The sequence below is a fragment of the Nitrospira sp. genome (genome assembly GCA_037045225.1).
Lineage (GTDB): Bacteria > Nitrospirota > Nitrospiria > Nitrospirales > Nitrospiraceae > Nitrospira_A.
In genome coordinates this window covers 3,325,343-3,381,680 of sequence record JBAOHZ010000009.1, presented here as the reverse complement: position 1 = coordinate 3,381,680, position 56,338 = coordinate 3,325,343, and the positions used below count along the sequence as shown (strand labels likewise).

The 56,338-nt window shown below is 58.0% G+C and carries 62 protein-coding genes, 3 tRNA genes and 1 pseudogene (2 of these 66 cut by a window edge); 21 read left to right on the top strand and 45 right to left on the bottom strand.

From position 1 onward, the window contains the following. Positions 1-54 carry the final stretch of an OmpH family outer membrane protein gene (locus V9G17_16890; GenBank protein MEI2754270.1) on the top strand. It extends 504 nt beyond the left edge of the window, so only the last 54 of its 558 coding nucleotides appear in the window; its start codon lies off the left edge, out of view; its stop codon occupies positions 52-54. A 3-nt stretch (positions 55-57) separates the two neighbouring features. On the opposite strand, the gene V9G17_16885 is transcribed toward V9G17_16890, so the two are convergent. Genes V9G17_16885 through V9G17_16875 form a run of 3 tightly spaced genes read right to left on the bottom strand, consistent with a single transcriptional unit; the run spans position 58 to position 2,570 of the window. Continuing rightward, complete coding sequence (locus tag V9G17_16885; protein MEI2754269.1) at positions 58-1,128, bottom strand: DUF362 domain-containing protein; 1,071 nt, start codon at positions 1,126-1,128, stop codon at positions 58-60. Positions 1,129-1,131: 3 nt separating this feature from the next. Next, the gene (locus tag V9G17_16880; GenBank protein ID MEI2754268.1) at positions 1,132-1,512 is read right to left on the bottom strand and encodes a rhodanese-like domain-containing protein; all 381 of its coding nucleotides are present in this window, start codon (positions 1,510-1,512) and stop codon (positions 1,132-1,134) included. Then, positions 1,509-2,570, bottom strand: coding sequence for a PA0069 family radical SAM protein (locus V9G17_16875; protein MEI2754267.1), 1,062 nt, complete (start codon positions 2,568-2,570; stop codon positions 1,509-1,511). Before V9G17_16875 ends, V9G17_16880 begins: the two co-directional genes overlap by 4 nt. A 101-nt stretch (positions 2,571-2,671) precedes the next feature. On the opposite strand from V9G17_16875, the gene serS reads away from it, so the two are divergent. Together serS and V9G17_16865 are read left to right on the top strand one after the other, a co-directional pair. Next, entirely contained in the window at positions 2,672-3,958 is a 1,287-nt protein-coding gene (gene serS, locus V9G17_16870; protein MEI2754266.1) for a serine--tRNA ligase, read from the top strand. 24 nt (positions 3,959-3,982) lie between these two features. Beyond that, positions 3,983-4,072 (top strand) — tRNA-Ser (locus tag V9G17_16865). A 1,134-nt stretch (positions 4,073-5,206) separates the two neighbouring features. On the opposite strand, the gene V9G17_16860 is transcribed toward V9G17_16865, so the two are convergent. Beyond that, positions 5,207-5,530, bottom strand: coding sequence for a hypothetical protein (locus tag V9G17_16860; protein MEI2754265.1), 324 nt, complete (start codon positions 5,528-5,530; stop codon positions 5,207-5,209). A 312-nt stretch (positions 5,531-5,842) separates the two neighbouring features. Here V9G17_16860 and V9G17_16855 point away from each other — a divergent pair, with 312 nt between their 5' ends. Then, positions 5,843-6,346, top strand: coding sequence for a JAB domain-containing protein (locus V9G17_16855; GenBank protein ID MEI2754264.1), 504 nt, complete (start codon positions 5,843-5,845; stop codon positions 6,344-6,346). Here V9G17_16855 and V9G17_16850 read toward each other — a convergent pair. From V9G17_16850 to V9G17_16795, 12 genes are all read right to left on the bottom strand, one after another. Then, entirely contained in the window at positions 6,343-6,471 is a 129-nt protein-coding gene (locus tag V9G17_16850) for a hypothetical protein (GenBank protein ID MEI2754263.1), read from the bottom strand. The genes V9G17_16855 and V9G17_16850 overlap by 4 nt on opposite strands. Positions 6,472-6,564: 93 nt before the next feature. Continuing rightward, on the bottom strand, positions 6,565-6,777 hold the full coding sequence (locus V9G17_16845) for a hypothetical protein (GenBank protein ID MEI2754262.1): 213 nt from the start codon (positions 6,775-6,777) through the stop codon (positions 6,565-6,567). Between the two features lie 177 nt (positions 6,778-6,954). Continuing rightward, a complete protein-coding gene (locus tag V9G17_16840; GenBank protein ID MEI2754261.1) occupies positions 6,955-7,962 on the bottom strand; it encodes a zonular occludens toxin domain-containing protein in 1,008 nt (335 codons plus the stop codon). Positions 7,963-8,041: 79 nt separating this feature from the next. Beyond that, complete coding sequence (locus V9G17_16835) at positions 8,042-8,317, bottom strand: DUF2523 family protein (protein ID MEI2754260.1); 276 nt, start codon at positions 8,315-8,317, stop codon at positions 8,042-8,044. Then, complete coding sequence (locus V9G17_16830; GenBank protein ID MEI2754259.1) at positions 8,314-9,582, bottom strand: hypothetical protein; 1,269 nt, start codon at positions 9,580-9,582, stop codon at positions 8,314-8,316. The genes V9G17_16835 and V9G17_16830 overlap by 4 nt, the downstream gene beginning before the upstream one ends. 90 nt (positions 9,583-9,672) lie before the next feature. Next, positions 9,673-9,936 carry a hypothetical protein gene (locus V9G17_16825; GenBank protein MEI2754258.1) on the bottom strand — a complete coding sequence of 88 codons (264 nt, stop codon included), beginning with the start codon at positions 9,934-9,936 and terminating at the stop codon, positions 9,673-9,675. Positions 9,937-10,136: 200 nt separating this feature from the next. Beyond that, the gene (locus V9G17_16820) at positions 10,137-11,141 is read right to left on the bottom strand and encodes a replication initiation factor domain-containing protein (GenBank protein ID MEI2754257.1); all 1,005 of its coding nucleotides are present in this window, start codon (positions 11,139-11,141) and stop codon (positions 10,137-10,139) included. Next, positions 11,138-11,449 carry a helix-turn-helix domain-containing protein gene (locus V9G17_16815; protein MEI2754256.1) on the bottom strand — a complete coding sequence of 104 codons (312 nt, stop codon included), beginning with the start codon at positions 11,447-11,449 and terminating at the stop codon, positions 11,138-11,140. Before V9G17_16815 ends, V9G17_16820 begins: the two co-directional genes overlap by 4 nt. Positions 11,450-11,984: 535 nt before the next feature. Further along, a complete protein-coding gene (locus V9G17_16810) occupies positions 11,985-12,974 on the bottom strand; it encodes an IS481 family transposase (protein ID MEI2754255.1) in 990 nt (329 codons plus the stop codon). Between the two features lie 232 nt (positions 12,975-13,206). Continuing rightward, on the bottom strand, positions 13,207-13,962 hold the full coding sequence (locus V9G17_16805; protein MEI2754254.1) for a response regulator: 756 nt from the start codon (positions 13,960-13,962) through the stop codon (positions 13,207-13,209). Between the two features lie 171 nt (positions 13,963-14,133). Further along, a complete protein-coding gene (locus V9G17_16800; protein MEI2754253.1) occupies positions 14,134-14,472 on the bottom strand; it encodes a hypothetical protein in 339 nt (112 codons plus the stop codon). Positions 14,473-14,551: 79 nt separating this feature from the next. Beyond that, the gene (locus tag V9G17_16795; protein MEI2754252.1) at positions 14,552-14,872 is read right to left on the bottom strand and encodes a hypothetical protein; all 321 of its coding nucleotides are present in this window, start codon (positions 14,870-14,872) and stop codon (positions 14,552-14,554) included. 275 nt (positions 14,873-15,147) lie between these two features. On the opposite strand from V9G17_16795, the gene V9G17_16790 reads away from it, so the two are divergent. Both V9G17_16790 and V9G17_16785 read left to right on the top strand, forming a co-directional pair. Beyond that, positions 15,148-15,399 (top strand): helix-turn-helix transcriptional regulator, encoded by a 252-nt coding sequence (locus V9G17_16790; GenBank protein ID MEI2754251.1) that lies wholly within the window; start codon positions 15,148-15,150, stop codon positions 15,397-15,399. 353 nt (positions 15,400-15,752) lie between these two features. After that, on the top strand, positions 15,753-16,667 hold the full coding sequence (locus V9G17_16785) for a hypothetical protein (GenBank protein MEI2754250.1): 915 nt from the start codon (positions 15,753-15,755) through the stop codon (positions 16,665-16,667). Between the two features lie 393 nt (positions 16,668-17,060). Here the strand turns inward: V9G17_16785 and V9G17_16780 are convergent, their stop codons facing one another. Beyond that, positions 17,061-17,201 (bottom strand): hypothetical protein, encoded by a 141-nt coding sequence (locus tag V9G17_16780; protein MEI2754249.1) that lies wholly within the window; start codon positions 17,199-17,201, stop codon positions 17,061-17,063. A gap of 237 nt (positions 17,202-17,438) precedes the next feature. On the opposite strand from V9G17_16780, the gene V9G17_16775 reads away from it, so the two are divergent. The 4 genes from V9G17_16775 (at position 17,439) to V9G17_16760 (ending at position 20,172) form a co-directional block, all read left to right on the top strand. Then, positions 17,439-17,801 (top strand): PilZ domain-containing protein, encoded by a 363-nt coding sequence (locus V9G17_16775; protein ID MEI2754248.1) that lies wholly within the window; start codon positions 17,439-17,441, stop codon positions 17,799-17,801. A 1,256-nt stretch (positions 17,802-19,057) separates the two neighbouring features. After that, a tRNA-Ser gene (locus V9G17_16770) sits at positions 19,058-19,148 on the top strand. A 73-nt stretch (positions 19,149-19,221) separates the two neighbouring features. Continuing rightward, positions 19,222-19,297 (top strand) — tRNA-Phe (locus V9G17_16765). Between the two features lie 575 nt (positions 19,298-19,872). Beyond that, positions 19,873-20,172 carry a hypothetical protein gene (locus V9G17_16760; protein ID MEI2754247.1) on the top strand — a complete coding sequence of 100 codons (300 nt, stop codon included), beginning with the start codon at positions 19,873-19,875 and terminating at the stop codon, positions 20,170-20,172. A gap of 112 nt (positions 20,173-20,284) precedes the next feature. Here V9G17_16760 and V9G17_16755 read toward each other — a convergent pair whose 3' ends face one another. The 9 genes from V9G17_16755 to V9G17_16715 form a co-directional block, all read right to left on the bottom strand. Further along, positions 20,285-20,941: a riboflavin synthase gene (locus V9G17_16755; GenBank protein MEI2754246.1), complete on the bottom strand. Its 657-nt coding sequence runs from the start codon at positions 20,939-20,941 to the stop codon at positions 20,285-20,287. A 175-nt stretch (positions 20,942-21,116) separates the two neighbouring features. Beyond that, positions 21,117-22,292, bottom strand: a complete 1,176-nt coding sequence (locus V9G17_16750) for an MFS transporter (protein MEI2754245.1) — start codon at positions 22,290-22,292, stop codon at positions 21,117-21,119. A gap of 10 nt (positions 22,293-22,302) precedes the next feature. Then, complete coding sequence (locus V9G17_16745) at positions 22,303-23,118, bottom strand: hypothetical protein (GenBank protein ID MEI2754244.1); 816 nt, start codon at positions 23,116-23,118, stop codon at positions 22,303-22,305. Next, positions 23,115-24,446, bottom strand: a complete 1,332-nt coding sequence (locus tag V9G17_16740; protein MEI2754243.1) for a hypothetical protein — start codon at positions 24,444-24,446, stop codon at positions 23,115-23,117. Before V9G17_16740 ends, V9G17_16745 begins: the two co-directional genes overlap by 4 nt. Before the next feature lie 7 nt (positions 24,447-24,453). Further along, positions 24,454-25,581, bottom strand: a complete 1,128-nt coding sequence (gene ribD / locus V9G17_16735) for a bifunctional diaminohydroxyphosphoribosylaminopyrimidine deaminase/5-amino-6-(5-phosphoribosylamino)uracil reductase RibD (GenBank protein ID MEI2754242.1) — start codon at positions 25,579-25,581, stop codon at positions 24,454-24,456. After that, a complete protein-coding gene (gene ppdK / locus V9G17_16730) occupies positions 25,578-28,469 on the bottom strand; it encodes a pyruvate, phosphate dikinase (protein MEI2754241.1) in 2,892 nt (963 codons plus the stop codon). The genes ribD and ppdK overlap by 4 nt, the downstream gene beginning before the upstream one ends. 25 nt (positions 28,470-28,494) lie before the next feature. Beyond that, positions 28,495-29,013 (bottom strand): hypothetical protein, encoded by a 519-nt coding sequence (locus V9G17_16725; GenBank protein ID MEI2754240.1) that lies wholly within the window; start codon positions 29,011-29,013, stop codon positions 28,495-28,497. A 14-nt stretch (positions 29,014-29,027) separates the two neighbouring features. Next, complete coding sequence (glyS, locus tag V9G17_16720) at positions 29,028-31,199, bottom strand: glycine--tRNA ligase subunit beta (protein MEI2754239.1); 2,172 nt, start codon at positions 31,197-31,199, stop codon at positions 29,028-29,030. A 38-nt stretch (positions 31,200-31,237) separates the two neighbouring features. After that, the gene (locus V9G17_16715; protein ID MEI2754238.1) at positions 31,238-32,158 is read right to left on the bottom strand and encodes a glycine--tRNA ligase subunit alpha; all 921 of its coding nucleotides are present in this window, start codon (positions 32,156-32,158) and stop codon (positions 31,238-31,240) included. Between the two features lie 215 nt (positions 32,159-32,373). Here V9G17_16715 and V9G17_16710 point away from each other — a divergent pair, with 215 nt between their 5' ends. The 8 genes from V9G17_16710 (at position 32,374) to V9G17_16675 (ending at position 38,359) form a co-directional block, all read left to right on the top strand. Beyond that, positions 32,374-32,592 carry an addiction module protein gene (locus V9G17_16710; GenBank protein MEI2754237.1) on the top strand — a complete coding sequence of 73 codons (219 nt, stop codon included), beginning with the start codon at positions 32,374-32,376 and terminating at the stop codon, positions 32,590-32,592. Next, positions 32,589-32,891, top strand: coding sequence for a type II toxin-antitoxin system RelE/ParE family toxin (locus V9G17_16705; protein MEI2754236.1), 303 nt, complete (start codon positions 32,589-32,591; stop codon positions 32,889-32,891). Before V9G17_16710 ends, V9G17_16705 begins: the two co-directional genes overlap by 4 nt. A gap of 379 nt (positions 32,892-33,270) precedes the next feature. Next, positions 33,271-33,696 carry an Rrf2 family transcriptional regulator gene (locus V9G17_16700; GenBank protein ID MEI2754235.1) on the top strand — a complete coding sequence of 142 codons (426 nt, stop codon included), beginning with the start codon at positions 33,271-33,273 and terminating at the stop codon, positions 33,694-33,696. 22 nt (positions 33,697-33,718) lie between these two features. After that, a complete protein-coding gene (locus V9G17_16695; protein ID MEI2754234.1) occupies positions 33,719-34,774 on the top strand; it encodes a sulfate ABC transporter substrate-binding protein in 1,056 nt (351 codons plus the stop codon). A 16-nt stretch (positions 34,775-34,790) separates the two neighbouring features. Beyond that, the gene (gene cysT, locus V9G17_16690; protein MEI2754233.1) at positions 34,791-35,672 is read left to right on the top strand and encodes a sulfate ABC transporter permease subunit CysT; all 882 of its coding nucleotides are present in this window, start codon (positions 34,791-34,793) and stop codon (positions 35,670-35,672) included. A gap of 48 nt (positions 35,673-35,720) precedes the next feature. Then, positions 35,721-36,530: a sulfate ABC transporter permease subunit gene (locus V9G17_16685; GenBank protein ID MEI2754232.1), complete on the top strand. Its 810-nt coding sequence runs from the start codon at positions 35,721-35,723 to the stop codon at positions 36,528-36,530. A gap of 4 nt (positions 36,531-36,534) precedes the next feature. After that, positions 36,535-37,632: an ABC transporter ATP-binding protein gene (locus V9G17_16680; protein MEI2754231.1), complete on the top strand. Its 1,098-nt coding sequence runs from the start codon at positions 36,535-36,537 to the stop codon at positions 37,630-37,632. A 592-nt stretch (positions 37,633-38,224) separates the two neighbouring features. Then, positions 38,225-38,359, top strand: a complete 135-nt coding sequence (locus V9G17_16675) for a transposase (GenBank protein MEI2754230.1) — start codon at positions 38,225-38,227, stop codon at positions 38,357-38,359. Between the two features lie 56 nt (positions 38,360-38,415). Here the strand turns inward: V9G17_16675 and V9G17_16670 are convergent. From V9G17_16670 to V9G17_16650, 5 genes and pseudogenes are all read right to left on the bottom strand, one after another. Continuing rightward, positions 38,416-38,622: pseudogene (locus V9G17_16670) on the bottom strand (integrase core domain-containing protein). A gap of 118 nt (positions 38,623-38,740) precedes the next feature. Beyond that, positions 38,741-40,561 carry a glycoside hydrolase family 15 protein gene (locus V9G17_16665; GenBank protein MEI2754229.1) on the bottom strand — a complete coding sequence of 607 codons (1,821 nt, stop codon included), beginning with the start codon at positions 40,559-40,561 and terminating at the stop codon, positions 38,741-38,743. A 195-nt stretch (positions 40,562-40,756) separates the two neighbouring features. Further along, entirely contained in the window at positions 40,757-41,029 is a 273-nt protein-coding gene (locus V9G17_16660; protein ID MEI2754228.1) for a hypothetical protein, read from the bottom strand. Positions 41,030-41,351: 322 nt separating this feature from the next. Next, complete coding sequence (locus tag V9G17_16655; protein MEI2754227.1) at positions 41,352-42,044, bottom strand: RHS repeat-associated core domain-containing protein; 693 nt, start codon at positions 42,042-42,044, stop codon at positions 41,352-41,354. A 969-nt stretch (positions 42,045-43,013) separates the two neighbouring features. Then, positions 43,014-43,142, bottom strand: coding sequence for a hypothetical protein (locus tag V9G17_16650; protein ID MEI2754226.1), 129 nt, complete (start codon positions 43,140-43,142; stop codon positions 43,014-43,016). 629 nt (positions 43,143-43,771) lie between these two features. Here V9G17_16650 and V9G17_16645 point away from each other — a divergent pair. Next, positions 43,772-43,921, top strand: coding sequence for a hypothetical protein (locus V9G17_16645; GenBank protein ID MEI2754225.1), 150 nt, complete (start codon positions 43,772-43,774; stop codon positions 43,919-43,921). Between the two features lie 29 nt (positions 43,922-43,950). Then, on the top strand, positions 43,951-45,447 hold the full coding sequence (locus V9G17_16640) for a hypothetical protein (protein ID MEI2754224.1): 1,497 nt from the start codon (positions 43,951-43,953) through the stop codon (positions 45,445-45,447). Between the two features lie 230 nt (positions 45,448-45,677). Here V9G17_16640 and V9G17_16635 read toward each other — a convergent pair whose 3' ends face one another. Beyond that, a complete protein-coding gene (locus V9G17_16635) occupies positions 45,678-46,007 on the bottom strand; it encodes a hypothetical protein (protein ID MEI2754223.1) in 330 nt (109 codons plus the stop codon). 508 nt (positions 46,008-46,515) lie between these two features. Here V9G17_16635 and V9G17_16630 point away from each other — a divergent pair. Next, positions 46,516-46,821 carry a hypothetical protein gene (locus V9G17_16630; GenBank protein MEI2754222.1) on the top strand — a complete coding sequence of 102 codons (306 nt, stop codon included), beginning with the start codon at positions 46,516-46,518 and terminating at the stop codon, positions 46,819-46,821. 384 nt (positions 46,822-47,205) lie between these two features. Here V9G17_16630 and V9G17_16625 read toward each other — a convergent pair whose 3' ends face one another. The 13 genes from V9G17_16625 to V9G17_16565 form a co-directional block, all read right to left on the bottom strand. Next, a complete protein-coding gene (locus V9G17_16625; protein MEI2754221.1) occupies positions 47,206-48,054 on the bottom strand; it encodes a hypothetical protein in 849 nt (282 codons plus the stop codon). Positions 48,055-48,064: 10 nt separating this feature from the next. Then, entirely contained in the window at positions 48,065-48,412 is a 348-nt protein-coding gene (locus tag V9G17_16620) for an isoamylase early set domain-containing protein (protein MEI2754220.1), read from the bottom strand. Positions 48,413-48,477: 65 nt separating this feature from the next. Further along, positions 48,478-49,164 carry an isoamylase early set domain-containing protein gene (locus tag V9G17_16615; protein MEI2754219.1) on the bottom strand — a complete coding sequence of 229 codons (687 nt, stop codon included), beginning with the start codon at positions 49,162-49,164 and terminating at the stop codon, positions 48,478-48,480. A 3-nt stretch (positions 49,165-49,167) separates the two neighbouring features. Continuing rightward, on the bottom strand, positions 49,168-49,839 hold the full coding sequence (locus tag V9G17_16610) for a sigma-70 family RNA polymerase sigma factor (protein MEI2754218.1): 672 nt from the start codon (positions 49,837-49,839) through the stop codon (positions 49,168-49,170). Positions 49,840-49,854: 15 nt separating this feature from the next. Next, the gene (locus V9G17_16605; protein MEI2754217.1) at positions 49,855-50,808 is read right to left on the bottom strand and encodes a transporter; all 954 of its coding nucleotides are present in this window, start codon (positions 50,806-50,808) and stop codon (positions 49,855-49,857) included. A gap of 185 nt (positions 50,809-50,993) precedes the next feature. Continuing rightward, positions 50,994-51,623 carry a hypothetical protein gene (locus V9G17_16600; GenBank protein ID MEI2754216.1) on the bottom strand — a complete coding sequence of 210 codons (630 nt, stop codon included), beginning with the start codon at positions 51,621-51,623 and terminating at the stop codon, positions 50,994-50,996. Positions 51,624-51,679: 56 nt separating this feature from the next. Continuing rightward, entirely contained in the window at positions 51,680-52,117 is a 438-nt protein-coding gene (locus V9G17_16595; GenBank protein MEI2754215.1) for a hypothetical protein, read from the bottom strand. 263 nt (positions 52,118-52,380) lie between these two features. Next, positions 52,381-53,280 (bottom strand): hypothetical protein, encoded by a 900-nt coding sequence (locus tag V9G17_16590; GenBank protein MEI2754214.1) that lies wholly within the window; start codon positions 53,278-53,280, stop codon positions 52,381-52,383. A 61-nt stretch (positions 53,281-53,341) separates the two neighbouring features. Then, entirely contained in the window at positions 53,342-54,121 is a 780-nt protein-coding gene (locus V9G17_16585; protein MEI2754213.1) for an enoyl-ACP reductase, read from the bottom strand. Positions 54,122-54,305: 184 nt separating this feature from the next. Beyond that, positions 54,306-55,157 (bottom strand): hypothetical protein, encoded by an 852-nt coding sequence (locus tag V9G17_16580; protein MEI2754212.1) that lies wholly within the window; start codon positions 55,155-55,157, stop codon positions 54,306-54,308. 40 nt (positions 55,158-55,197) lie between these two features. Further along, complete coding sequence (locus V9G17_16575) at positions 55,198-55,440, bottom strand: hypothetical protein (protein MEI2754211.1); 243 nt, start codon at positions 55,438-55,440, stop codon at positions 55,198-55,200. 58 nt (positions 55,441-55,498) lie between these two features. Further along, complete coding sequence (gene bcp / locus V9G17_16570) at positions 55,499-55,966, bottom strand: thioredoxin-dependent thiol peroxidase (GenBank protein ID MEI2754210.1); 468 nt, start codon at positions 55,964-55,966, stop codon at positions 55,499-55,501. A 44-nt stretch (positions 55,967-56,010) separates the two neighbouring features. Beyond that, positions 56,011-56,338, bottom strand: partial view of a tetratricopeptide repeat protein gene (locus V9G17_16565; GenBank protein MEI2754209.1) — the 3' portion only. 110 nt of this gene lie beyond the right edge of the window; the window shows 328 of its 438 coding nt (coding positions 111-438); the start codon falls outside the window, past its right edge; the stop codon is at positions 56,011-56,013.

The following is a 56,338-nucleotide window of genomic DNA, read 5'->3' as shown; positions in this document are numbered from 1 at the left end:
ACCATCGATTTGACCGAGCAGGTCATCAAAGAATTCGACCGCACGAACAAGTAGTCTCTACGAGCTGACCAGCTCCTGCCGAATATGCTCCACCAGCCGACTGAAGGCTGGTGGAGCCGGATCTACCGCCTCCGTGACCAACTCGATCTCCTGACCCGATCCGACACCCAATCCCAATGCCGCTGCACGTTTGATCTGTCGCTGATCCCCGATTCGCTTGCCTTGGAGCTTCGGCCAGGTACCGAAGGACCGCAACAACGCGATGGCCACCAGATCCACCGCCACCCGGTCACCGCTGCAAATCACGAGATCCGTCTTTGACGGCGTGCCCGACGTGGGGCCGCCTTCGATCATAGTCGTCGTCCCGTCGGCGATAGTCAGCGCCGGGTGCACGGCCAGATTTATTTCGGCAATTCGTTCGTGCCAATCTCCGCTCCAGAACGTGACGGATGGTCGATACCGCGGATGAACTGCCCCGACGAAATTCTTCAGGCTGCAGGAATATTCGGCAAACCGATGGGTTTTGATCACCGGCATGTTGATCACCAGGTCGGCCTCATAGACCGGTCGTGAGAAATAAAACTGCCGGAGGGCCTTGGCCTCAGGGGCCTCGATTTTCACCCAAGGTTCATCTTCCAACGCCAGGACGCGGGCTCCGGCCGCTTCCGCCGCAGCTCGCATCCCCGTGCTCGTGAGGTTGGCGGACGTCGGAAGTCGGATGATGCCCGAACCATCAGCCACCACCACATCGGCCGCCCCGTTCGCCCGGACTATCTCCGCCATGCTTGCAACTACGTGCGGGTTGGTCGTCGAAGGGGGCGGCTGGTCGTTCAACACATTAGGCTTCAACAACACACGTTTGCCGCGTATCCCCAAACCCTCAATGCCTCCGAGCAAATCGATGGCGCGCGGAAGCATACGGCGGGGATCCTTCCCGTAGACAATCGACACGACCGACCGGCCGTGACGCCGAAACGGATTCTCGGGAATGGGCTTGAGCGGAACGAGAGGGCCATCCGGATCGAACAGTAAGTGGCCGAGAATGGTCCTCGGCGAGCGTAGAAGGGCCGGAAGTAACAGCAAACCGAACCCTGCGTTATGAAACAATTCGCGCCTGGAAAACGACATGTGCTACAGACGCCGGCCCTTCTCAATGGGATACCCGGCTGCGCGCCAGGCTTTGATTCCCCCGTCCATCGAAATAACATTGGTGTAGCCCATGAGGCGAATGCTATCCGCAGCCAACACCGATCGGTACCCACCGCCGCAATACAACACGATCGGCTCCTGCTTGTTCGGTAGCACCGTTTCAATGTCTCGCTCGATGACACCCTTGCCGAGGTGGATCGCCCCTGCCGCATGGTCCTGTGCATATTCGTCATCCTCCCGGACATCGACGAAATGGAACCGTTCAGCACGATCCAGCCTGGCTTTGACGTCGGCAGCGGTACATTCACGCACCCGTCCCCTGGCTTCCTCGACGACTTTCAAAAAACCTGGGTTATGACTCACGACGACTCCTCCTCAGCGAACAATGATTGCTGCGCCTGCGGGCGACGAAAGGTTCTGGGAACCGGCCGGTCGTCCTTGGCGAAGCCCGCCCGACGGCAGCCCAGATCAAACAATTGTTCGAGACAACGCCAGTAGGTCCCCTCGCCATGGTGTCGGCTGAAGAACTCAGCCTCATTCAACTGGCCTCCTCGCACGTCTTGAATTCGATGGATGATCTTCGCCACACGGTCGGGAAACAGCACCCGCATGCGGTCAAGAAACACCGTTTCCACATTTCCTGGCAGCCGAAGCAGGCTCCATGTCGCAGACGTCGCACCCGCGGCCCGTGCCCGTGACAACAACGCGGGAATGGCGTCGTCGTTCAAGCCTGGAATGATCGGCGCCACGGATATCCCCGTGGGAATGCCGGCATCCGAGAGGATCTGCATCGCCTCAAACCGTTTGCTGATGGTCGGCGCTTGCGGTTCGACCAGACGAGCCGTCTCGTCATCGGCAAAGGCGATGCTAAAATACACACGGATCCAGGCGTGTTCCTGCAGCCGCCTGAACACATCGATATCACGAACCGGCAGCGCCCCCTTCGTAATGATCCCCACCGGGTTCCGGTAGGCAGCGCAGACTTCAAGACAGGCCCGCGTCAGACCGAGCCTGGACTCAATGGGTTGATAACAGTCGGTGTTGCCGGAAAATACAATCAGCTCACCGTTCCAGGATCGCTTCTCAAAGGATTGCCGAAGCAGGTCCGCCGCGCGTCGCTTCAGGACGATCTTTGACTCGAAGTCGGTGCCTGCGCCGAATCCCCAATATTCATGCGATGGCCTGGCATAGCAGTAGGCGCAGGCATGGAAACAACCGCGATAGGGATTGACGCTCCATCGAAACGGAAGGTCCGGGCTCTCGTTCCGGCTCAAAATCTCGTGGGTGTCGTCTTCAAACAACTGAATCTCAACAGGCGCCGACGGTTCAAGCGTCTCACGCTGCGTGGATTCAAAGCGATTGGGTGGATTGGAGACCAGTTTCACGGCCGCTATGGTGCCGCCCTGCCCACCCGTTGTCAATTGCCCTCCTCCGACGCACCCCGGCCTCACTCAGCGACCAGTTTCATTGACTACGCGGGCATCGAATGTTAGATTTCTCGCCGCTTCAGAGGGGAGAGTCTATGTACGACCTTCGTGTATTACGAGACAACCTGGACAGCCTCCGTGACCAATTGGGGGCACGCGGGAAGGATGTCGCGTGGGAAGATCTGAGAAAACTCACGGAAGATCGTCGAACCTGCACCATACGGGTCGAAGAGCTGAGGCACCAGCTGAAGAAGGGATCGGATGACGTCGCCCGGCTGAAACGCGAGAAACAGCCGGCCGATGAAGCCATGGCGGCAATGAAGGCCCTGGGAGAGACCATCAAGGGCCACGAGGAACAACTTCGGGCCGTGGAAGAACAGTTGGCCCATATCGCGATGCGCATTCCGAACCTCCCGCACGCCTCCGTGCCGCCAGGCCAGGATGAGACCGGCAATATTGAAGTGCGCCGATGGGGAACGCCGCCACAGCTCACGACGCCGGCACTGTCTCACTGGGATCTGGGTGAGGCCCTCGGCATTTTGGATTTCGACCGCGCGGTACGCATGGCCAAAGCCCGCTTCGCCGTGTTGACCGGGTTGGGAGCCCGCCTCGAACGAGCGCTCATCAATTACATGCTGGATCTGCACACAACACACCATGGCTACCGGGAGGTGCAACCCCCGCTGCTGGTGAATCGTGCGGCCATGACCGGAACGGGGCAATTGCCGAAGTTCGAAGAAGATCTGTTTCAACTACGCGACGAAGAGCTGTTCCTGATTCCGACGGCGGAAGTGCCGGTGACCAATCTGCACCGGGAAGAGATCCTGGCGGAAGAAGTGCTGCCGCTCCGGTATACCGCCTATACACCGTGCTTCAGACGGGAAGCAGGATCCTACGGCAAAGACACGCGTGGCCTCATTCGTCTCCATCAATTTAATAAGGTGGAACTGGTCGCCTTCGCGAAACCGGAGCAATCCTATGACGAGCTGGAACGATTAACTTCGCACGCTGAAGCCATTCTCCAGGGGTTGGGATTGCACTATCGAGTGATCACTCTGTGCCAAGGCGACATGGGATTTTCTGCAGCAAAAACCTATGACATTGAGGTATGGTTACCCTCCCAACAGACCTTTCGTGAAATTTCGTCCTGCAGCAATTTCGAAGCGTTCCAAGCGCGGCGGGCAAACATTCGTTCCAGGGCAAAGGCGGGAAAAAAAGAGAACAAGCCAGAATTCGTGCACACACTGAACGGATCCGGGCTGGCGGTGGGAAGGACCCTCGTCGCCATTCTTGAAAATTATCAGCAACCGGATGGGACGGTAGCCGTCCCGACCGTCCTACAGCCCTACATGGGCGGAATTCAGACAATCAAACGATCCTGACGCCGAGTGTTTCCGGCCTGGTGTGGAGGGGTGACGGAGTGGCCGAACGTGCCGGTCTTGAAAACCGGAGATGGGGTAACCTATCCGCGAGTTCAAATCTCGCCCCCTCCGCCAAATTGTTCCCAGCAAATTTGGCGTTTTGAGCCTGAATTGTGGCTGAACTGTGGCTAAAGTCAGGCTGAAGTTTCGCCAACTTTTTCACACCTTCCATGAGATCAGCCTCGCAGACGATCGCATAGCGGCGATAAACCGCCTCCGTCTTGTGCCCCGTTAATTTCATCGCCACGGAACGGGGCACCCCTGCTCTTTCAAAGTTCCTCACGGCGGTTCTGCGAAAGTCGTGGGGAATGCGCTGCGGAACGCCAGCCAAGGTGCATGCCGTTTGCCATCGCCGATAGAACGCCTTGATGTGAATTGGCTTGATGGTCCTGCGATCATTCCAGAAGAATACCCATGGCACGGCCTGTCCTGTTTCCAATTCCAAGGATACAGCGTGATCCCATTGTGACCGCAGTAGATGGGCTAGTTCTGGGAGGGCATTGAATGGGAGAGTCCGCCCCTCATCGTTCTTAGTGGTTCCCGGTTCCAGCCGAACCATTCCGGCCTGGAAATCTACCTGAGACCATCGCAGCGTCAGAACCTCACTCGGCACACGCCATCCGCTCAGGTATGCAAAGGTAGCAACCCCGCGATACGCTTCCGGCAAATGTGACCGAACGGATTCAAAATCGGATCGTTCGAAAAATCCCTTTCGGGCATTCTGAACCGAAATAAGCGGAAACGGAGGCACGATCGCTCTACCAGCACGTTCGGCTAGACGAAACATCTTGTGCAAGTACGTCATGTCGAGTTTCGCTGTTGCCGGAGCAATCCCTCGCGCCAAACGATCAGCCACATACCGGTTAAGCCGATCCAACGTAATGTCACATGCACGCAGGCGACCGAAAGCTGGTTCAAGTGCCCTAAGGCTCGTATTAAGTCGTTTGACTGATCGACGTTGATTGATCGCGTAATCATCACGGATCATTTGCACAAGGTCCGGGAAAGTCGTCTTCTCAACATCCGGGCCGTGTAAGCGCCCACTGCCGATTTCTGCCATGCGCCGCTGCAATAATTTTACGGCATCCGATCTGACTGAGGACCCCACCGACTCTCGATACCGCTGGCCGCGAAAATTATATTGAATCCACCAGATATTCCCACGTCGGAATACAAAACCTAAACCTCTGGTTTTCATTTTGAGTTTTCCTAACTTCGTTTCTGAAACCACAGGAGGAGTGGTTTTTCTGGGAATAATAAGACTTTGCGTGATGCTTGGCTATGGGGAAGTTGCTTTTTGTGGCGGTACAGCCATTTGGCAGAGACATGGAAGCGTTCGACCACTTCATCAACGGTGAGAAACCTCGCTTGGTGAGGCAAATCATCGACCGAACGTTGAGGTTTTTGAAGGACAATCCTCACTAAAATAGTGCCTTTGATTCTTTCCAACTCCCCTAAGATCATTGGGAGTTCGGATGTCTGTATCTCTGCCATGGCTTCTTCAAGTTGTGAACAAATCTCTTTGGCATCCATGGTTCTTACAGCCTTCAATATTTGTTTTAAGCCTAGGCCCAGCGTGTTCCCTTAGGAGCGCGGAAAAATCCTACGATATTCCCGCCTGCTACCTGCGCGCACATTCCCCCACCTAACTATAGAGACTGAGCCTATCAGCTGGTACGACCCGGGGCCGGGGAGCAGCGGAGCAGGCCTTCCCGGTCCCCTCCGTCCCGGTCTCCGCCCCTCCAGGCCTGCCCGCTGCGAGAGCCCCGTGCCGCCTCCTTCGTTACGCCCCACCCTTGGTTTGTGAAGGGTGGGGCTAGAACATAATTTCTGAAGGAGGCGGACATGTCCGTTGATAGCTCTCTCGGTTCCTCGAACGGTGGACGGCCACTGAGCCCGGTTCGGAAATACGGCATCCCTCGATATCGCGTCACGCTGGTCCGAGAGGGCCGTGTCCTTCCAGCGGCGGAATTGGTGCACACATCGGAAGGCGCGGCGGCGATCCTCCGGCCTTTGTTCGCCGGTCTGGACCGGGAGCAGTTCTTGATCTGTGGCCTGGACGCGAAGCATGGGCTCATCGGGATCAATGTCGTGTCCACCGGTTCGCTTAATCTGACCATTGTTCATCCTCGCGAGGTCTTCAAGCCGCTGATCCTGATGAATGCCGGTGCCTGGATCTGCGCCCACAATCATCCCTCTGGCGATATCACGCCGAGCCCCGAAGACCGCGCCCTGACCAAGAGGCTGCGCGAGGCTGGTGACCTCTTTGGGATTACGCTCCTCGATCATCTGATCCTTGCCGAAGAACGCTACTACAGCTTTGCTGACCAAGGCTGGCCCGGCGCTTAGCGCAGGAGCCGCAATACCCAGGCGGCCCCGGCAGCCACCAAGGCAAGCCCGATAGCGGCGGTGCCCCAGGCGACCAGGTCGGCAGCCAACGCATTGCCAATGGTTTGAATTTGTTGCGCCGTCATCCTCGAACTCCTTTGTCGTCACCCTGTTCCTGCTGTCATGTGATGCGAAAAAAGGAGGCAGGCTGCTGCCAGCCTGCCTCGATGGGCTTTCTCTCAGCCCACAATCGCGCGCACGCGCTTAAAGGCGTAGATCGCCAACGCCACGCCAATCAAGGCCGTGGCCCACAAGAGCAGATCGGCCCGCACCGTGGCCACATCCGCCGACACCGGAAACAACTGCGCCTGCGACAGCGCCGGGACACCCAAGGCGAATACGAACGCCATGAGCAGTCCCCCAAGCCCTTTCACCCAACCCCATCCCTTCATACGGCACCTCCTTCTGCTGGTGGTGGTCACGCCCACCCACGCCGCCGGAACCCTCGCCGACGGTCGAGTGCCTCAAGGCCTTTGAGGCAGAATTAACTCTGAGGCAAAATCAGTTTGATGATCAGGCCGACGGCAAAGCCGCCGAGCCAGAAAATCGCCGTGAAATAGGTCATGGTCTCAATCGCCGGCAGGTCCATAGAACACTCCTTCGCCAATTAGCCGCATCGAGCCTTCTTCATAGACTTCCGAGACCGACAGCCCATACCGACCAGTAATCTGCGCCGCCGTGAGGATCTCGCCGCTATCCAACAAGTAGCGCCAGCCTTGACGGTTCTTGCTCATTCCCGCGCCGCCGAGAATGCGGACGGTCCGCTTCGGTGGAGTCGGAGTGACTGGTGCCGACGGAGATATTCCCAATGGGTTGAGCAGACTGCCTGAGGCGGAGACTGGCGCTCCAACGGTCGTGCTTGGGACAGGAGTTGATCCAACTGCCGAGGCTGCCTTGCTCGCACTCAATGAAGACCAGGGCCGCCAGACCATGAGACCGATAGCAAACAGTCCTGCGGCAATGCCGATCGCCACCCGTGCCGACTTGAAGACCGTATGGCTCCGTTTTTCTTCCCGAATCGCCGCCGACGCGTAACTCGAATAGTACGCGTAGATCGCTGGCGAGTAAGTCCCGACGAAGGCGCGGATGAGCTCATTGTCTTCGGGGTTCCCTCGGACCTTGCCCTGATACTTTTTAGAGAGACCCACAAAGCTCAGCTTTCTGAACTTCACCGTCGCTTCAATCAGCCGAGTGACACCCTGCGACATCTGCCGGAAATCCTGGCTCATGAGCAGAATGTCCACGCCGTAATGCCGATGGGTTTCGAGCCACCGGAGCAAACCCGGCTCGACCTTCTGCATGGACCGAAAGACGGTCTGGGCTTCGTCGATGATGACGGCCGAACCAGGCTCGACATAGGGAAAGGCCTGGAGGACCTCGGCCGAGTCTTTCCAGAGCGTGATCTGTTGTTCAAGGACTGGAAGATCAATGCCCGTGAACAACGACAGTCGATCCAGATAAATGCCATTCACCGCAATATAGAGTCGTCGGCCTTGTTTCACCCAGGGCAAGAACTTCTCGCAGACCGCGTGATACGACTTTCCCGAGCCTGGCACGCCTTCATACAGTTCGATCATCGAAGACTCCTGAGATAGACCCAGATCCACAGCGCTAAGACCACGGTCCAGGCATAGGCCCACCCCACGACAAGTTGATTCATGAGCCCCACCGGACAAAGGGAATCGTTTGGAGAATAAAGCGGGTGCCCATGGCGCTCGCCACGATGGCCAGCGCCTGGCTCATGCCCGTCGCGCCCAGCACCCACGCATATTGATCGGGAATCACCGGCAGGGTGAGGCCTGCGGTGCCAATGGTGGCGAGCGTGCTGTCCGCCACGGAGAGCAATGAATCCCAAATCCCCAGGCCCCAATCTGTGAGTGAGAAAAAGAACTCCTGCAGCCAGCAATAGATCAGCGTCAGAATGGCCGTCATGTGGTCTGGCCTCCTCCGACGAAGATGATGCGATAGGCCGCAATGGAGGCTGTTGCAATGACGAGGGTGCGCAGGACCGTGAAGAACCAGGCCCATTGATTGAAATCGACCTGCTGGCTGCCAAAGAAGGCCGACGGTAACGCGATCACCGGCAAGGTCGAAGGCCAGGTGAGCGACTTCAAGAGATTCAGCGTCCCGAGCAGGCCACTCGTGGCCCAGATGGTTTGATGCGCTTGGAGCACTGTCCCGAAGGTTCGGTTCTCATGTGAACCGACGGCACAGGAGGTCGTCGCTTGGCTCTCTTCCTGCTGCGTCGTCGAGCCGTCTGGGTTCTGCGTGGTGGTCGTCGTCGTGGTCGTGGTTTGCTGCTGGGTATTCTGCTGCGGGGTGCTGGTCGGAGGCGGCACGTTGTCTGCCACCACGATGTCTCCGATGGGCACGGGCTTCGGCTTCACGGTCGTCGGCATTTCGGTCGGTGTCACCGCTTGGGAGATGGTGGTATCGGCCGGCTGCGTGCTGCCGGTGGTGCCTACCGGATTTGTATGGGCTTCGACAGACTTCGGATCACTAGCCGGAAGACCCCCGACGAAGTTCGCGATCTGTTGCTCCGTCGGCGGAATCACGGCATCTTGAATCGGTGAGGTGGAACCGGGAATCCCCGTTCGATGGCAGACATACAGGCTATAGCCGCCGACGGCAGGACCATTCACAAAGAAGTTGCCGGTAAAGAAGACCGCCGTGCTGAGGCTCTGAAAGGGCCCGACCACCCAGTCGTGCTGATACTCGGTGTCCACCGCACACAGTGGGACATTGGTTGCGCTGAATTGAATGGTCGCATTGGGATAGGCCGGATTGCCGGGCGTGTTCGTCCCGAGACCTGGGAACGTCTGCACGCCCGCATTCGTGCTGGCGACCTGCCAGCCGCCTGGCGTAGATGCAGCGGTTTTCACGGCTGAGAGATCAGACTGGGAGTAATACATCTGGGCCAGGACCAGGCCGGCACTGACACCCAAAGCCGCCCATCCCACCGGCCCGGCGACCATGCGAACCGCCATTGAGGTGGCCGAGGGCGCGAGCGCGGCGGTCGCAACCTGACTCGCCAGGGTAGACCGTTGCGCGGCCAAATAGGCAATGCGTTCGGCTTGGGCGACGACCCTTGAATACTGCGTGGCGGTTTGCCCGAGGGATTCAGCGGGCGCTAGACAAAACGAGACAAGGAGGCCCCAGATGACCGTCAGATAGCTGGTGAGGGAAAGCAATTTCACAATCGTCCGACTCCCAAGCCAGTGAGGAAGGCCAGTAATAAGACCGCGACTAAAATAATCGTGAGATCCACCGGCCTTCCTCCCTTGTTGTTACTTCTGCACTTCCAGCGCAGACAAATCGAAGAACACCCGACCCGTCTGTTCGAACTTCCGGACTTCGATGGACACCTTGGCCTGCTTGCCCTCGGCTTGCTTACAGACCTCAATGAGTGACATCTGATCCTCCGGAATGCCCAACCGCAGCACTCCCGGATCTTTGCCCTTCACATAGAGATCCACCGATCGAAACACCTTGCCCTCCCGACTCCTCCGCTCCACATACCCCTGCACCGCGCCCTCTGCTTTGACTTGCATCGTCCGACCCTCCTGATTGTGAAAAGACACTCGGATCAGCTCTGCGCCTGACCCACACGCCCCGGCCCGCACGCCGGACTTTCGGCAGCAATTGAAATTGGAAACGACAGGTGGTGCAGATCACAAACAACTTTCCCTTCCGAAACTCACCCCAGGCTCCGGCGGCCTTACACTCCGGACAGGCGCGGATATACACGTAGTCATGGACGAGGTTTGAGATGAAGCACATAGGGCGTCACCACCTTCTTGCGTTGCTTCAACAGGGCATAGTGCTTCTGGTTCCATCGTTTCGTGCCCGCATAAATCATCTCCGTCAAAAACTGATCACCGCGACAGGCCACGATCACGGCGAGCATGGGGCTGAGGGCGTTGGCGAACCACGCGACGACATCATCAAGCCGTTGCTGAATGCGTTCGACCACGAGCCGACAACGCCTAAAGCCTTCGGTTAAGCCTTCCCACCAAGCCAAGAGCGGAGCGCGATACTTCTCGTACGATTCGGCCTCTCGCGTGGTCTCTCGGAAATCCACATAGGAGCGGAGCACCCCGACCAAGAAGGCCCGCCAATCTTCGGCATCCAAGGTCAACAAGGCTTTGGCACAGGCTTGAGCCCGATCCTGTTTAAATTCCATTTCCCACCGGACTCCGTAGGATTCCGCGTCTTCCCGGCCACGACTTTTCAGTTCCAAGCGCTTGTCATAGACCCGCAACATGCTCTGGCTTTCCCGACTGCCGAAATAGAGCGTCTCTCCGGTTCGGACTCCCTGGCGATGATTCGAAGCCTGGATGACCTTGAACTGTTTGGATCGACTCACCACTTGTCCGGCCTCCACGGCTTGGCGGACGGTTTCGACTGCGACCGTCGCCTCCCGGTCGTCCAGGGCCACATCGATGCGGGTCACATGGCCTTTCTGGGCGAAGATCCAGGCGAGGACCGTCTTCAGCTTGGTTTCGTCCCACTGGGAGACAATTCCGGCGGACAGATCGACATGCACTTCTTTCGGATTGCGAGGAGCACCCGTCCCCAGTTTGCCCACGCCTGTCTTGCCCTGGGTCATGAGTTGAGCCACGGGATAGCCACGAAAGCCGGTCTCACTCTGGAACCAGTCGCCACCAATCAGCGTGATCACGTCCTTCACATCAGCCTTTGGCAGCGTGAAGGCGAGCCAATCGATGGTCTGAGTGAATCCTCCAGAACCTGTCATTTCTTCCTCCTTGGCGTTTGAGCTATAGACGCCCCCGTCTTACCTAGTCGGGGGCGGGTCTGCTGCGCGCGCCGCCGGCTGGCGCCGCCGGTCGCGCTGCGCTGTCCCACAGTTTTCTTGGGCAACACAAAGGATGGTCTATCCCCCTTCGCCTTGAGAGCCTCTTTGACCCTCTCCAGGTCGAAGCGAACGAACCGGCAGAATCGATCCACCGGAATTTCACCCTTGCGGTACGCCCGACGGATCGACTTCGGACTGACTTTGAGGACGGCGGCCAACTCATCGACGGTTAACCAGGCTTGTTCCATCACGTCTCCTTTTCGTTTCGGCGCTCGAGGCATGGCTGCACCATACGCATCGACGCGCGCTGGTGAAAGAGGCCCGTTCGGGGACACTAGGGGACAGCAGGGGACAGTAAGGGACACTACGTCAGCGTCCTCAATGAGTTCTTCAGAGCACGACAAGCGGCGAGTGACGGCTATGCAAAAACGTTGTCAGAAGAGCGAGCTGGAAGTAAGGGATGATACAACGCCGCTCTGGTGGCGGTGTTTCATATTTTCGTCTTCAAATAACCATGAGGCCGTAATAGGTCGAAGGGAACCTTGGTGAGGCTAATGACCGTGATGCCGCGGTCGAAATTACGGCACAATACTGCAAAAATTTGCGCTAGGGCCGAAAAACTCCAAGCAGGTCCAAACGGCTCTAGTTCTCCCGAAAAGTGCCTAAGGTCCGCAGCGGTTACGTCAGTCGCTTCACTTTAGGAGGGTTGGTAGGGTGGCATTCCAAGGCTGCAATCGGAACCTGTGACACATCGACTAAAATGTGTGATTCGTAGACATCCTTTCACTTTGTTCCAGCCTGGTGCTGCGCTTGGACGTGCCGCCTGAGCGCCAAGTCTGTTTGGTAGTGAGCCACCTGGAAGCGCTCCCTGCCAGGGTCGTAGTTCGCTTCAACGTCATCCCAAAACGGCGTGTCCTCGCTCTTTGTGTGCAACATCTCGATGGGTGTCTGGCCATTTAACGATCCATGAGGCCGATCCCAGTTGTAATAGTGTTGCCACTCGGCCACCCGCAATTCCAGGTCAGGGCTGTTCAGGTCAGCGGTCGCCCAGAATTCCTCACGATCGGTCTTTTGAGAGCGCTCCACTTTGCCATTCAAATGCGGTGAGGCGGGCTTGATGGGACGGAATTTGATGCAATGGTCCATCAGCCACTGTTGGACCGACTCCGCAAAGAATTCTCGGCCTCGATCGGTCTGAACCCGCTGCACCGGAAACGGCATCTCCTCTAGGAGACGCTCTAAGAATGCCAGCGTACTTGCCGCCGTGCGTCGACGAAAGACGGCCAGCACCCGGTACCGCGTACAATCGTCAACAGCCGTGTACTGGTAACACCCCGGAGCAATCTTGCAGGTGTCGAGCTGCACGCGGTCCCCGGGAATGAGCCGAGCATACCGATGTCGCGTCTTCTGCCGCGCCGGGCGCACCAACGGAGGAACTTGGTTGATGGTTAGGACTTTGTGAATCGAGTCTAACGAGAGCTTGAGATCATGATGGCGCCGCAGTTCGCTCTGAATTCGCCGTGCTCCCAGTTTACGCTCTACTCGCAAGCTGAGAATAAGCCGTCGTTCTTTCTCGAACACACGCCGATTGGGTGACCGCAGGGGGCGGCGACTGTGACTGAGGAGACCGGCCTCTCCTCCCTCATGAAACCGGCGAATCCACTTCCGGAGTGTGGGGCGAGAGACCCCGCATCGTCGACAGACCAGGCCGGCATTACCAGTTCGCTGATAGAGCTGTACCCACAGAAGTCGCCTGCGAATGTCGGGGTCCATTGTCCTACTTTAGTTGAAACGATGTGTGCGAATCACACAACTAAAAATAGCCACAGCCGCTCGATGATTTCGTCCCACACTCTCTGGAAGCCCTCGCCTCGCTATTTGACAGGTGCAGCAGCGGGATCGTTGAAACTCCAGTACCGCAGCTGATGAACGTCGCGTGAGAGGCAAGATTTGGGAACAGTCAGACCTGCATCTGCGCAAGGGGCTGTGAAGCACGAATCGGGACTTAGGCGGCGGACAATTCTTCTGGAGGCGAGGGTTTGGCTGGCTCGTTTATTCTTTTCGAACAACGACGCGTCAAGAACTCCAAGGCTAATTCCTTCAATGCCCGTAGCAAGGCAGAAAGCTGTGATTGTGTCAACGCGTCCTCGGCCAGAAGCCTCCCGTAGAGGCTTGAGAACTTTTCTGCGCCGAGTAGAGAGGCGCTCTCCGCCAGAGCGACGAGTGTTTGATTCAGTGCTCCGGAAATCGGCTCGTTAGATGTGGAATCCTCCAGAACTACCATGGGAATGGTTTCGTTTACCTGATTGGCAAACGTATCACTCAGCTCCTGATACTCCTCGTCACCAATTTGTAACCTGTCGCACACATCAAACTTGGTACGCAACACCAGGGGTTGGACGCTCAGTACCTGTTCCACCCGCTCTAACAACTGTTCCTTCCTTACTGGTTTGACGAGAATGCTATTGCAGTGCAAACCTCGCGCTAGCTTAGCGGTAGGGATATCGCAATGAGCCGAGAGAATGATGGATGGAATGTCCTTCAATCCGGGAAGCATTTTCAACTGTTGAATCAACTCGATACCGTTTATTTCCGGCATCAGATAATCCGTGATGACAAGATGGATGTCACATAGCGTAGGGAGCAACTCCAGCGCCTCTTTACCGTTATTGACCACAAGCGTTTGATAACCAGCCTTTTGGAGTAACCCCTCGACCAGTTTTGCGCATACAAGGTTGTCTTCTACGATGAGAATGGTCAAGGAATCCTCCACTCGCGCGTTTGATCGAAACGGAGCAGGCACAAAAGTGTGTCAGATCCTTGTCGGATAATTCCCGCAAAAAATTGAGGGGCATTGAAGGTTAGGAACACTAAAGATCGTACCGGCCAGAATACTCCCATTCGATTGATATATAGGAGATTTGTTCGCTAATCACATCGTCTCCCCTGGTCTTCTACCTTCCAGCGGCTTCAATTCTCCGGCAGATTGCAATAAAATCGAGAGACGATTTTTAAGGGTATACAGATGCGCGATGAATGAACCTTGAACAGAACAGGACCCTAGTATTTCGATCAACGACGGATGAAGCGGAAAAGGGAAATACTTCGGCTGCCATCTCGCTTCCACGCACAGTCGATGGCCACCCCTCCAGTGCGCAAGTTCGCTGATCGGGGCGTCGAGATCGACAAACAGCATGCCAATCGTCCCCTCAACTTCCGTATCGACATTGGTGACAACCGCTTCGCTCACCCACCCGTCCACCTTCACCATTCGGCACCTCTCAGAGCCGTGGTTGGCCGGTGTCTTGCCGTGATCCTGAGTAACGGCGCGCCGTGGACGGCGCTTTGCGTCAATCGCCTTGCTCGAACCGGCGTTCCACTGGTCGCGGGGAATCCGCTGACGTCAACCGGACGTGGAGGTGGGCAGGATCATTCTTCGGGAGCATGTCTGCGACATAGAAGCCCTCTAGGCTCTTGAGGTTTGTGTCGTTGGTGGCGAGTGTGGAGATCTCTAAGAGGGCCTCGATATGCAGTGGCCGCTTGCTCGCGATCATGTCCTGCCAGAAAGGCAGCTCTTGGGCGACCACCTCCAGCACGACTCGATGCCCGCCGGGGATCAATTGCACCCCACGAACCGTGGCGTCGCGCATCACGTCATTCACGATAATCATGGTTCGAGCGCTCCCATTGCCTCACCAGCGATCAATTGAGGACCGTAGAACCCAAGACGGTACTGACATCCAGGGGTTATTGGTCGGATAAAACGATACGCTTCTTGTCTCACGGCTGCAAGTGTGTCACACATAATCGTGACCTGCTCGACTTGTGAGAACATGCGTCCGCACTGGATTTTCGTGCTGACGGTAGCCTTGACGAATGTCCACAATTGATTGACCATTTCGTTTGGTCACGATATGACGGGCATAGCTATCCACGAGGAGGACGCATGGGATCACGAATCAGAGGCACGGAGAGGGTGTTTCGGCTGGGACCACAACCAACACTGACCTTGCGCGAACGGCTCATCCTGGACGGGCTATGGTCCGGGAAGAACACGAATCAAATCGCGGAACAGCTCGGCCTATCCCTGAATTCTATAAAAGCGGTGCGTCACCGACTTCTGAGGAAGTATCAAGCATCCAATGCGGCGCAGCTCGTACGAGCCGCCCTCGCGCATGGCGACCTCACTACGGCCTAGCTGTCCATCCTTTCCAGCGGGCTGGCCTTCGAGATAATCGCTTGACTAGCAAGCCTGCGTGAAAGGCCTGCTCAAATACGACTAATTGGAACCTCACCTTCCGACTCATTGTAATTAAAAGACACACAATGCCACGGTTTGCAGCGCTGTTTCTTGATAATGCGTTGATTTTGCACGTTTCCAGTATCCCTTAAAAGGGCTGGCGGCTAAGACTCACCTCCACAGATCTTGAGGCTGCGAATCAGCAATTCGCCGTTTGCTAATCTGCGTCCGTAAGGCCCTGACCTTTTCCCCTTGATAAATCCGTCGCTCCACTGTAAGAGCACCTCCGCAGCTTTCGTTCAACTGTCTCCATGATTAAACCGATGCTCTTGGTCGTTTCTTCCATACTCTTTGTTCTCTCTCTCGCTTTGCTCATCTTCTCGCTATGGGAAAAACTACCAGCAATTCAATTTGGCTCACTCGCGCTTGGCGATATTACGAATCTACTGACTGCGGTACTCACAATGGTCGGCCTCGCCGTTGCTTTCGTTTCCCTTTACGTGGCTATCGCCGCCTACCAGAAATCAGTCAAAGATAGTGAGGAACAACAAAAAAGTTTGGATGCAAGCAGACAACAGTTACAGGCAGTCGTCGATGCCGCAACCCAGCAACAGGAGATACTGACCAGGAACCTTGAAACATCTAAGGTCCAACAAGAGCTATTGAGTAAGAGTCTGGCAACCTCTAAGGTCCAACAGGAGATACAGACCAAGAATCTTGAGACATCGAAAGCCCAACTGGGCCTTCTTGAAGCGCAACGAAAACAAGAAGAAGAACGGCAATCCAGAAAACCCATAGCTGAAGTGGCCATCCAGACGAAAGCCGGCCCGAGCCCTTTAGAGGCCATTGAAAAACAACCACCGCTCGACTTCCCTCTTGAACACAACAAGAAGTGGGGAAGAGTGATTTTTCTTGTCAGCAATAAAGGGAACATCGAGATCAGCAGGCCGCTTGTTCGGATTGTCGCGATACCCAATAAAGTCTTTGTAGACCATGCTGACTTCCGATTTGGAGAGAGAGACGGCCACAATGAGTACCAATTCAGCGGACCCAACGTAGTCGATATTGCTCCCATAGATATAGCGGGTGGACCATTCAAGTATGCGGTAGACATCACAGTTCCTGACTCACTCGATGCTTTCGATCTAACCTTTTCAATCCAGGGCAATAACCTGAAACGGAAAACGCATACCTTACATATCAAAGTCATACGACCATCTTCCTGATGGATTTGTATGAGTGTGGCTAAACTGTGGCAGAACTATCGTGTCCGATCAGGTTTGACCGGTTCTTGGTCTGCCTCTGACTCCTCTGTAAGTGATTGAGAACGAACCAATGAGATACGGTCAAGCTCTATAGTCTCTGACACTGTAGCGGCTTCAAATCTCGCCCCCTCCGCCACAATTATTCCCAGCAAATTTGGCATTTTGAGCCTGAATTGTGGCTAAAGTCAGGCTGAACTCTCGCCAACTTTTTCACACCCTCCATGCCTGAATCGGATTGGATCGGGTCACGGTCAAGAACCGCGCGGCCTTCCTCGCCAGGGCATAGCCGAGCTTGAGGGAGCCGATCGAGGCCTCAGCTTCTTCGGGGGAGAGAAAATCCCGCTCTCGAGCCTATTAAATAGCCTCTTCCAAACGATCCTCCTCTCCACGCACCTCCAAGCTCTGCCATAACGCCTCCCGTTCAGAATTCGGAATGGCATCGAAGGCTTCTCGCCGATCATCGCACGGTATCGCGTAATCGCCGACAGCCACCATACCGGCTCCTGCAAAATGCGCCAGGGACATCAAGATGCAGGAGGCGTCAGGATAGAGAGGTTACAGTACGAAGAAAGCTTTGGAGTAACAACAAGAACCCGCCCCCAATCACTGGTTCTGAAGCAAAGTCTCGATAGCCCCCCCATTCGGGGTACACCGCTCGCGGCATGACATCCTACACCCTAAAGATATACTCAGACAGCGGAGAAACACGGGCACACCTAACCGGGAGGCATTGTGAAACAGCGATACACCAAGCGTGAACCGGTCCAAAGCACCTGCATTCTCTCATGTGACGGCATGATGGGGCAGGGACAGCTAGTCAACCTCTCTGTGCCTGGGTGCCTCCTCAAAACCTGCATGAAGCTCAAGGTCGGCCAATATGTCGACCTGCGACTCTGCTTCGCCACCAGTAAGACGCCCCTTCAGATCAAGTTGGCTGCCGTCCGCTGGGTTAGTGGCACGCAAGTGGGGATCGAATTCATTCGAATGTCCGAAAATGACCAGACTCGCCTCCGTTTCCTAGCCGGTTATATCGAAAGACGCACGCCGGAGCAGGCTTGGAGTGAGAAGGTCATGTGTCTAGGGGCAGCCGAATAGTGAGCCGGTGAGGCTCCTCCAGCGCCCTTTGTGACAGCCCAATGACCACCGAGAACGGGAGTGCGCCATCCGGATGCACTCCCACATTCTCACGGGGGCACCTCCGAACAATTACGCACTTGCAGGACCACCTGCCGGCATGGTTGATTGATAAAGGGTGGAGGTGCTCGCTCTGGCTGTGCCCACCCAGAGCGGCAAGAGGTCCCAGCATCCTCCTGGTGGGATCTGCCTTCACCCCCAAAGCCCTACCACTCGCTCAACGCTATCGTTCGACCGCCACCTCATAGTCCGGCGCCTTGGGCGTCGCGGTTCATTACAAATTCTCCACATCATTCATGGTCCATGCCTTATTGTTTAAACATCACCATCCCCCATCAACCATTCACTGACAGTCCACCACCCCTCTTTTGATAACTCGCACTCCCCTCCTCCACGGTATTCTCCTCAACCCGCTTGCTGGGTATGGTTGAGCATGCACGAGTCACTGTACCCCGCCTCGATTAGCCGGCGGGTCCTCACGCATGACTCTCCCCTATGACTGGAGGCACTATGCACAAACAGGTTGGAAGAATCGGGACGGTGCGCCGGGAACTGCAAGGCAAAGCTTGCCCATTCTGCGGAGGACACAAATATCAGCTGGTGCTCCGCTCCCAGACCTCACCTGGTACCGACGGCCTCTTCGCCCGCTGCAGCCACTGTCAACACGCCAAGGAACTCGACGAAGAACTAGGCCGCATTCTTTGGATGTAGTTGGTCTCATTCGCCCACGTTGCTTACCCACACCACATCGCACCCTGAGGGTCCATGGCCAGTTCGAAAAAAGTCATCCGCAAGCCATCCCAACAAAAGACCCACGCACTCCGAATGCTCCTGACGAGCGGAGTGATCCGATCTGCCGAAATCGACCCACCTGACATGGGGAGAACAGGGTCACTAACCAGCTCCCCTCGCTCTCTCTCATCGACCAAATCAGTCTACACAAAATCGGTGCACACCCCAGACCACACCGGTCGCAAAAACCTGCTCGCACGGTGGCACACAACCTTCATCGACATCCTCAGAGAGTTCAGTAAGCCGTAGTCGCCCTGCCGCCCACTCACTGGAAATTCGTTCCGTTCGACACCAAAATCATTCGCGAGAATGACTTGAGTGCGCTCCCTGCTCTGGGGTATGATCCCCCCTCTTCGTCGAGAGGTTTCGTATTCGACAAATCTAGGAACGAAAACACCATAGGAATTCTGCGGGTAGCGACTTGCGGAGAGGTGGCCGAGTGGCCGAAGGCACCGGTTTGCTAAACCGGCACAGGTCAAAAGCCTGTCGCGGGTTCAAATCCCGCCCTCTCCGCCACACCGAACATCGAGAGTTGATTTTTCCTCGGTGATCCTGTAGACAGGAACCCCTCCACGCATCCTACCGAAATGCCGAGGTAGCTCAGTTGGTAGAGCACAGCCCTGAAAAGGCTGGTGTCGACAGTTCGATTCTGTCCCTCGGCACCATTAATCGCGCACTTAGAGATTTTTCTACGTAGGATGGTGGCACCTGTGCCGCTTTTTCGACACTTAGAAGGGCCCGAGTGAACGACTCCAAGCGCGTCACCGCATCTCGTAATCGTCCATCCCAGTTGTCAATGTAGTACTTCGCCGATCCCGGAAGTGGCTCGCCTTTCAGTGTCTGAATCACAGCACAATCGACACTGCATTGGGTTAGCCAGCCTGTGAAGGGATGCGGAGGTCATGGACATGCAGATTGTGGAGTCCTGCCCGATTACACGGTCTCATCCAACTGCCCGTGAATAAATTGCCATTGGCCCAAACAGCGTCCTCCCATGCCAGACGTTCCTCCAACCAAGGCTTCATACACTAAGCCGTTGAGCGAGATGATCGTAGGGCCCCCTGCTCTTTGACATGCCCGCGCCGGCATCGTCCTCACCCATCCCCCCGCTGCATCATCCACTCTTCATGCATCTCAATAATTTTATTCTGCCGTAGTCCGATTTGAAGCGTATATCCTGCTTCCCTTGAAATTGAGACGATCCCTACAACATGGTCCGAAGAGGATTGAGGAGGTGGCGATGGCGTCCGCATTGACTGAGCCAATCGAACGATCGACGGCCAAACGACGGGTCGCATTGGAGGTCAATATCCTGAAGGGCGAGACCTGCGTGGCTGAGGCGGCGCCGAAGCATGGGCTGACGGTCGCGGAGGTGGAGGGCTGGCGGGAGCAGTTTCTGCTGGGAGCCGAGAATGCGCTCCGGAGCCGGCCGAAGGATGAAGAGGCCGTAAAGGACGAGGAGATCAAGAAATTGAAACAGAAGATCGGCGATATCGTTCTCGATAACGATATTCTGCGGGAGGCCTTACAGGCGCCATGATTTCAGGGCCGCATGACATGGCCCCGCGGGCGACGAGACGCTTCGAGGGCATTTCAGACGAAGTGATGGGAAGCGCTACGGCAGCGCGAGGACTCTTGGCATCTCCACGTGGCTAGAGCAATCCCCGCCGCTTCAGATAATCCGTATCGATGACCGGAGCTGGCTTGAGCGGGAGGATACCGCGCTCCTGGAGCAACCGCTCGACGTATTTTCCGATCAGGTCTGACTCCAGGTTCACCTTGTCGCCCACCTGTTTCAACCCGAGCGTCGTGACTTTCGCCGTGTGAGGAATGATCGAGACGACAAAGGAGCGTTCGGTCACGTCGTTGATGGTGAGACTGATCCCGTCGACCGTGATCGATCCCTTCGGGACACAGAGGCGCAGAATCTCCTTTGGGGCTTCAATCTCAAGGACCAGCGCATTTCCATCCTGATGCCGGCTCCGGATGGCGCCGATCCCGTCCACGTGCCCGGACACCATGTGCCCGCCGATACGCTCGTTCAACTTCATGGCGCGTTCCAGATTCACAGGCGAACCGGAGGAGAGGCCCCCGAGCGTGGTCACCGAGAGGGTTTCAGGCGAGACGTCGACCGAGAAGTCATGGTCGGTTCTGGTGACCGCCGTCAGGCAGGCGCCATTGACGCTCACGCTGGCCCCGATAGCGAGGTCACTCATGATCGTCGAGGCCATGATGGTCAGTCGCGTGCCGGCCAGCCCCTTATTTAGTATGGAGACCGCGCCCATCTCTTCGACAATACCGCTGAACATGGCTTAGGCTCCCTTGTGAGTCTTCAAGAGATAGAGACAAAAACCCAGCAGTCCGATGCCACCCACAACGGCAATGCCGCGCTGCAGCATTTCGATAAAATCCGTATCCATCCTGTTCCGCATCCTTTTGAGAAATGTGGCCGTCCCCGGGGCGAAAAGCGGCGGCATTATACCACTACCGCGCGAGAGTTCTCATCGTGGCCCAGAATGCGATGGCGGCCAGGATCTGGAGACTGGCAATCACGGCGAAGGCCCCCTGGTAACTCACGTGGGCAATCAGCAGACCGGCCAACAGGGGCCCGCTGGCATGACCAATGTCCATCACCGTCCCCTGCATACCCATTCCTGCCCCCAACCGCTTGAATTCGGAACTGTCTGCGACCAGCGCGGCAGAGGAGGACGACACCACCGCCTCGCCGAAACCGAACCCGGACGACAGCACCAACAACAGGGCAAATGAACCGACATGGGGCATGCTGATAAACGTCGCCGCACAAATGAGAAGGCCGGCCAGAATCAACGGCTCCCGTCCGATACGATCCGATACCCGCCCCATCACCGGCTTGGCAAGAAACGATGTCACCGCCTGCACACTAAACAGGAGCCCCACTTGGCCGGCGTTGAGTCCCACCGACAGACCATAGAGCGGCAGGAACGCCATCAGGGCCCCGTTCGCCACCATCTTGGCGGCATCCGTGGAACTGGTGATCAACACCTTCCGGTTGCGCGCCACGGCAAGAAATCCCTTCCCCATTTCAGCTAGGACCGGGGCCAGGCCTTTTTCACGCACGCGTGGAGGCGGCTCATCCAGATGGAGGCTGAAAAAGATCAGGATCGCGATGCAACCGAACACGCCGGCCGTTACGAAGGCCGTGGAAAATCCAGCCGTATAAGCCAACCAGCCGCCCAGGAACGGGCCCAGCAGCGAACCGGATTGGGTGCAGGCCGTGTAGGTCCCCAACGCCGCACCGCGCCGTTCCTTATAAAGATCCGCCACAGTGGCCAAGGCGCTCGGCGCGAAGATGGCGGTGGCCAGGCCATGCACAAACCGTAGCGCCGTCAGCGAGTTGAGATCTGAGATGAAGGGATAGATGAACGGCGGCAGTCCGAACGCCACCACACCGATACGCAGCAGCATCTTCCGCCCATAGATATCGGAGAGGGCCCCGGAAGGCAATTTCAGCAACACCCCGGTGATGGTCGACACCGACACGATCAACCCAATCCGCTCAGGGCCTGCCCCCAGCGACTCCGCAAAGAGAGACAAGACCGGCATGCGGACGAGGTTGTAACTGATGAAGCAAAACACGCCGAGGGTGCAGAGATAGAAAAAACTGCGGGAAGTCGTCATGAACGTCTCATCAGGGTGTTGAGGGTATTGGACGGGGCGATTCGACAGGATTGTGCAAACTCGCCAGAGCGGCTTTCAAGAAGGCCACCTCTTCATCCGGTAAACCCGGGGGATCCGTGGCTTCGAACAGCACCTGTTCGGAATGTTCCCGCATCGCCCCGCCCAACCGGCGTGCGGCCTCGAACGCTTTCAGGAGTTGACGATTCACCACATTCCCGATCAGCGGGCGGAGCAGGGACAGCATTCCCGACAAAAATCGATTGTCGAGTCGCAGATACGTGACCATCGTACCGTCGATCGATTCGATTCCTCGATGGTCGACCACAGGGTGCAGGCGCAGTAACACCACCGCCTTGCCGCTCACCCGCGGCAGAAACCGCCCGTCATGGCTTCCTTCTAGGTAATAGATTCGCGTCTGAGGATCTCGAAACAGGGGATGGGCGACCCCTTCCGTACCTTCTCCGTCGGTGGCCCAGAATGCCCCCTGCCCTCGCTGCTCGGCCTTATACAACCCGAGATCGAGACGGTTGATCAGCATGGCAGCCATGACCGGATGATCCAGGAGATAGAGGAACACCGGTTGCGGCAAGGGCGTGCGCTGCGGTCCGACTTTATTGGCGGTGGTGTAATGCGTGACGATCGGCTCAAGTCGGCAGGACCAGGCTGCCGCGACTTGGTCCAGCGGAAACACGACACCGGCATGGTGTGCGGAAAGGGAGCACCGCTCTGATTCAGTTCGCCCGACGCTCACGAGGACCGCCAGGCCGCCGATGAGCACGATACCGATCAGGCCGGCTCGCCGCGCACCCAGCCGAAACCTGCTCATGAAGGCCGTTGCGGCACGGAGAGCGTGAGCTGAACAGGATACAGTTGTCCGGGGTCTTGCCTGAGACGTGCGTGCCGCAGCAGCGTGTCGACCTGTGGGGTGACCACACCTTCGAAGGAGACCTGCCCATCGGTCGTGATCACGACCGGCTGCGACAGATCGACGAGATCTCCATTCAGGAAGAGCGTATATTGCCGAACACGATCGGTCTTGACGTCAATCCGATTCGGTCCGGTGACGTGCGCGATCAACCTGGCGTAGGTGCGCTGCCGGATGCTGTCATCCCGCTTATCGACCAAATCCTCTGAAAAGGATGCGATCTGATCCGTCGCATCGATCCGCACCCAGCCGAACGGCAGCAAGTGACTCGCATCCCGCACCACCGTCAGCGCCTTCGGCGCAGGATTTCGATGCTGCTCGTCGAACCACTTGACCAGATCCGGCAGTTCCTCGCGCGGGAAAAAGTGGCCCCCGGCCATCGCATGGGTACGATCATGCTCACGATAGATGTAGGGAGACCCGAGGTTCTTGAGTTCTCCCGCCAGCTTTCGGCTCAACTCCACCGGCATCACCTGATCCTGTGATCCATGAATGATGTAGGTCGGCGTCGTGCGCAGATTTTCCAGAAACGGAAACAACACGTCGTCGATCCCGCTGGCCATCGGCGCCAGTCCGGCAAACAGTGGCGCATGATGCATGCCGATCAGCCAGGCACCGATTCCGCCGTTGGACATGCCGGTCAGGAAAATGCGATTGGGATCGATCCGATACCGCTGTTGCACGGCCTGCACGGTCGCCAGCACAAGATCTTCCGCGCGTCTGGTGAACCAAGCGCCGGCTGGATAGGTCGGACAGGCCAAGATATACCCCTCGCCCAACCGCGTTTTCCATCGATCCAGGTAGGCCTCTCCGGTGAATCCCGCGCCATGGAGGCAGACGATCAGGGCGTAGTCTCTGGTCGGTTCATAACTCTGAGGGACGGACAGACTCAGCCGGTACGGTCGCTCGCGCACAACGATCTGTTCATCCGGTAAGAGTCCCACCGGCTGCAAACCATGGGGCCGACCTGTGCGCAATAACTCCTGCACGGCCTGCACTGTTGCGTCCGGCCGCTGCAGAATCGACGCGAGCAATGCGCGAGCCCCCTCGCCGTCCTGAGTGGCCATGTAGTGCCATACCTGAGAGGCCAGATCGGTCGAGGCGCCCTCCCCTGCGGCATGGGTGACCGGAATCGAAAGGCCCGCCCACAGCAGGCAGGAGAGAAGACACAGGAAGAGAAAACGTCTGAGATGGTGAAGTCGGCGGCAGGGCTGCAAAGAATGTCGCACGATGCTCCTACTGAGTCGTGAAATCTGCCTGTATCAACATATCACGCCCCACCGGCTCGATGCGCACATTCTTCAGCGCCACGGCACTCCGGAGCCGGCGCGGGGACCGTCCGCCGAGGATCCCTTTTGCATCCTGCCCACCGAGTAAGAGCGGGGCGATATACCACATCAATCGTTGAGGCAATCCGGCCCGCAACACGGCCGCGTTCACCTCGCCGCCGCCTTCGACTAGGACCGTCGTGACGCCAAGTTGGCCGAGGCGCGTCCACAAGACCGGTAACTTCACATGACGACCGGCCTTCGGCAAAACCAACACATCGATGCCCATCCCCCTCATGCGCTCAATTTTACGCACAGACGCGGCTGCAGTCGTGGCGATCAATGTATGAGCGATCTGCTGGTCCTGCAGCACCTTGGCCTTGAGGGGAATCCGCAATCGACTATCGAGCACAATACGCAATGGCTGCCGCGGAGCCAGCCGCGGCAGGTCGTCGGTCACCCTCGCGGTCAACTGCGGGTTGTCGCGCAACACCGTGCCGATCCCCACCAAAATCGCATCCACACCAGCGCGTAACCGATGGGCCTGCTGTCTGGCAGCTTCATCCGTAATCCATTGAGATTCGCCGCCCGCAGTGGCAATCTGCCCGTCCAGCGTCATCCCCGCTTTCAGGGTCGTAAACGGACGACCGGTCTGCACCCAATGGAGATAGGCTTCATTCAGCTGCCTCGATTCGGTTTCGCCGCAGCCGACATCGACACGAATCCCTGCCCGCGTCAGCTGCGCAACCCCATTGCCCTTCACCTGCGGGTTGGGATCGACCATGGCCACCACGACGCGACGGACTCCGGAGGCAATGACCAGAGGAACACAAGGTGGGGTGCGTTTGTTGAGATGACTGCAGGGCTCGAGGGTGACGTAGAGGGTCCCGCCTCTCGCCCGTGTGCCGGCCTGGCTGAGGGCGATGACTTCGGCATGTGGGCCGCCCGCCTTGCGGTGGGCCCCCTGACCGACGATCCGGCCGCCGGCCACCACCACGGCGCCGACCATAGGATTCGGGCTGGTGGAACCCCGGCCCTTCGCCGCGAGGCGAAGCGCCAGGGTCATATAGTCACGATCGCGGGAAGACGACCTCACCGCTTCGTACGCTTGGGGCGACGGACCACGCGCTTGGCGACAAGTCGCTTCTTCGCCGGCGCAGGCGTCGCAGCCTTCTTGGCCGGCTTGGATTTCACGGCCTGCTTGATGCTCGATTGAACCTTCTTTGGCTTTGGCTTTGGCTTCGGCTTCGGCTTCGGCTTCGGCTTCGATTTCGCCTTTTCCGCCTCGGCCTCCGTCAGCGCCGACTGCGCCGCAGCCAATCGCGCAATGCCGACCCGGTAGGGTGAGCAACTCACATAGTCCAGGCCCAATTGATGACAGAATTCCACGGAGCTGGGATCGCCGCCATGCTCTCCGCAAATGCCCAACTTAATCGTCGGTCGGGTCTTGCGGCCACCGGCAATGGCCGTGCGCATGAGTGAGCCCACGCCTTCCCGGTCCAGCACCGCAAACGGATCGCTCTCGAGAATATTGGCCGTCTTATAGAAATCGATGAACTTCGCGGCATCATCGCGGGAGAACCCGAACGTGGTCTGCGTCAGATCGTTCGTCCCGAAGGAGAAGAACTCGGCCTCCTCCGCGATACGATCGGCGGTCACAGCGGCACGCGGCAACTCGATCATGGTACCGACCAGGTACGACAGCTTTACGCCGTATCGCTTCATCGTGTCCGTGGCCACTTCACGGACGAGATCCTTCTGCGCCTTCATCTCCGAGACCATACCGACCAACGGAATCATGATCTCCGGCACGATCTTCGTACCTTCTTTGGCCAGTTCACAGGCCGCTTCGATGATCGCGCGCGCCTGCATCTTGGTAATTTCCGGCATCGTAATCCCGAGACGGCATCCGCGCAGACCCAGCATGGGATTGAATTCGTGCAACTCTTCCACGCGAGCCAGCAACCGTTTCTTTTCCTCCAGCACCGTCGGCGCGCCACTCGTGAGTTCGAGCTGAGCGATTTCGACCATGAGATCTTCACGCTTCGGCAGGAATTCGTGCAGCGGCGGATCGAGCAGCCGGATCGTCACCGGAAACCCCTTCATCTCGCGATAGAGACCGATAAAATCCTGCTTCTGCAGCGGCAAGAGCTGATCCAGGTACATTTCCCGCTCTTCGCGTTTCCTGGCCAGAATCATCTTCTGCATGATCTGGATGCGGTCTTCGGCGAAAAACATATGTTCCGTCCGGCAGAGGCCGATGCCTTCAGCGCCGAAACTTCGCGCGATGCGGGCCTGATCCGGCACATCCGCATTCGCCCGGACCTTCAGCTTGCGCACACCGTCGGCCCACTTCAGCACCGACTCGAACATTTGGTATTTCTCGGACGCCGAGGCTTCCATTTTGCCCTGCAGCACTTGAATCACTTCCGATTCCACAACGGGAATGTCGCCGCCATACACGTTGCCGGTCGAGCCGTTGACCGACAGATATTCGCCCTCGCGAAACACCTGGGTTCCGATGCGCACCGATTGACTATCCAGCACCTCGATCGCTTCACAACCGGCCACGCAGACTTTCCCCATCTGCCGGGCCACAACGGCTGCGTGGGACGTCATGCCGCCGCGCGCCGTCAAAAAGCCCAACGCAGCGTTCATGCCGTGAATGTCGTCCGGGCTGGTCTCCTGCCGGACAAGGACCACGCGATCGCCCGAGGCTTTCATCTCCACCGCACGATCCGCCGTCAACGCAAGTTTTCCGGCGGCGGCGCCGGGACCGGCGGGCAACCCTTTGCCGAGTGGCGTGCAGCGTGATTCTTCCTTCGCGTCGAAAATCGGATAGAGATACTGCGCCAATTGATCGGGTCCGATGCGCTGGAGCGCCTCTTTTTTAGTAATGAGGCCTTCCTTCACCATATCCACCGCAATCCGGACAGCCGCCACACCCGTGCGTTTCCCGACGCGGGTCTGCAGCATATAGAGCTTGCCCTCCTGGATGGTGAACTCCAGGTCAAGCATGTCGCGGTAATGGCGCTCGAGCTTTTTGTAGGTCGTTTCGAGATCCTTGTAGGCTTGCGGCATGAACTTTTCGAGTTCGTTGACGGGCAGCGGCGTACGGATACCGGCCACCACATCCTCGCCCTGCGCGTTCGTCAGACACTCGCCGAAGAAGTTCCGCTGTCCGGTCGCGGGATCACGCGTAAACGCCACGCCGGTGCCGCTGGTTTCGCCCATGTTGCCGAACACCATGGCCACCACGTTGACCGCGGTACCCCAGGTTTCTGGAATATTGTAGAGCCGTCGATAGGTCACCGCCCGGGCTCCGTACCAGGAGGAAAACACGGCGTTGATCGCCATGCGCAGTTGCTCGAGCGGATCATCGGGGAAATCCCGTTTGGTCTCTTCCTTCACCAGCTCCTTAAAGCTGACGACGAGTTCACTGAGCGCCTTGGCATCGAGGTGCGTGTCCTGCGTGACACCGAGATCGCGTTTCTTATGTTTGAGGATGTCCTCGAAATGCTCGCGATTGACCCCCATCACGATGCTGCCGAACATGCCGATGAAACGGCGGTAGCTGTCCTGCGCAAACCGCTCGTTCTTCGTCTTGAGGGCCAGACCGTGCACGGTCTCGGTGGTCAGGCCGACGTTCAACACGGTATCCATCATGCCAGGCATCGACGCGCGGGCGCCTGAGCGCACGGAGACCAATAACGGATTGTCCGGATCGCCGAACCCGGCCTTCATCGACCGCTCGATCCGCTTGAGGGCATGCAGCGCTTCGTCCATCATGCCCGGAGGATAAGCCTTGCCGCGTTTGTAATATTCGACGCAGGCTTCGGTAGAGATCGTAAAACCGGGAGGAACGGACACTTTGAGGTTTGTCATCTCGGCCAGCCCGGCACCTTTGCCGCCGAGGAGTTCCTTCATGCTGCCGGTGCCTTCGGCTTTCCCATCTCCGAAATAATAGACGTATTTCTTGGCCACGCGACGCTCTCCTTGTGCTATGAGGTCAATGAGTCGGAACCGAATGGCGGGCGGCGGCTTCCAATCGCAGGCGATAGCGGTTCACAACGTGCCTGGTCACACGAATGCCGCACACGATGATCCCCACCACGAACGCGCCGACCGCAAAAAGCCGGTAGTCCACGAACGGTCCATAATCGAAATAAAACTTCCCGTCTGCGCCCTGCTTGAGTTGTGCGTCTTTTTGAAACGTATGGGTTTTCCCGGTCGGATCGGCAAGGTTGAGCCACTCCGAACAGAACTGCACCGGGTTCTCCGAACCGGGAACGTGCTGGTAGGCCAGCCGCAAGCAAATGTCTTGTCTGGAGTCATAGATATCCGGTGTCCGCACCAGCCGTTCGAAGTTGACGCCGGTCACCCAGATGCCGAAGAGGAACACCGCGTTGCACACCACCATCATGACGACGCTGATGCCGGACGCAAACCGCCGGACCTTGCTCGCCCTCAGTTGGGCCGCGGCACTCGCCTCGGGTGACTCAGGAAGGGTCTCTGACGTAGAGTCCACACGTTCACCATCCGCTACGTCCCTTGTACCATAATCTGGGAGAAATCAGCGAATGACATGAACAAATCATCGACGCTCTTCAACAGGGACAGCCGGTTTCCGCGCACCGCCGGATCGTCGGCGTTCACCATCACCGCGTTGAAAAAGTCGTCGATCGGACCCTTCATTCGAACCAACACATCGAGCGCCTGCCCGTACTGCCCGTCGCGCATCGCCGCCGCATACTCCTGCTGACTGCTCTGCACGGTCTGATGCAAGGCAGACTCCGCACCCTCCCGGAAGAGACCGGACTCGACCGGCTTGCGATCCCACTGTTCCTTCTCGGTCAACCGGTGAGCGCGTTTGAACCCCACGATCAGAGGGTCAAACTCCGCCCGCACGGTGATCTGCTGCAACGCCTTCATCCTATCGAAGAGGTCCGTCAGGTCGATGGCCTGGCGATCCGCCGACTTCAAGACGGCGTCCATCACATCGTCTCGCAACTGATGCGCGCTCTTGCCGTAGAAACGGACCCGCTCGAACAGAAAACCAATGACATCGGGAGCGCCTTTGCCCGACTGGGGCGCCGCCACCACATGCTGACCACTCAGCACGTCCTGCGCCGCCCGCACGGCTTGGGCGAGATCCAGCCGCAACTGCCCCTCGATCACAATACGCACAATGGCCGTGGCATGGCGTCTGAGGGCAAAGGGATCTTCGGACCCGCTCGGGACCAAGCCCACGAGGAAAAATCCCGCGATGCTGTCCAACCGGTCCGCCAAAGACAGCACTTTCCCCGCAAGCGATTCGGGCAACTCCCCTTCCATGGCGCGCGGCATGTACTGCTCACGGATCGCGGCGCTGACCACCGGGGATTCGCCGTCGTGTTTGGCATACTCCCCGCCCATTAGGCCCTGGAGGGTCGGAAACTCTCCGACGATGCCGGTCAACAGGTCGGCCTTGCTGAGTTCCGCCGCACGCCGGCTCTCCTGAACCAGTCGGTCATCGCCGAGTTGTCCGGCCACATGCGCAGCCATCGCAACGACACGCTGCGTTTTCTGATGCAGGCTGCCGAGCTTCTGGTGGAACGTTACCGCCAGCTGCTTCGGCACGCGATCGATCAACGAGGTCTTGCGATCTTCATCGAAGAAGAACTTGGCATCGGCCAACCGCGCCGCCAGGACCCGTTCGTTGCCTTCACGGATCAGCTGCATGTTCGACAATTTCATGTTCGTGACGGCAAGGAAGTTCGGCAGCAGCCCGCCCTTCTGGTCGACCAGTGAGAAATACCCCTGATGCTCCTTCATGGAGGTCATGAGAATTTCTTTCGGCAGCGAAAGATAATGCGGCTTGAAAGAACCCAGAATCGTCAGCGGAGACTCCACCATATATACGGCCTGCTCAAGCAAATCGTCGTCCTGGTGCAGATGGCCGCGAGCCGACTTGGCGAGCGAGGCCAGCTGGTCGAGGATCATGGCACGCCGTCGCTCCTGATCCACGATTACCCCGTGCCGTTCGGTCTCTTTCAGATAGTGCGCAATCGACGTCACCGCGAAGCCCTTCGGGCTGGACACCTTGGCACCCAGTACCCGATGGCCGTGACTCAGATTGCCGGCCTTGATCGTGGCAAAGTGAATCGGCAACACCTTCCCGCCGCACAACGCCACCAACCAGCGGACTGGTCTAGCGAAACGCACCCCGGTCTGGTTCCAATGCATGGCTTTCGGAAACGACAGTTTGCCCAGCAACTGCGGCAAAGCTTGCAGCAGGACCGCCGCCACCGGCTGTCCCTTTTCCTGCTTCACCGCAAAGAGATACTCGCCCTTGGGCGTCTGCCGCACTTGTAAGTCTTCAACCGGAATACCCTGTCCCGCGGCAAAACCGACGGCCGCTCGCGTGGGCTGCCCATTCTGATCAAACGCGACCGACTTGGAGGGCCCCATCGCTTCTTTGACCGCCGACGCCTGTTGCCGTGACAGGCCTTCGATCAACAGCACCAGTCGCCGCGGAGTGCCCATCGTACGGACGGTGCCATAGGTGAGGCGTAAGTCTTTCAACAGAGTCTCGGCCGATTGCTGCAGCACACGCATGGCCGGAGCGACAAACTGATAGGGTAATTCCTCTGTCCCGATTTCCAACAGGAGTTCGGTCGTCGCCGGAGCCTTGGGGGCTTTGGCAACCTTGGAGCGTGAGGCAGTTTTCGTCATGGTCTTTTTCGTCGGCATCGTCAGATACTGCCTGCGGATTACTTGGTTGGAACGGGTGAATGGGCGCCGGCGCGCTTGCCGGTCTCGGCCGATTGCTTAATCAAGGGATGTCCCATCGCTTCGCGATCGGCCAGATACGATTCCGCGCAACGACGGGCCAGCGCCCGCACACGAGCGATATAGGAGGTCCGTTCGGTGACACTGATCGCGCCTCGCGCGTCGAGCAAATTGAACATGTGCGATGTCTTGATGCAGTAGTCGTAGGCCGGCAGCGTCAGTTTCTTGTCCAGCAGCCGCTGGCACTCGCCTTCGAAGGCCTGGAAGGTGGCCATGAGCATGGGCACCTCTCCCTCCTCGAAGTTGTACCGCGAGAACTCGACCTCGCTGCGATGATGCACATCGCCGTAAGTCACGCCGTCAGTCCACTGAAGGTCGTAGACGTTATCCACCTGCTGCAAATACATCGCAATACGTTCGGTGCCATAGGTGATTTCGCCGGTAATCGGATTGAGCGGAATCCCGCCGATTTCCTGGAAGTACGTAAACTGCGTAATCTCCATGCCATCGAGCCGGACTTCCCATCCCAACCCCCAGGCGCCAAGCGTGGGGGACTCCCAGTCGTCCTGCACAAACCGGATGTCGTGTTTTTTGGGATCGATCCCCAGCTGTTTCAGACTCTCCAGATAGAGCCCCTGGATATTATCGGGGGCCGGTTTCAAGACCACCTGATACTGGTAGTAGTGCTGCATACGGTTGGGATTTTCGCCGTATCGACCGTCGGTCGGCCGGCGGCAGGCTTGCGGATAGGCGGCACGCCAGGGCTCCGGACCGAGCGAACGGAGAAACGTGGCGGGATGGAATGTGCCCGCGCCCATTTCCAAATCATAGGGTTGGTGGATGACACATCCACGGTCGGCCCAAAAACGATGGAGGGTCAAAATAAGGTCTTGGAAATTCACCGGGTATCCAGATCTAGCAGCAGGCTGCTGGTGGTGGCTGATGAAAATCAGGCTGAAGCTAGCAAGAACGGTTACAGGGTGTCAAGAAACAGAACCTCCGATTTCAATGGGTTGCATAATGGTCAATCGAACCGCTGGCTCGCTCGCCGAGGCCGATCACCAGGGACGATAGGTAAAGGGATTTGAATCTGTTTGGGGCTGAGGTATACTGACTTATGTCGTTCAACCTCCCGCTTAAAGCCATGAGCCTTCAAGAGAAGCTTGCTGCGATGGAGTCTCTGTGGGAAGACCTCGCCCGTACCCCAGAGGCTATTGAGTCTCCTGCCTGGCACAAGGACATCCTTGATGAACGCCGCCAGCGGCTCGCCGAGGGACAATCTCGATTCATTGATTGGGAGACAGCCAAAGCGGACATCCGAAACAAGCTCTCGTGAGAATCGAGCTTCTGGACGAAGCCCAGGATGATTTGATCCAGGGTTTCCACTTTTATGAAGGCCGGGAAGCCGGTCTTGGGACCTACTTCCTAGACTGCTTGTTCTCAGACATTGATTCCCTTCCCGTTTACGCCGGAATTCATCAAGTCATCTACGGTCATCGCCGTTGCCTCTCCAAGCGCTTCCCCTTTGCAATCTATTACAGTGTGGAGGGAAATACGGTGCTTCGTGTGCATGCCGTATTGGATTGCCGCAGGAATCCGTTATGGATCAGGAAACGGTTGAAGGGAGATGGTTAACCAGTCGTTCCAGCCGACCCCCTGAAGCGGCGGCTGAGCTGCGTCGTTGGGACTGATGAAGAAATCAGTTCTCTGCTCACTGACATGTCCGCGCGATTCTGGGTAGTCCGATTCCACGCCAACTCCGCGCTTCCCACCTCGTAAGATTCTGGTTCAATTGATCGGTCAGTGTACGCCGGGCTTCGACCGGGCGCCGCAGAAGATTCACCAATGTATTCTTGGATCGCTCCGACTCGCCTCGTGCTGCAACGATCGGCTGTTTTTCATCCTGGACTAAATGGCCAAGCCGAGAGACTTCGCCACAAGGCGCTTGAATCAGGATATCCGCAAGGTTTATTCTGCAAAATCTTGAGCAACTCACTAGACAACCACCTAGACCATGAAGTTCTCCAAGAAAAGTGAATATGGCCTCCGGGCCCTGATTGAACTCTGCGAGACGTATGGCGGTCGCGTCCTTCAGCGTCACGAAATCGCAGAGCGGCAGAATATTCCGGTGGAATTCCTGGAGCAGATTCTCCTCGCGTTGAAACGCGCCGGCTTGCTGGCCAGCCGTCGGGGCATCCGGGGCGGCTATTCCCTCATCAAGTCGCCCGAAGAAATCACGCTGGGTCAAGTGATCCGAATTCTGGATGGCCCCCTGGCTCCCATCAGCTGCGTCAGCAAGACCGCCTACCAAAAGTGCGCGGACTGCCCCTACGCGGCCAAACCCTCCTGCCCGCTCCAACAGGCCATGGGAGAAGTGCGGGATGCCATTGCAAACATTCTCGACCATTACACATTAAGCCGATTCGCCCATTCGCAATAGATCGAAGGAGCCGGAACCTACTATGACTCGTCAGACGCGTACCATGCTAAGCCTTGCAGTCGGCGCCTGGGTGACCCTGGTGATCGTGGCACTCACGCCGGTGCAGGCTGCCGAAACTCGCGACCTCATCCTGGCCGCCTACAGCGTGCCGAAGGAAGCCTATGAACGACACATCATCCCGGCCTTTCAACGACATTGGAAACAAAAAACCGGGCAGGACGTGCGCGTGCGCAGCTCCTATGGCGCATCGGGCGCCCAGGCCCGCGCGATCCTCGGAGGATTCGATGCCGATGTCGCCGTGCTCTCGGTGGAAGGCGACGTGGATCAGATCGTCAAAGCCGGGCTCATCACGCACGATTGGAGAAAGGCGCCCCACGGAGGCATGATCTCCGCATCGGTCGTGGCCCTCGGCGTACGCAAGGGCAATCCCAAAGGCATCAAGGGATGGGAGGATACCGCGCGCCCCGGCGTGGAGGTGCTCTACCCAAATCCAAAAACCTCCGGCGGCGCGATGTGGGATGTGATCGCAATTTATGGCGCCGGACTGAAACTGGCGGAGCAGCGCGCGGGTGGAAAGCCACTCGCCCCGGATGCGGCGGCCTCACAGGCTGTGGACTTACTCACCCGTGTCCAGCGCAACGTCAAGGTCATGGACAAGAGCGGCCGGGAATCGGTGACCACGTTCGAACGCGGCGTCGGCGATGTCATCGTGACCTACGAAAATGAATTGCTGCCGCGCGTGAAGAGCGGGCGGCCCTATGAAATCATCATACCGGACGAAACCGTGTGGATCGAAAACCCGGCTACCGTCGTCGACACCTATGCCGACCGCCATAAAACCAAGGATCTCGCAGACGCGTTCGTCGCGTTTCTCCACGGGCCGGAGGCGCAGGCCGCCTTTATTGAATTGGGCTTTCGCCCGTTGGACAAGAGTGCCGGGCCCCCGACCGCCTCGCTCCCGCAACCCGCACGACTCTTCACCATTGCAGAGCTGGGCGGCTGGGATCAGGTGAGCAACAAGCTGTTTGGGCCCCAGGGGCTCTGGACGAAGATCGTCGAACACGTGGCAACAAAGTAGCGCGCACAAGGATCGCATGACGTCACATCTCTTGCTCAGTCTCGCCTTGCGATCCGCCGCGGTCGGCTATGTGCTGATCCTGATCTTTCTCCCCCTCGCGGCGCTGGCGCATCAATCGTTCGCGGCCGGATGGGACCGGTTCATCCAGGATCTGTCGGCACCTCAAGCCGCCGCCGCCTTGTGGTTGACCGTGGAAACCGCCGCCATTGCGACTGCCATCAATGCCCTCTTCGGCACCCTGTCGGCACTGGTATTGGTGCGCTACGAATTCCCAGGCCGATGGCTCCTCAACGCGCTGGTGGATTTGCCCTTCGCCATACCGACGCTGGTGGCCGGCCTCATGATTGCCGCAATCTATGGCCCGACCAGCCTGCTGGGCACCTGGCTCCAACAGGGCGGGATGGCGGTGCTCTACAACCAGCCCGGCATCATCCTGGCCATGGTGTTTGTCACCATGCCATTCGTCATCCGCTCGCTCCAGCCGGTCTTGATGGGCCTCGAACGCGATCAGGAAGAAGCGGCCTTTACCCTGGGGGCCAGCCCCTGGACCACCTTCTGGAAGGTCACGGTCCCGTCGATCCTGCCCGGCCTGCTGACCGGTGTCTTCCTCACGTTCGTGCGAGCGCTCGGCGAATTTGGCTCCATCGTGATTGTGGCGGGCAATATTCCGATGAAGACGCAGGTGGCATCGGTGTATGTCTACGGAGAAATTGAGAGTTACAACCCCCAGGCGGCGACGTCCGTCTCCGTGTTGATTCTCCTGATTTCGTTTCTCGTGCTCTTGCTGTTGGAGCGGTTAACCCGGCGTCCGGGAGAACGGCTGCCGAGGTTGTTCCAATGGGCGCAGCGGAAGGATGGGCGTGGCTCTGATTCCGCAGTGCCGGCGGCAACCGTCTGAAACAATGGGGCCGGCAAGGCGTGAATCGGTGGTGATGGGAGTGTGTGCATGCGTTGGCTGTTGATCGGGATCGTCTGGCTCTATTTTCTCGGCCTGTTGGTCGGACCGATCCTCTACATGGCAAGCCAGAGCTTCAGCGAAGGCCTGACGGCATTCTGGACTGAAATTTCGAGGCCGGAAGCGTTGCACGGCTTCACCCTCACGGCAGAGATCACCCTGATCGTGTTGGTGCTGAACGTGATCTTCGGCACCATGACGGCGATGGTGCTGGCGAGGCAGAAGTTTTGGGGCCGCAGCCTGGTCAGCGGCGTCATCGACCTGCCGTTTGCAGTCTCCCCCGTCATTGCAGGCTTCATGCTGATTTTGCTGTTCGGCCCGGACACTGTGTTGGGCGCGTTTTTCGGCCAGGCACAGGTCAAGATCCTGTTTGCCCTGCCGGCCATGATTCTGGCGACGCTGTTCGTCACCTTTCCATTTATGGTGCGTGAGCTGACGCCGTTGCTGCAAACACTGGGCACGGAAGAAGAGGAAGCTGCGAGAACCTTGGGCGCCGGCGAATGGCAGGTGTTTCTCAAGGTTACCCTACCGGCCCTCCGATGGGGCCTGGTCTACGGAGCGACCCTGACGGTGGCCCGCGCCATCGGCGAATTCGGGGCCGTCCTCGTGGTCTCCGGGAATATTCTCCTCCTCACGCAAACCGCCACGTTGCACATCTATCAAAGCTACGTCGATTTCAACTATGTGGCGGCCAACGCCGTTGCGCTGACGCTGTTGGCGGTCTCCTTTGCCATCTTGATCGTGCTGGAGATCGCCAAGGCGCGCGCGGACACGACGGTAGCGGAAGCGGGAGCGCAGTAAGCCAGTGAAGATTGAAGTACGCGGACTCACGAAGACGTTCGGTTCGGCCACGGCAGTAGGGGGAGTCTCATTCGTCGTCAACGAAGGAGAACTACTCGGCCTCCTGGGCCCGAGCGGCAGCGGCAAAACAACCGTGCTGCGATTGATCGCCGGCCTGGAGGCGCCGACCGCCGGCGATATCTTCATCGACGGCAAGCGGGTAAACGACCTGACCGTGCAGGAACGCAATATCGGCTTCGTCTTCCAACATTACGCCCTGTTCAAACACCTCACCGTCTTCGACAACATCGCCTTCGGTCTCAAGGTCAAGAAGTGGACCCGGCGGGACAGCGAGCAGCGCGTCACGGAACTGCTCGCACTCATGAGCCTCGAAGGACTGGGGGGACGCTACCCGCACCAATTGTCCGGCGGACAACGGCAACGTGTCGCCATCGCCCGCGCCTTGGCCCCGCGTCCGTCGGTCTTGCTGATGGACGAGCCGTTCGGCGCCGTCGATGCGAAGGTGCGGCAGGAATTGCGCGAGTGGCTGATCCGCCTGCATACGGATCTGAACGTCACCAGTCTGTTTGTCACGCACGATCAGGAAGAAGCGATGGAAGTGTCCGGCCGCATCATCGTCTTCTCGAAGGGCAAGCTAGAGCAAGCCGGCTCTCCCGCCGATGTCTATGAAGAACCGGCGACCGAGTTCGTGGCGCGATTCATCGGTTCGATGAATATTGTGGCCGGCGTCGTGCGGCGCGGGCAGGTGCAGGTTGGGTCGCTCGAATTTCCCGCCTCCGGCTTTTCTGAGGGGCAGACACTGCAAGTGGGGTTTCGTCCCTACTACGTCAAGGTGGCGGAAGATCCCGCGCGTTATCGCCAGCAGGCGAAACTCCGACACATCTATTTCCTCGGCGTGGCCTACCGGCTCGAAATTGAAACCCCGGATGGACTCATCCTACGCTCCCGCATGAACAAAGAAGAATTCCGGCGCTGCCACTTCACCGTGGGCCAGGCCGTGTCCTTCGCCGTCACCCATTTCCGCATTCTTCCTCAAGAGGGTACGGCCGCATCTCTGGGAGCAGAGGGCGGAAAACCGATCACCGGTCCCCTGACGCCGTAGCACCACCCCAATTACCTGCCCGCGCGAACACCTGACCATCAAACCATGAGCGGATGTGGGCCCTGCGCCCATTGCTATGTTCGATTGCAAGACCTGACCCAATTTTGTCCGAATGGTGCGAATCAATCAGTTTTGCAGAGTGGATTTAGTATCCATGTGGGTAAATCCTGGCCACCAAGCCCTATTAATGTCCAAGGAACTGGAAAATAGATTAGAGGTGCTAGATGACTTTAGAAAGACTACTGCAAGATATTGCAATGGGCGCATTTATGATTTTTGTAGGCATTGTATGGATTCATGCAACACGGCAGAGATGGCGTATAGCCGATCCGCCTGAGTCCTGGTGGTGGTTTGATTCGCAAGCCATGCTTAAGAAATTATTCGGTAATCGGGTTGCAATAGCCTTGTCCTATCTCACAGGCGGCGCAGCTATAACAATTGGATTTTTTATATTGAGCCTCAGATTAATAACACTGTGTCAAAGGTTGGGCTACTGCTCCCACGCAGGTTAATAATGCGCCGTATGCCATGACCTTCCCCCGATTTCACAGACACCTTCCTAAGTGGGAGAATGCTGAAATCGGAGGACCACATGAGCACGAAGACCCGACGATCGTATACGGAGACGTTTAAAGAAGAGGCGGTGCGCCTGGTTCGCGAATCAGGACAGCCTGTGCCCCACGTGGCAAGGGATCTGGGGATTGTCGAGCACCTGCTCTACCGCTAGCGAGCGGAGCAGCAACACGTGGCGGGGCAAGGCCAGACTGTAGTGCTCCCCTGAAATCAAGCCACCTGCGTTGATTGTTGCGCCCGATATTGGACCGGGCTTCGATACCCCAGCGCCTGATGCGGCCGCTCGTGGTTGTACCACTGGACCCAGTCCCGAATGATCCGCCGCGCCTCATCAAAGGTCTGGAACGTGTGTTGCCAGACACACTCCTCTTTCAGGCTCCGAAAGAACCGTTCGATCATTCTATTTTGCTCCGGCGTATAGGGCGTGAGGTGGTCTCAATTTCAAGGGGAGCAAGATACGCCTTCCGCAACAAGGCTGGGGGCTCCATTCCGGCATAGTGCCTGCTCGTGAGGAACAGATTCGGCACTCAAGCCCTCATTCCATAGACGTTCTCCTGCTGTTCAGTGCCCGGTCGAGGTTGTAGGCGGAATTAATCAACCCAAGATGCGAAAAGGCCTGAGGAAAGTTGCCCAACGGCTCACCAGTGACGGACAGCTCTTCCGTATACAATCCGAGGTGGTTGGCATAGCTTAATATTTTCTCAAACATCAGCCTGGCCTCCTCCAGTCGGCCGAGCTTTGTTAAGGCATCGACCAGCCAAAATGAGCAGAGCGTAAACGTCCCCTCCTCGCCCGGCAGCCCGTCCGAGGCCACACCGGAGTACTGGTAGCGAAAGACCAGACTGTCCGAAGCCAAGTCCTCCATAATACGGTTGACGGTCGCGTTCATCCTCTGGTCTGTGGGTGAAAGAAAAAATACCGTCGACATCAGTAATGCGCTGGCATCCACCACAGAACTCTCATAACTTTGCACAAACGATCCGATCTCTTCATTCCAGCCTCGGCGCATGACCTCGCGATAGATACAATCCCGTGTCTCCATCCACTTGATTCGATCGGCCGGAAAACCGCGCTTATCAGCCATCCGAATGCCACGATCCAGCGCAACCCAGCACATCATTTTGGAGTAGACAAAGTGCCGGGGGCCTCCACGTACTTCCCAGATACCTTCATCCGGCTGGTCCCAGTGGGTGCAGACAAAATCCAACAATCGCGACACATTGAGCCAACTGTCATACCCGATCGGCGAGCCATACTTGTTGTAGAGATACACCGCGTCCATCAATGCCCCGTACAGATCCCATTGCCGTTGAGCTGATGCGGCATTCCCGATCCGTACCGGCTTCGAGTTTCGATACCCCTCCCACTCGGCCAGGATCTCCTCGGCTCCGAGAGAACTTCCATCAATGCGGTACACCGGTTGGAGTGACCCGTCGGGCTCTAACTCGTGATAACGGGCGTCCAACCATCCCATGAATCGCCCCGCTTCCATTGTAAAACCCAATTTAAGCAAGGCATGGACGGTAAAGGCCGCATCACGGATCCAGGTAAACCGATAATCCCAGTTTCGGACGCCGCCAATTTCTTCCGGGAGGCTGGTGGTCGGCGCCGCCACGATGGCGCCGGTCGGAGCATAGGTGAGCAGCTTGAGAATCAACGCCGATCGCTCAACCATTTCCCGCCATCGTCCGGTGTACTGGCACTGGGACAGCCACTTCCGCCAAAACCTCAGGGTATCCTGCATCAGCGCTTCTCCCGAGGGTAAGTCAGCCGTCATGTCGAGCAGGGCCGCCTCCTCCGAGGCTTCAAGGTAAAACGCGACGGTCTCGCCGGCAGCGACGACGAACTCCGCCGTCACCGCCCCCTCGATCACCGTGAGCGGAATCGGGCTTCTCAACGTAAGCGTCATGGCGTCAGACTGAAACATGGCTCCGGTGGAACGCACCACCACCCGATGCTGGTCTCGACCGTAATTGAATGCCGGTGAGCAGTGCAGACGAAAGCGAATCTGTCCTCGTACGACCGAGACGAGGCGGACAATTTGTTGTCGTGCGGGATGCTTTCCCCGTTCGTCAGATTCAATGGGCATGAAATCAGTGACTTCTCCCACTCCGGTACGATGCAAAAACCTGGTCAGTAAGACATTGGTTTCGGGAAGATACAGTTGCTGTCTTTTTCCGTCATCACACGGAGCGATTTGGAAATACCCGCCGCGTCGATCGAGGAGTGCGCCAAACACGCTGGGGGAGTCAAAACGAGGCAAACAACACCAATCGATGGAGCCATCCTTGCCCACTAACGCGACGGTATGCAGATCCCCGATCACGCCATAATCTCCGATGCCATTACCATTCATACGGGTTCCAGGCCTCCTTCCTCTGGTCTTACCACGTCAGAGCGAACACCGGCTTGCCTCTCACATCATCATCTGAGACTGCGGTCAGTGACATTGTTAACCTTTTCCCGCCATTGTAGTCGATGCCCAGAACGCCTTGTGCGTGAGGTGGCCACTGTCGTCGCACTGACAGGCAACGTTCGCATCGGCCGTGAGTTAGTTCCCGGCATTGACGACGCTGCCATTGGTCGTTCTGTTGCCCACTGGATCATAGGCGAAGGCTTGCGGGTCGAGCAGCAATGGGTGACTCGCAGAGGTCGTGCGGTCCAGCTGATCGTAGCCGAAGGCCTGATTCCCTCTGCGATCCGTCAGACTTGTCCGATTGCCGACAGGGTTATAGACATAATCGGCTTTGTTGATGGGCATGCTGGTGGCCGTGAGTTCATGCAGGATGTTCGTGACCTGGGTGGCGGGATCATCTCTCGTCATCGAATGGTGTAAGAAGGCTCTGAGCCTCACTATCGCGCAAGAACCGCGAAAACACTTCTAACCCGGATAAGAACCCTGAACAATCTATCTCAAAGATCCGCTCTACTCGAACAAATCCCCAATGAATCTCGTGGCGAGATGGTTCACCGACATAATATCTGTGTTCTTTAGACCTTCCAATTTCTTCGGCCTTACTCATCGCTGCTGAAGCGTCAGGGGCATCTATTAGGACAATTGATTCTTCCCAGAACGGTTCAATCGGTGGAGTAATAATGTGCACTCCCTTCATAAACACGCAAGCTGAATACCACATTGTCTAATCTCACTTCTTAAATCGATTATCAGTCAAGAGTTTACTGGCTTTCCGTGCGGCTACATCACCCTTCTTGGCAAGCTCAAATATTTCTTCGAGCGTTTTCTTTCTAAGCTCCTCCGGAAACTCTGACCTGATTGATCCTTTGCATTCTTTGACGATTATTTTCTCAGCTTCTGTCGTAAGTCTTTCGATTGCCCTCTTCGCAGCTTCTCTAGCTCCGGGTGACGCCGTGTCCCCTCCAACTTCAATCACCTCCTGCAGTTCTTTTGTATTTCCTCTCGCAATGGCATTCCTGATCGCAGCGTCGACTGTGGTTTCGATTAGACCCAGTGGATCTAAGAGGTTCATAGGGTTATTCCGAGTGTAAGGATAGAGATTCGAACTATTTAGTACCCCGATCGAATCCTTCTGCAAGAACCTTCCCGTCGTCGCATCATAGTACCGCGCCCGGTAGTAATACAGTCCCGTCTCTGAATCCAACTCCCGCCCGGTATACGTATAGGGTTGGTCCGCCGCACCAGGCGAGTCGAGCAGCAGCGGGTGACTCGCAGAGGTCGTGCGGTCCAGCTGATCATACCCGAAGGCCTGATGACCTCTTCTGTCCGTCAGACTCGTGCGATTGCCGACAAGGTTGTAGACATAGTCCGCCTTGTTGATCTGGGTGCTGGTGGACGTGAATTGATGCAAAATATTGGTCACCTGACTGGCGGGATCGTAGGCAGGAGTTCATTGCAGCCTTGGTAAAACGACACCATATCTATAACCCCCAAAGCGCCTCAAAGATGTGCTTAAGCCACTCTCTGAAACTTAGTGATTTTGATTCTCCTCGTTGAATTCTAGAAACTACGAGCCAGGTGGCATAAAGCAAAATGGCAAGCGCCGCTACTACCTCCACAAGGATCACAATAACATCCATCATTTGTTACCCGTCGGTGGTCGAGAAGACTTAAAGTATCCCCGCTCTGAGAAGAATCTCCATCAACCTTGGCTCTTAATATAGTCCCACGGCCCATTGGCCATCTGGGCCGGCACAATTGGTACCGCCAGGACGTGCGTGATAGAGATTTTTCCAGGTTGCTTGTGAGCAATCTGCACAAATTGACTCTTGCCACTGCTGAAGCGCTCTGTCCGCTACTGCTCTCGCAGATTTTATGTTCCATGTTCCCCAAAGATAGGGCGCTCTAGGCGGAGCGTGCACCAACTCCAGTAGTTCCCGCTGGTAAAATGCCAGCAGTGACCAAAATCTTGGCAACGCCAGAGGCTGCTGAAATCCCTGCAATCCTAGCGTTGAGAAGTACACTCGCTCCTTTGACCGGATTGAACAACCCTAATGGATCAATGCCATTAATTGGGTCTCCATCTGTATAAGCATATAGATTTACATCCCCAACATAAGGAACCAATTGGATCCTTTTGCACAAACCTCCCCGTCACCGCGTCATAATACCTCGCCCGGTAGTAATACAGTCCTGTCTCTTGATCCAACTCCCGTCTCGCATACGTATACGACTGCTCATCGCACCGGGTGAGTCGAGAGTATTCCCCTACGCATCGTACGTAACCGAGTAGAGTTCCCCGTCGTCAGCAGCGTCTTTCTCGTCAGATTGCCATTGTCGTCATATTGATACGCAAAGTTCGCATCCGCGGTGAGTTGATTGGGTTCACGACTCACCCGCCGGTCGTTCTGCTCCCCACCGCATCATAGGCAAAGGCCTGTGGATCCAGCAGCAAGGGATGCCTGGCGCTGGTTCCGCAACCCAGTACACTGAGCATTTCACTGCAAGGTGAACGGGCCATAGGGCGAAGTCTACTCATCACTTTGTTTGACTACAAGACTGATCCGCCCGTCAGTGAAATATCGATTAGATATTCCTCGGCAGATATTCCCAAGAAGGCCTCGGCAGGAATCAGTTTCTGGATGACCGCTTTCGTCGCGGAGGTTGGTCTATTCCTTGTGAGCATGGTTTCAGCTGCTGAGAGGGGCCTGCATGCTCTGGCCAATTCAGCGAGACCATCACGGGATCTCTGGAACGCGCAAGTCGACCGTGCGCGTTCAGCACACGGCAGTGTGCGATCGTCGCCCGGCGAGAGAAAAGATGAGCGATTACGCACAGTGCGCTCATTGCTATTCCGCTTCAGTGAGGGTGTGGCAGCGCGGTGAGGAATACGTAGGTGGGTCCTCTCTAGAGAGGCCAGCAGTCCAGCCGCTGCATAGTTCGCAGGAGGGTTGTGCCATGTACCGACATGGGTCGAACGGAAATCGTTGCGGGCAAGGATGTTGCTTGAACCGAACTCATAAGACCTTGCTCATCGCAAGGCATGTGGACAACAGATGCCTCCTGAGACAGCCTCGTTGCGCCCTGCGCTGCTTGGAATTGAGACCACCTTCTAAGACCGGGTCCCAAGAGGACTGAGGAGGTGGGGCGATGACCGCAGGTGCAATCGACCCCATTGAACACTGGACGACCGTACGACCGATTGCGTTGGTGGTGAAGATGGTGACGGGGCTTCTGCGACGGGCGCTTCGCGACGCACAGCGAGACAGACGCCGCCGCCAACCTAGCGGCCAAGAATAGGATCGATTCCCGACGATGATGGAAGGGCCATGACGCATCATCGATGCGGTTGGGGACTCCTCGCGTGCGTGGCGCTCGTGCTCCTGCATGAAGACGCATGGGCGGAGAGCTCCGCCGTGCCGAACACTCCTGGGGCCACGGATACCGAGCCATCGGCGGATATCGAGCCATCAGCGGTTGCGCCCGTGGCTGCGACCGAGGAACTGATTGCGGGGCGAGGATTCCAGAAGTTTCAGTACAAAGGTGTCTCTTTTTCGCCTGGCGGGTTTTTCGATGCCACCGCGGTGATCCGTTCTGCCAACGAGAATGCCGACGTGCAAAGTACGTTCGGCAACATTCCACTGCAGGGGTCGGCCAACAGTCATCTGCAGGAATTTCGAGGTACGGCTCGTGGCTCACGGCTGAACCTGTTGGGGGAAGGACACTATCGGAACACCGCCATTACCGGCTATGTCGAAGTCGACTTTCTCGGCAGCTCCACCTCCGGGAACGAGCTGGAGACCAATAGTTGGAATGCTCGATTACGACAACTGTGGAGCACGATCGAGCTTTCCAATGGCACCTCGTTCTTAATCGGTCAAGGCTGGTCGTTGCTCACCACCCATCGTATCGGGCTCAAAGCACGAAACGAGTTTATTCCGCTGAGTACTGATCTCCAGGGCGTGGTCGGATTCAACTGGGCGCGGCAATGGCAACTGCGTGTTACGAAAACCCTCGGGCCCACCCTTCAAATGGCAGTGGCGATTGAAAACCCTGAAACCAGTGTGAGCGGAGTCATCCAGCCGAGTGGAGTGCAGGGGTTCAACACCTCGCCCAATGCCCAGAGCCCATCTAACTTCTTCACCACGAGTACCACATCCGGCGCTAATGGGGTTTCGACCGATCTTGCGCCGGATATTATCGGGAAGCTCGTGTGGGAACCCGGCTATGGGCATTGGGAATTGAAAGGGCTGATGAGATTTTTTCGGGATCGATTAAATGCGCATAACCATGTGGCGGTCGGAGGCGGAGTCGGACTCGCAGCGGTGCTTCCGTTGACATCGACGGTGAATCTCATCGCTGAAGGTCTTGTGGGGCAAGGGATTGGACGCTATGCCTCCACGATCGGCGCCGATCTGGTCGCAAGCCCGTCAGGCAAGGTTGTTCCCATTGCGGCGTTTCATTTCATGGGAGGACTCGAATGGCATCCGACCAAGGAATGGGATCTCTATGCGTATTACGGGATCGAACAGTATGCGAGAACTTCGTATGCGGGAACACCGATTGGCTACGGGTCTCCCTTGGCCGACCTCAGTGGCTGTGCCATAGAAAATCCAGGCCCTCTGCCGTGCCAGGCGGCCAATGCGACCATCACCCAGGTTCAGCCGGGGCTCTGGTATCGGGTGATCACCTCCGATGTGGGGAGCGTCGCACTTGGACTGTCCTATTCCTACACACACCGCAGCGTGTGGTCGGATTTACAAGGTGTTCAGCCGTGGGGGGAAAACCATATGGTCATGACGACGATTCGTTATTATCTCCCATGAGTGCTCTCCCATTACCGGTCCCAACCTGCACCGACAAACACGTGTGATTGTGCGTTCCAGATTAAGATGTATCGGTGAAGCAGCCTGACGACCCGCACCGACACTCGGTCCCGGGCGTCCATCGGGAGACCATTACAGGCCGCGTCAGCCGACGTCGTCTCTCACGTGTTGAATCGTGTACCTCTCTGAGAGCTGGTGAACAGTCATGGGATCTGATGCGCACATCCCGTTTAGTTGCAGCCTTCGCGCTTCCCGGATCGAATAATCCCGTCCACATCGGCGAGGAACAGCAGGCGGCAATCTACGCCCCCGTAAAGCGGCAGTGTGTTGTACGTTTCCGCCAACCCCGACATACTGGGTACCGTCATATCCCAGACCAGTTCTTCCGCCCCGTCACCGGCTTCTTTATTAAACTGAGGCGGGCCAAGCTCCAGAATCAGATCCGGCTTGGACTTTCCAATCCACCGCTCAATGACGCTGTCCCATGTTTGGTAGACCCCGGTTAACTCCGGGTCGCCAGCCGCGACACAGCCCCAGGTGGGAAGCAGCAATAACACCATCGCCGGGACGAACCATGCTCTGCAGGCTGAGTAACCGTTCACTGCATTCCCCCTTACTTCCCACAATTAGCACAATTAGCGTCAGGTCTTCCAATCACACATATGCCATTTTGCACACCAACCATCCGACGTTCACTGGCAGATTCTATAGGTTTTGCCGAAGGAAGGAATCAATCAGCCCGGCAGCTCCCGGCTATCGCGTTGGAACGATGCGTCCCTGCGATGCCATCACCGGACCTCTCGTTCTGAGTAGACGCGATACCCGCACAGGCGCGCGAACAACATACGGCCACAGACGTCAACCCACCCTATCTTGACGCAGCTGTGACACACACCCCCTCCCTTCCGATGAGGTACGTATGCGGCGTTTACCTTTTCCCCGGATTGCCGTCTGACTTCATGACAGGTTGATTGGAGCGCGCCATCGGAGGAGAGAGCCGACAGGCCACCCTTCAAAAACAACCACGCAGCTCACCCATCGCGACACTCTCTCACAGAAGGAGGAACCATGATACATCACACTCTATTGAAAGTCGGACTGATCGCCAGCCTGATTGTAGCCGTCACGGCGCCGGCGGTGATCCCGTCGATCGCACTCGCACAACTCGACATTCGGCAGGAAGATCGTCGCGCCGACCGGCAGCAAGACCGGCAGAATGATCGCCGTGAAGACCGACAGCAGGATCGCCGGTCAGATCGGCAACAGGATCGGCAAATGGATCGACAACAGGATCGCCGGGCGGATCATCAACTGGACCGGCAGCATGTTCGTCAAGAAGACCGCCGCGCCGATCGCGGAGGCCGCTTCCGCTAAAGCTCTCCTCGCAGATACACGGCGTCAGGGCCTATACCCTGACGCCGTTTCCTTATGCCCACTCACACTCACGGCCAACTCACTCGACCGGACCCTCCCAGGCGAGTGGGTATGCTCGCCGGCTGAACAACACCCACAGTGCCGAAAACAAGAAGGGCCACTCCGTTTGGAGCAGCCCTTGGCGCAACCCATTCCTTATGTCGTATCGTCCGGATGATGCATGAATACCGGCGCGAGGCCTTCGAGACGGAAGCCCGCCAAGGCTTTTCGCACCTCAGGTCAACGCAGATGCACTGGCAGTCCGTTGAGGAGGCCGAGCGAGAACCGCCTCGCCGGACGGGCGGATCGGGCACCGGAGTCGGGCTTCTTCATGAAGAGTCCGGGCTAGTGATCCCGTCCGCCGTGGCCGCCGCTACTCCGCTCAGAACGGCCGCCGCGGTCTCCGCCTCCGCCCCCTCGATCCTCTCTCACACGCTCACCATGATCGGCATTTCCTCCGCGGTCACCACGCTCCCTTCCGCCGGCATCACCATGCTCGCCTCGAAACAGTCGATCTCCCCGTTCGCCACGACGCACCTGCTCCCGCAGAGACTGCATGTTGACTCGACCTTCTCGAAACTCCCCTCCGCGCCGCTTGACCTCACGGCTCAGATCCAGCAGCTCCGACGGTTTGTACCCTTGACGCATGCCTTCGCCGACTAACGCGGCGCCCTCCTTGGAAGCGATCTTTCCCTCCTTCATCACGGCCAGACCTTTGGCTCCCGCCGCCAGGGTCTCTTGCGTCACCTGCTGCTTCCCATCCTGCGACAAACGCGTGAGTTCCCGCACTTCTTCGGCTGTGGCGCCGCGAGAGAAGGCTTCCGCCAGGGTCTCGACGGCAGCCCGGCGATTCCCTTCGGCCACACCGCGTGTGCCGGCCTCTCGCAGCACCTCCTGCGCCGACTCAAAATGCCCGACCATTTGCCGCAAGACCGGATCGATGCGCTTAGGGTCGACCCCTTTTGCCAGGCCTTCCTTCACTTTATTCGCTAGCGGCTCGGTGGGAAGGCCTCGCGCTCCCGCACTGTCGACCTGTTCGAGCAACGGGCTGACCGCTTCGACTGCGAACCCACGCGCCGACCGCAGTCGCGCGATTTCATCACGGTCCTGCAAAGAGATCGACTCCGCCCAAACCGGATCGACTGCGCTCAGACACACTGCCGCCAGAATAACGCCCTTGATCGGGATTCGCATCAGACCATCCCTATGGGACTATCACCACACCGTTGGTATTCCCAAACCCGTCCGTCACAAAATCCGCCGCCATCGGCGGCACCACCCATGTCTCACCATCGACGACATACATAAACACATGTTCGCCACCCTCGAGAGGCACGACCGCCGACCAAGATCCGTTCGACCCCACTCGAGTCATGACGTGCGCCGTCGTCGACCAACCGTTGAACGAGCCCACGACCGCGACCGACTTCGCCGCCGGCACCGACACCGAAAACCGCACGCCGCCCGACACGGGTGTGGGAGCCTCCGGCACCTGCCTGACCGCACAGGCGACCAGCCAACTCATGCCCACCACACTCGCCAGGATTCGCATCACGCTTCGCATCGTGCGAAGAGTACCGAAGCATCAGGAGTGATGCAACCCTCGGAGACGGCTTCCTAGAGTGTCGTGCCGACCTCCAACACCGCGTTCTGTGATCCAAACCCGTCCCCCGTATCTTCGGTTGCCAACGGGTCGGCCAACCATTGCTTTCCATCGATCACGAACATGTACTGATACCGTCCCGGCTTCAATCGAATCGTCGTCGTCCAGACTCCGGCGTCCGACCGTTCCATACGCGTGTGACTCGGGTTCCAGCCGTTGAAATCCCCGGCGACCGAGACGGATTTGGCGTCGGGCTGCACCAACACCAGCCGTACATACGTAGTCGGAGCCGGTGCCTGCTCAAGCGACACCATCTGAGCCGGCGGGCGACTGAGCGGCACCTCCACGATCTGCGCGGGTACCAGTCGCAACAACCCCGCTACGGCCAGGATCGCCACGGAGGCCACGGCCATCGCGCCGCCCAGATTCCATTGCAACGTCCGAGGAGCGGTCAGCCACCCCACGAATCGGTCGAGGATACTCTTCGAGTCTGGCTCAAGGGCCGCCAACACACGCGCCCTAAAGTGCGGCGACGGGGCGATCCGTGGGAGGCGTCCGGCCTCCGCAACCACCACCTCTAAGTTCAGCCACTCGCGACGTAATCCCGGATCGGCATCCACCTGCTGCAGGAACTGCACGCGCTCCTCCGGCGTCAGGTCCTGATCGAGAAACCGCTGAATCAAGAGATCCTGGGCATCCATGCATTACCTCGACAGCGACGACCGAAGGTCATTCCACTCCGACAACTCACGGCTCAACTGGACGCGCCCTTTATAGACACGCATTTTTAAGGTATCGGCATTCACGCCGAGCAACGCCTGCATGTCCTCGTAACTCAGTCCTTCGACATGCTTCAACACAAACGCCTCTCGATAAAGCGGAGGAAGGCGCTGGATGGCTCCGTCCAACTGTTGCGCGACCTGCTGCTGAGACAGCAGCCGTTCCGGCGTATGCGTCTCGACCACCTGAGCCACGACGGCCTCGTGATCATCCAGGTCCACGGACGCCGGGTGTTTGGCCCGCAGCCAATCCTTACACTTGTTCGCGGCAATTCGATACAGCCAGGTCGAAAACTTCGAATCGGCGCGAAACGTCGGCAGGGCCTTGAACGCCGCCAGGAACGCATCTTGAGCCAGATCCTCCGCATCGGCGCGATTCCCCACCATCCGAGAGGCCAGATTGACGATCACCCCGGCATATCGGTCGACCAGTTGGCCGAAGGCCTCATGATCCTGCTGCTGACTGCGAGCGATGAGCTTCGCCTCATCGCCTCCCGCCTGTGGCTCAACCGGCATATCCACCGTTTCATGCCAACTCGGCCGCCACCCCTGAGTCGTGTGACCCACGCCGACGAGCTGCCGAGCACATTCGTACACAGACACCAACTCCGCTCAAAAGCGGTAACTGGCGCCGACGGAAAATGCATAGTCCGGAGCTCCATTGGAGACACCGACAGTCACACCGCTGTTCAATCGCCAAGCGGAAGACACCGTGTAGTTCATCGCAAAGAAAACGTCGCGCGCATTTACAAACCCCGGCACAATGGCGCGATACTCCTCGAAATACACGCTAGCCAGAAGATCCCTGGTCACGAAGTATCCCGCGCCCACATCGTACCAATGCTGATTTTGGAATGGGAGGCCGTCGGCCTCGCCGATGATGTTGTATCCGGCATCCAGAAATCCGATCCAGTTCTCCCCGAACATCTTGGACATTTCGACGCCGAGCCCGTAGTCCAACGCGCCGGTTCCCAGCCCGAGTTGCGCATTGGCGGTCGGCAGCTTAATCCGGGCCGTCAGCGCGATGAGCGGGACGGCATCCCTCTCCTCCACCACATAATAGCGGCCTTTCAAGATGATGTCGCCCAGGCCGACCGTCGTCACCTTCTGGCCCGGCACCCGAGTGGTCAAACCGCAGCCCCGGTCCTTCCCTGATCCCGATTGCCCTTTGCCACTGCATCCGCCGTCGTCATCGGAGCCACTTCCGCTCGACCCGCTTGTTGACCCGTCATCCACCCGCGTGGCCGATCCACCGACGATCGTCGTCCGACCATCGGAGTTCGACATGACGAACGGCACAATGACCGTGATATCGCCATCCCTAAAGAGCCGGCGCATGGACAAGGGCGCATAAAAAAAACTGCTGGTCGAGCTGGTGCCGAAATTGCCGCTGGAATAACTCGGCGTGAATCCGATCTGCCAGTTCCGATCGGGCGGCGGAGGCCCCGGATCTGTCTTCTCTGCCGCGAATCCGATCGTCGCGGGTCCCAGGAGGCACAGAGCGACCCCCACCACTCGACTGCGCCACCAACCCATCCCGAGGCCTCCACTTTCTGCCGACGGCATACGCCGGCCTCTGTCGAATTACGTATCCTCGCAGGGGTACGAGTGCCGCAACCTACCCGATCCCCTCTCATTCGTTCAAGCAGTCGACCAATACGGACCATGCGTCATGCGATGCGACCGACGCGCCCGCACCACCCCACACTCGGTCCGTTGACGAGATGACCGGTCTGCTCAGAGAACGGGCGCTAGTTCCGTCTCGACCGTTCCGGGCGTTCCGGACGGCTGGAATGGTCCGGCGGCTCGAATCGCTCCATACGATTCCCATGGTCCGATTGAACCGCACGGGCATTGTCACGCCCTCGCCGGCCATGGTCATCGGCCACGTGGTCGGCCCGATCAAGCCCCCGAAGCTCGCCACCGCTATTGGCCCAACGATCCTCTCGACGATCCAACCGCTCGTCTTCCTGACGATTGTCACGTCGGTCGAGCCGACGATCCTCTCGGCGATCTTCCTGCCTCACATCTCCGATCTGCGTCACCCTTGGATCATCTCCCCCCCGCCGGCCATGATGGCCGCCGGCCCTCGATCCGCTGTTGAACGACCCTGGGCCGCGATTCGACGAACCAGTCTCCTGGCGGTCGCCGCTATGCCGATCGTCGTATCCATCATCGCCCCGCAGCGAACGATCCCGGAAATGCCGGTCTTCAAGGACCGGCCCCTGCCGCTCCGATGCCAACCGCGAACGCAAGGTCGTGTCGACTATCTCGCTCCCCGCTCGGGTCTGTCCCGCCTCCATCACCGACGCCTGAGCTGTTCCACCCGCAGCCATCCCTACCACTATCGCTACCCGAACCATCTGTGTTGCGCTGGTCATAATTTACTCCTGGGCACTGATGTGGCCGCCTCTTCATACCTCGCGGAAAAACGCGCTTACAACGTGTGCCCCCCTGCAGACGCCTCGTGCATCGCCCCAGTAGGCTTCGGCCCCTCGGGCAAGAGGTCCGCCGCCCACGAAATGCGCGACGGGCACCATTGCCAGACACCTAGGGTCACAATCCGAGTGAGACCCGCCGGAATACAGGCCGCTCGGCTGACCGAAACCTCTCGATTGACCACCCGGGTGCTGTCACCGCACCGGCCGAGGTAGGGCTCGCTGCTGACCTTGTTGAGATCAAAATGCGGCACAAAAAAGGCCACCACCGGAACCGGCAGGATCGCGATCGACGAGTTATCCGCCCATTCGCTGCCTGCGCAGTGTCGCTCAGTCGCCACAGGCCGCTTCATCTCGTCGTGAATCAACGTCGTCGTACAGCCTGACAATCCCAGGACCAGGGCCAACAACAGCGACATGGTTTTTGATTGTGGCATCGGCTCTCCCCCTATATTGAAAGTCTGTGGGTTAGACGCAGAGGGGCCGAAAAAGTAAACAGGTAGGAATTCGACCAGGCACCTGGCATTCGAATGGTCGGACGATTGGATCGGATGCGCATCACCGGCGCAGAACCACCGATAGGGGCTGAAAGCAGGAGCCGAAACACCAGCCATCGGCTACGAACATGGGTACGGCCGTCGGCGACGACTCACTCGAGTACGGAGCCCAACCCGCCTGGCACAGATACTTGTCAAAGGAATTAGTGGTAGGTGATGCTGCGCACTCGCACGTGGGCCTGCTTCAGGGTTTCGCGGCCATGAGTCACCTCCCACCACTGAAGCGCTTCCTTGATCCAGTTCCCGACGGTATCGTATTCGTAGCGATAGACTTTTCGATCCGTGAGTCGTCCGTCGACCGTGAAGATACGCTCTTCGTTTTGATTGCCCTGTTCGTCGTATTGAAACTCCGAACGGCCCTGCCGTCGCCCCTTCAGGTCGGAGACGATTTTTTCACGAACATGCCCCTGCTCGTCATAGAGGATGGCGACCTCGTAGCCGGCATCAAAACGATCGGTCATCACCATCCGGTTCCCGGCGGCGTCATACCGATAATTGCGCTCCAACCGTTCACGCACCAGTCGTCCCGTACCGTCGAAGGTGTAGAGGTTTCGATTGATCACCTGCACGCCATTGTAATGAAGGCCCCTCGTGCGTCGATGCGCCTCATCGTATTCATACAAGGAGGCATTCTCAAACGTACCGTCGCCCCAGACCGCCAGCTCGGCGGAGCAATTCCCGCGATCATTGTAGACCGAACGGGTTTCTTTCACGACCTCGCCCCGCGCATCCTGCACCACCTCCGCGATCCGCCTGCCCGCCTGGTCGTAGGTGTAGACAAATCGCAACGGCCACAACCCCTGAGAGGTCTCTTGGCCTCCCTGAATGCGCTCAATCAGACGCCCGCGCAGGTCGTACCGATCGGTTTGCACCAGCAGGCTTTCTGTGGTTTCGACGGACAGGACGGCGCCCCGCAGCCCGTCCTCCTCCCGATCGGAGAGTTCCGCAGAGAAGGACGGGATGACAGAACCACTCGTGAAAATAGTGATGACGAGAACCAGAAAGGAGAACAAGACTAGAATGGCCCAGCGGTGCCACATCATGACGTCAGCCCGATCGGGCAACGCGCGCGACACTGACCGTGTGAGCAGAACCCCTGGCTTCCTAGTCGACTGAGGCCAACGACCCAAGAATGTGGTATCCCCCATCGACGTAGATCACCTCTCCGGTGATGCCGCGGCCCAACGAACTCACCAGGAACAACGCCGTATCGCCCACTTCGCCCTGCTCTGTCGCCCGCCGCAGCGGAGCAAACGCGCGATGGTGATCGACCATCTTGCTGATCCCGGACACGCCACGCGCCGCCAGCGTTTTGATCGGACCGGCGGAGACGGCGTTCACCCGAATGTTCTTGGGCCCTAGATCGTGAGCCAGATACCGGACCGTTGCTTCAAGCGCCGCCTTGGCCACCCCCATGACGTTGTAGTGCGGCACCACCCGTTCGCTGCCAAGATAGGTCAGGGTCACGACCGATCCGCCGTCCGTCATCAGCGGCATCGCCGCCCGCGTGACGGCCACGAGAGAATAGGCGCTGACATCCAGGGCCGTCGCAAATCCCTGGCGAGTGGTATTCACAAATTCGCCGGTGAGCTCTTCCCGCGGAGCAAAGGCCAGGGAATGCACCAGAAAGTCCAGCCGTCCGAGTTTTTCGGCGGCCTGCTTCATCATCGCCGCAATCTGGCTGTCGTCTCCGACATCACAGACACAAGCCGACGCGCCGGGCAGGGTCTGCACTAACTCCTCGACGTTTTCGCGCAACCGTTCATTCTGATAACTGAACAGCATCTGCGCGCCTTCCCGCGCCGCGGCCTGCGCAATCGCCCAGGCGATACTATGCTTATTGGCCACACCGATGATCAGCCCCTTTTTCCCTTCTAACAACATACCGGCTCCTGCTCCTTCAATGAAATAACGCCCAATACGGGGCTGAACATACCATGATTCGTCCCGCGAGTGAATCGTCCCCGACCCATGCCTGCTTGCACGATCTTCTCGCCGAGGATGGCAGGCCGCCGGCATCCCCGCCGCCCTGCGACGTTCGCGCGCGGCTCACGTTCTCCGACGCCGCTCACAACCTTTTCCTGACATCCTTCCACTCTTTCGCCGCTTTGGCTTTTCGTGGCATCTCGCCTTTGGGCAATTCTGGCACGACCACCACCTCGAACCGATGCTGCAGCAAGGTCTCGGCAACCGCCCGTGTACGCACGATGCCGGTTTTCATGGTCGCCCAGCCGCCCTGTTTGAAACGCTCCACCGTGCCGTTCACGCCATCTGCTGACGGCACTGCTACGAAGCCGGGTGGAAACCTGTGAGACGTCAACCATCGGCGCGCATTCCCGATCGCAACCGTCTCCGCCGGCGGCTGCCCGCTGCCCCACACATAGACGACGTTGTAGTAATACTGCGTCAACCGCGCTAATTCTTCGGCCGCGTCGGGAACCGGCTGCGCAGATGCCTCCGTGCCGGTTTCCGTTGGAGTCGCAGCAACCGGTTGAACGAGGGCAGCCATTTCCACGAGGATGATCGGACGACGACGCTCCCACACGCACAGCGTCGCGTCGGTCTTCTCCGCGGCAACCGACGCGGCATCATCCACCGAGACCGTGACGACATAGTTCCCACGCATCTTGGGCAGATACTCGAAGGACACCTGACCGCTGTCATTGGTTTTCGCCGTCGCCACCGACTTGCCGTCGATAGACAGGTGCACGCTCACGCCTCCCCACGAGAAACTTCCCCCTGGAGCCTTCCCGGCGAGTTGAGCCTCGATACGGACCGATTGATTCGGCAGCGTCAACGCATCGCCGACGGTGAGGACGCCCGGAGTCTTCTCCGCCGCCTCGGCGGTACTCACCAGCACCCAGCCGAGCAGGAAGATCAGCCGGAAAAGCCACAACTTGCGACGAAACGACGCTGCCATCGTACGACCCCATTTCCCTTTCGGAGACCAACCGGTGTGATTAGGTGAGAAGCCCGCGGTCACGGCTGACGGTAAGATAGGTATCCCCCATACAAAACAGCACCAGCCCGATCAATGGCACGAGGAGAAACGAGAAGGCCGCCAGCCACAGGACGATCAGCAACACCCCGGCCAGGAGCAGAGGGCCGCCTCGCTTTTCCCCAATGTAGAGATGTCCGAGTCCGGGCACGAGGGAGAGCGCGGCAGCACGGCAGGCATGGGAAGTTTTTTCCAGCGGATCCATGTCGTTCAACCACGAAGTCTACCCGGCACGAAGTCCACCTGGATGGTGGATCGCCGCCCTAGGCCTTCAACGCCGCCAGCACTTCATCGACATGACCGGGCACCTTCACCTTCCGAAACAAGGCCTTGATCCGCCCCGTGGCGTCGATCACAAAGGTGCTCCGCTCGATCCCCATATACTTCCGGCCATACATGCTCTTCTCTTTGTAGACGCCATACGCAGTGCAGACCGTGACCTCTTCGTCACTCAAGAGCGCAAAGGGCAATTCGTATTTTGCGATAAACTTCTGGTGCGAGGCTTTTCCATCCTTACTGACGCCCAACACCACCGCCCCGGCCTTTTTAATCGGCGCGAGGGAATCCCGGAAGTCGCAGGCCTCTTTCGTGCAGCCCGAGGTATCGTCCTTGGGATAAAAATAGAGCACCACCTGCTTGCCCTTGAGGCTCTTCAGCGTCACGGTGCTGCCGTCCTGGTCCGGCAAGGAAAAATCGGGGGCCTTGTCCCCCACCTCTAATACGTCGGCCATGTATCCGGCTCCTCTACGTCAAGCTCGTCCTATCTGTCACCCGATCAGCGCGGTCCGCTGCCGATCATCGGGCGCTGTGTCCCATAGGGATGTTCTCTGGATCCCCCTTTTTGCGATTGGGGACTCCCGAAAGGACGGAGTGCCGGAGAATCCCAGATCACCTTATCTCCTGGAGCCAAATTAGCCGCCTCGATAAACTCCAGACGGGCCTGGTCCGTGTCCCCCAACGCATTCAGCGCGAGCGCATAATTATAATGGGCCTGTCCGGAATCCGGCGCCGCTTTGATGACCTGCCCAAAGAAGCCCTTGGCTTCCGCCACCTGGCCGGCCACATACGCTTGCATCCCCTGATTGTTCAGCGCGATGGCATCC

Excerpts from the sequence above, each read along its gene's own strand:
- V9G17_16780 (MEI2754249.1), bottom strand. The coding sequence starts at position 17,201 with ATGGTGGCTGTCGGCGATTACGCGATACCGTGCGATGATCGGCGAGAA.
- bcp (MEI2754210.1), bottom strand. The coding sequence starts at position 55,966 with ATGGCCGACGTATTAGAGGTGGGGGACAAGGCCCCCGATTTTTCCTTG.
- V9G17_16675 (MEI2754230.1), top strand. The coding sequence starts at position 38,225 with ATGAGCACGAAGACCCGACGATCGTATACGGAGACGTTTAAAGAAGAG.
- V9G17_16600 (MEI2754216.1), bottom strand. The coding sequence starts at position 51,623 with ATGACCAGCGCAACACAGATGGTTCGGGTAGCGATAGTGGTAGGGATG.
- V9G17_16580 (MEI2754212.1), bottom strand. The coding sequence starts at position 55,157 with ATGGCAGCGTCGTTTCGTCGCAAGTTGTGGCTTTTCCGGCTGATCTTC.
- glyS (MEI2754239.1), bottom strand. The coding sequence starts at position 31,199 with ATGACGAAAACTGCCTCACGCTCCAAGGTTGCCAAAGCCCCCAAGGCT.
- V9G17_16640 (MEI2754224.1), top strand. The coding sequence starts at position 43,951 with ATGACGCATCATCGATGCGGTTGGGGACTCCTCGCGTGCGTGGCGCTC.
- V9G17_16595 (MEI2754215.1), bottom strand. The coding sequence starts at position 52,117 with ATGCCACAATCAAAAACCATGTCGCTGTTGTTGGCCCTGGTCCTGGGA.
- V9G17_16605 (MEI2754217.1), bottom strand. The coding sequence starts at position 50,808 with ATGCCGTCGGCAGAAAGTGGAGGCCTCGGGATGGGTTGGTGGCGCAGT.
- V9G17_16755 (MEI2754246.1), bottom strand. The coding sequence starts at position 20,941 with ATGTTCAGCGGTATTGTCGAAGAGATGGGCGCGGTCTCCATACTAAAT.
- V9G17_16855 (MEI2754264.1), top strand. The coding sequence starts at position 5,843 with ATGTCCGTTGATAGCTCTCTCGGTTCCTCGAACGGTGGACGGCCACTG.
- V9G17_16840 (MEI2754261.1), bottom strand. The coding sequence starts at position 7,962 with ATGATCGAACTGTATGAAGGCGTGCCAGGCTCGGGAAAGTCGTATCAC.
- V9G17_16860 (MEI2754265.1), bottom strand. The coding sequence starts at position 5,530 with ATGGATGCCAAAGAGATTTGTTCACAACTTGAAGAAGCCATGGCAGAG.
- V9G17_16795 (MEI2754252.1), bottom strand. The coding sequence starts at position 14,872 with ATGATTATCGTGAATGACGTGATGCGCGACGCCACGGTTCGTGGGGTG.
- serS (MEI2754266.1), top strand. The coding sequence starts at position 2,672 with ATGTACGACCTTCGTGTATTACGAGACAACCTGGACAGCCTCCGTGAC.
- V9G17_16710 (MEI2754237.1), top strand. The coding sequence starts at position 32,374 with ATGTCGTTCAACCTCCCGCTTAAAGCCATGAGCCTTCAAGAGAAGCTT.
- V9G17_16700 (MEI2754235.1), top strand. The coding sequence starts at position 33,271 with ATGAAGTTCTCCAAGAAAAGTGAATATGGCCTCCGGGCCCTGATTGAA.
- V9G17_16810 (MEI2754255.1), bottom strand. The coding sequence starts at position 12,974 with ATGGACCCCGACATTCGCAGGCGACTTCTGTGGGTACAGCTCTATCAG.
- V9G17_16665 (MEI2754229.1), bottom strand. The coding sequence starts at position 40,561 with ATGAATGGTAATGGCATCGGAGATTATGGCGTGATCGGGGATCTGCAT.
- V9G17_16845 (MEI2754262.1), bottom strand. The coding sequence starts at position 6,777 with ATGAAGGGATGGGGTTGGGTGAAAGGGCTTGGGGGACTGCTCATGGCG.
- V9G17_16825 (MEI2754258.1), bottom strand. The coding sequence starts at position 9,936 with ATGCAAGTCAAAGCAGAGGGCGCGGTGCAGGGGTATGTGGAGCGGAGG.
- V9G17_16785 (MEI2754250.1), top strand. The coding sequence starts at position 15,753 with ATGATTAAACCGATGCTCTTGGTCGTTTCTTCCATACTCTTTGTTCTC.
- V9G17_16815 (MEI2754256.1), bottom strand. The coding sequence starts at position 11,449 with ATGGAACAAGCCTGGTTAACCGTCGATGAGTTGGCCGCCGTCCTCAAA.
- V9G17_16760 (MEI2754247.1), top strand. The coding sequence starts at position 19,873 with ATGGCGTCCGCATTGACTGAGCCAATCGAACGATCGACGGCCAAACGA.
- V9G17_16650 (MEI2754226.1), bottom strand. The coding sequence starts at position 43,142 with ATGGCCCGTTCACCTTGCAGTGAAATGCTCAGTGTACTGGGTTGCGGA.
- V9G17_16820 (MEI2754257.1), bottom strand. The coding sequence starts at position 11,141 with ATGACAGGTTCTGGAGGATTCACTCAGACCATCGATTGGCTCGCCTTC.
- V9G17_16585 (MEI2754213.1), bottom strand. The coding sequence starts at position 54,121 with ATGTTGTTAGAAGGGAAAAAGGGGCTGATCATCGGTGTGGCCAATAAG.
- V9G17_16695 (MEI2754234.1), top strand. The coding sequence starts at position 33,719 with ATGACTCGTCAGACGCGTACCATGCTAAGCCTTGCAGTCGGCGCCTGG.
- V9G17_16800 (MEI2754253.1), bottom strand. The coding sequence starts at position 14,472 with ATGGTGAAGGTGGACGGGTGGGTGAGCGAAGCGGTTGTCACCAATGTC.
- V9G17_16850 (MEI2754263.1), bottom strand. The coding sequence starts at position 6,471 with ATGACGGCGCAACAAATTCAAACCATTGGCAATGCGTTGGCTGCCGAC.
- V9G17_16750 (MEI2754245.1), bottom strand. The coding sequence starts at position 22,292 with ATGACGACTTCCCGCAGTTTTTTCTATCTCTGCACCCTCGGCGTGTTT.
- V9G17_16835 (MEI2754260.1), bottom strand. The coding sequence starts at position 8,317 with ATGACGGCCATTCTGACGCTGATCTATTGCTGGCTGCAGGAGTTCTTT.
- V9G17_16575 (MEI2754211.1), bottom strand. The coding sequence starts at position 55,440 with ATGGATCCGCTGGAAAAAACTTCCCATGCCTGCCGTGCTGCCGCGCTC.
- V9G17_16635 (MEI2754223.1), bottom strand. The coding sequence starts at position 46,007 with ATGGTGTTATTGCTGCTTCCCACCTGGGGCTGTGTCGCGGCTGGCGAC.
- V9G17_16685 (MEI2754232.1), top strand. The coding sequence starts at position 35,721 with ATGCGTTGGCTGTTGATCGGGATCGTCTGGCTCTATTTTCTCGGCCTG.
- V9G17_16615 (MEI2754219.1), bottom strand. The coding sequence starts at position 49,164 with ATGGATGCCCAGGATCTCTTGATTCAGCGGTTTCTCGATCAGGACCTG.
- V9G17_16885 (MEI2754269.1), bottom strand. The coding sequence starts at position 1,128 with ATGTCGTTTTCCAGGCGCGAATTGTTTCATAACGCAGGGTTCGGTTTG.
- V9G17_16590 (MEI2754214.1), bottom strand. The coding sequence starts at position 53,280 with ATGATGTGGCACCGCTGGGCCATTCTAGTCTTGTTCTCCTTTCTGGTT.
- V9G17_16620 (MEI2754220.1), bottom strand. The coding sequence starts at position 48,412 with ATGCGAATCCTGGCGAGTGTGGTGGGCATGAGTTGGCTGGTCGCCTGT.
- V9G17_16630 (MEI2754222.1), top strand. The coding sequence starts at position 46,516 with ATGATACATCACACTCTATTGAAAGTCGGACTGATCGCCAGCCTGATT.
- V9G17_16660 (MEI2754228.1), bottom strand. The coding sequence starts at position 41,029 with ATGACGAGAGATGATCCCGCCACCCAGGTCACGAACATCCTGCATGAA.
- V9G17_16745 (MEI2754244.1), bottom strand. The coding sequence starts at position 23,118 with ATGAGCAGGTTTCGGCTGGGTGCGCGGCGAGCCGGCCTGATCGGTATC.
- V9G17_16645 (MEI2754225.1), top strand. The coding sequence starts at position 43,772 with ATGACCGCAGGTGCAATCGACCCCATTGAACACTGGACGACCGTACGA.
- V9G17_16625 (MEI2754221.1), bottom strand. The coding sequence starts at position 48,054 with ATGCGAATCCCGATCAAGGGCGTTATTCTGGCGGCAGTGTGTCTGAGC.
- V9G17_16790 (MEI2754251.1), top strand. The coding sequence starts at position 15,148 with ATGGGATCACGAATCAGAGGCACGGAGAGGGTGTTTCGGCTGGGACCA.
- cysT (MEI2754233.1), top strand. The coding sequence starts at position 34,791 with ATGACGTCACATCTCTTGCTCAGTCTCGCCTTGCGATCCGCCGCGGTC.